The sequence below is a fragment of the Pseudomonas putida genome, from assembly GCF_001636055.1.
GTDB lineage: Bacteria > Pseudomonadota > Gammaproteobacteria > Pseudomonadales > Pseudomonadaceae > Aquipseudomonas > Aquipseudomonas machongensis.
The window spans coordinates 4,493,538-4,551,208 of sequence record NZ_CP011789.1 but is presented as its reverse complement, the minus strand read 5'-3'; the positions used below and the strand labels follow the sequence as shown (position 1 = coordinate 4,551,208).

General features: G+C 63.8%; 52 protein-coding genes (2 of these 52 cut by a window edge). 50 read left to right on the top strand and 2 right to left on the bottom strand.

Translation table 11 applies throughout. The features are described 5' to 3' along the window. The 50 genes from flgG to AB688_RS20120 all read left to right on the top strand — a co-directional run. Nucleotides 1-593, top strand: the 3' portion of a protein-coding gene (flgG, locus tag AB688_RS20365) for a flagellar basal-body rod protein FlgG (RefSeq protein ID WP_063545695.1). Its footprint begins 193 nt before the window's first position; 593 of the gene's 786 nt are visible here — the last part of the coding sequence; its start codon lies beyond the left edge, outside the window; it ends in the stop codon at nt 591-593. A 60-nt stretch (nt 594-653) separates the two neighbouring features. Next, complete coding sequence (flgH, locus tag AB688_RS20360) at nt 654-1,349, top strand: flagellar basal body L-ring protein FlgH (protein WP_054891899.1); 696 nt, start codon at nt 654-656, stop codon at nt 1,347-1,349. A 12-nt stretch (nt 1,350-1,361) separates the two neighbouring features. Beyond that, nucleotides 1,362-2,471 carry a flagellar basal body P-ring protein FlgI gene (locus AB688_RS20355; RefSeq protein ID WP_054891996.1) on the top strand — a complete coding sequence of 370 codons (1,110 nt, stop codon included), beginning with the start codon at nt 1,362-1,364 and terminating at the stop codon, nt 2,469-2,471. Between the two features lie 11 nt (nt 2,472-2,482). After that, entirely contained in the window at nt 2,483-3,676 is a 1,194-nt protein-coding gene (flgJ, locus tag AB688_RS20350; protein WP_063545694.1) for a flagellar assembly peptidoglycan hydrolase FlgJ, read from the top strand. 12 nt (nt 3,677-3,688) lie between these two features. After that, complete coding sequence (gene flgK, locus AB688_RS20345; RefSeq protein WP_063545693.1) at nt 3,689-5,734, top strand: flagellar hook-associated protein FlgK; 2,046 nt, start codon at nt 3,689-3,691, stop codon at nt 5,732-5,734. A 13-nt stretch (nt 5,735-5,747) separates the two neighbouring features. Beyond that, complete coding sequence (locus AB688_RS20340; protein ID WP_063545692.1) at nt 5,748-7,310, top strand: flagellar hook-associated protein 3; 1,563 nt, start codon at nt 5,748-5,750, stop codon at nt 7,308-7,310. Between the two features lie 116 nt (nt 7,311-7,426). Beyond that, nucleotides 7,427-11,002, top strand: a complete 3,576-nt coding sequence (locus tag AB688_RS20335; RefSeq protein ID WP_063545691.1) for a glycosyltransferase — start codon at nt 7,427-7,429, stop codon at nt 11,000-11,002. 56 nt (nt 11,003-11,058) lie between these two features. Beyond that, entirely contained in the window at nt 11,059-13,779 is a 2,721-nt protein-coding gene (locus tag AB688_RS20330) for a hypothetical protein (RefSeq protein ID WP_063545690.1), read from the top strand. 122 nt (nt 13,780-13,901) lie between these two features. After that, the gene (locus AB688_RS20325; RefSeq protein ID WP_063545689.1) at nt 13,902-17,432 is read left to right on the top strand and encodes a glycosyltransferase; all 3,531 of its coding nucleotides are present in this window, start codon (nt 13,902-13,904) and stop codon (nt 17,430-17,432) included. A 220-nt stretch (nt 17,433-17,652) separates the two neighbouring features. Next, nucleotides 17,653-18,588 carry a ketoacyl-ACP synthase III gene (locus AB688_RS20320; protein WP_054891892.1) on the top strand — a complete coding sequence of 312 codons (936 nt, stop codon included), beginning with the start codon at nt 17,653-17,655 and terminating at the stop codon, nt 18,586-18,588. A gap of 280 nt (nt 18,589-18,868) precedes the next feature. Next, a complete protein-coding gene (locus AB688_RS20315; RefSeq protein WP_063545688.1) occupies nt 18,869-19,729 on the top strand; it encodes a flagellin domain-containing protein in 861 nt (286 codons plus the stop codon). A 72-nt stretch (nt 19,730-19,801) separates the two neighbouring features. Then, on the top strand, nt 19,802-20,158 hold the full coding sequence (locus AB688_RS20310) for a flagellar protein FlaG (RefSeq protein ID WP_054891890.1): 357 nt from the start codon (nt 19,802-19,804) through the stop codon (nt 20,156-20,158). Between the two features lie 79 nt (nt 20,159-20,237). After that, complete coding sequence (gene fliD, locus AB688_RS20305; RefSeq protein ID WP_063545687.1) at nt 20,238-21,644, top strand: flagellar filament capping protein FliD; 1,407 nt, start codon at nt 20,238-20,240, stop codon at nt 21,642-21,644. 132 nt (nt 21,645-21,776) lie between these two features. Next, the gene (gene fliS / locus AB688_RS20300; RefSeq protein ID WP_054891888.1) at nt 21,777-22,172 is read left to right on the top strand and encodes a flagellar export chaperone FliS; all 396 of its coding nucleotides are present in this window, start codon (nt 21,777-21,779) and stop codon (nt 22,170-22,172) included. Between the two features lie 15 nt (nt 22,173-22,187). Continuing rightward, nucleotides 22,188-22,484: a flagellar protein FliT gene (gene fliT, locus AB688_RS20295; protein WP_054891887.1), complete on the top strand. Its 297-nt coding sequence runs from the start codon at nt 22,188-22,190 to the stop codon at nt 22,482-22,484. Nucleotides 22,485-22,652: 168 nt separating this feature from the next. After that, a complete protein-coding gene (gene fleQ / locus AB688_RS20290) occupies nt 22,653-24,128 on the top strand; it encodes a transcriptional regulator FleQ (RefSeq protein WP_054891886.1) in 1,476 nt (491 codons plus the stop codon). A 142-nt stretch (nt 24,129-24,270) separates the two neighbouring features. Further along, on the top strand, nt 24,271-25,488 hold the full coding sequence (locus AB688_RS20285; protein ID WP_063545686.1) for a sensor histidine kinase: 1,218 nt from the start codon (nt 24,271-24,273) through the stop codon (nt 25,486-25,488). Further along, nucleotides 25,485-26,858, top strand: a complete 1,374-nt coding sequence (locus AB688_RS20280) for a sigma-54-dependent transcriptional regulator (RefSeq protein WP_063545685.1) — start codon at nt 25,485-25,487, stop codon at nt 26,856-26,858. The genes AB688_RS20285 and AB688_RS20280 overlap by 4 nt, the downstream gene beginning before the upstream one ends. Before the next feature lie 105 nt (nt 26,859-26,963). Then, nucleotides 26,964-27,296, top strand: coding sequence for a flagellar hook-basal body complex protein FliE (gene fliE / locus AB688_RS20275; RefSeq protein ID WP_054891884.1), 333 nt, complete (start codon nt 26,964-26,966; stop codon nt 27,294-27,296). Between the two features lie 14 nt (nt 27,297-27,310). Continuing rightward, nucleotides 27,311-29,086, top strand: coding sequence for a flagellar basal-body MS-ring/collar protein FliF (fliF, locus tag AB688_RS20270; protein WP_054891883.1), 1,776 nt, complete (start codon nt 27,311-27,313; stop codon nt 29,084-29,086). After that, nucleotides 29,079-30,098 (top strand): flagellar motor switch protein FliG, encoded by a 1,020-nt coding sequence (fliG, locus tag AB688_RS20265; protein WP_054891882.1) that lies wholly within the window; start codon nt 29,079-29,081, stop codon nt 30,096-30,098. Before fliF ends, fliG begins: the two co-directional genes overlap by 8 nt. 162 nt (nt 30,099-30,260) lie before the next feature. Beyond that, nucleotides 30,261-31,019, top strand: a complete 759-nt coding sequence (gene fliH, locus AB688_RS20260; RefSeq protein WP_063545684.1) for a flagellar assembly protein FliH — start codon at nt 30,261-30,263, stop codon at nt 31,017-31,019. Then, nucleotides 31,009-32,367 (top strand): flagellar protein export ATPase FliI, encoded by a 1,359-nt coding sequence (gene fliI, locus AB688_RS20255; RefSeq protein ID WP_063545683.1) that lies wholly within the window; start codon nt 31,009-31,011, stop codon nt 32,365-32,367. Before fliH ends, fliI begins: the two co-directional genes overlap by 11 nt. A 6-nt stretch (nt 32,368-32,373) precedes the next feature. After that, nucleotides 32,374-32,832: a flagellar export protein FliJ gene (fliJ, locus tag AB688_RS20250; RefSeq protein WP_063545682.1), complete on the top strand. Its 459-nt coding sequence runs from the start codon at nt 32,374-32,376 to the stop codon at nt 32,830-32,832. An 87-nt stretch (nt 32,833-32,919) separates the two neighbouring features. After that, nucleotides 32,920-33,225 (top strand): STAS domain-containing protein, encoded by a 306-nt coding sequence (locus AB688_RS20245; protein WP_054891878.1) that lies wholly within the window; start codon nt 32,920-32,922, stop codon nt 33,223-33,225. A gap of 8 nt (nt 33,226-33,233) precedes the next feature. After that, nucleotides 33,234-34,925 (top strand): fused response regulator/phosphatase, encoded by a 1,692-nt coding sequence (locus AB688_RS20240; protein WP_063545681.1) that lies wholly within the window; start codon nt 33,234-33,236, stop codon nt 34,923-34,925. A 49-nt stretch (nt 34,926-34,974) separates the two neighbouring features. Continuing rightward, nucleotides 34,975-35,322 (top strand): Hpt domain-containing protein, encoded by a 348-nt coding sequence (locus AB688_RS20235; RefSeq protein WP_054891876.1) that lies wholly within the window; start codon nt 34,975-34,977, stop codon nt 35,320-35,322. Between the two features lie 72 nt (nt 35,323-35,394). Then, nucleotides 35,395-36,789, top strand: a complete 1,395-nt coding sequence (locus AB688_RS20230; RefSeq protein ID WP_063545680.1) for a flagellar hook-length control protein FliK — start codon at nt 35,395-35,397, stop codon at nt 36,787-36,789. 296 nt (nt 36,790-37,085) lie between these two features. Beyond that, the gene (fliL, locus tag AB688_RS20225; RefSeq protein WP_063545679.1) at nt 37,086-37,583 is read left to right on the top strand and encodes a flagellar basal body-associated protein FliL; all 498 of its coding nucleotides are present in this window, start codon (nt 37,086-37,088) and stop codon (nt 37,581-37,583) included. Nucleotides 37,584-37,594: 11 nt separating this feature from the next. Then, complete coding sequence (gene fliM, locus AB688_RS20220) at nt 37,595-38,563, top strand: flagellar motor switch protein FliM (protein ID WP_054891873.1); 969 nt, start codon at nt 37,595-37,597, stop codon at nt 38,561-38,563. A 45-nt stretch (nt 38,564-38,608) separates the two neighbouring features. After that, nucleotides 38,609-39,076 carry a flagellar motor switch protein FliN gene (fliN, locus tag AB688_RS20215; RefSeq protein ID WP_054891872.1) on the top strand — a complete coding sequence of 156 codons (468 nt, stop codon included), beginning with the start codon at nt 38,609-38,611 and terminating at the stop codon, nt 39,074-39,076. Continuing rightward, nucleotides 39,077-39,529 (top strand): flagellar biosynthetic protein FliO, encoded by a 453-nt coding sequence (fliO, locus tag AB688_RS20210; RefSeq protein ID WP_063545678.1) that lies wholly within the window; start codon nt 39,077-39,079, stop codon nt 39,527-39,529. After that, complete coding sequence (fliP, locus tag AB688_RS20205) at nt 39,529-40,284, top strand: flagellar type III secretion system pore protein FliP (RefSeq protein WP_054891870.1); 756 nt, start codon at nt 39,529-39,531, stop codon at nt 40,282-40,284. The genes fliO and fliP overlap by 1 nt, the downstream gene beginning before the upstream one ends. A gap of 22 nt (nt 40,285-40,306) precedes the next feature. Beyond that, nucleotides 40,307-40,576: a flagellar biosynthesis protein FliQ gene (gene fliQ, locus AB688_RS20200; protein WP_054891869.1), complete on the top strand. Its 270-nt coding sequence runs from the start codon at nt 40,307-40,309 to the stop codon at nt 40,574-40,576. 7 nt (nt 40,577-40,583) lie between these two features. Beyond that, nucleotides 40,584-41,360 (top strand): flagellar biosynthetic protein FliR, encoded by a 777-nt coding sequence (gene fliR / locus AB688_RS20195; protein WP_054891868.1) that lies wholly within the window; start codon nt 40,584-40,586, stop codon nt 41,358-41,360. Between the two features lie 2 nt (nt 41,361-41,362). Next, nucleotides 41,363-42,505 carry a flagellar biosynthesis protein FlhB gene (flhB, locus tag AB688_RS20190; RefSeq protein WP_063545677.1) on the top strand — a complete coding sequence of 381 codons (1,143 nt, stop codon included), beginning with the start codon at nt 41,363-41,365 and terminating at the stop codon, nt 42,503-42,505. A 163-nt stretch (nt 42,506-42,668) separates the two neighbouring features. Continuing rightward, the gene (gene flhA, locus AB688_RS20185; protein ID WP_063545676.1) at nt 42,669-44,798 is read left to right on the top strand and encodes a flagellar biosynthesis protein FlhA; all 2,130 of its coding nucleotides are present in this window, start codon (nt 42,669-42,671) and stop codon (nt 44,796-44,798) included. An 11-nt stretch (nt 44,799-44,809) separates the two neighbouring features. Continuing rightward, nucleotides 44,810-46,120: a flagellar biosynthesis protein FlhF gene (flhF, locus tag AB688_RS20180; protein ID WP_063545675.1), complete on the top strand. Its 1,311-nt coding sequence runs from the start codon at nt 44,810-44,812 to the stop codon at nt 46,118-46,120. A 75-nt stretch (nt 46,121-46,195) separates the two neighbouring features. Further along, nucleotides 46,196-47,029 carry a flagellar synthesis regulator FleN gene (gene fleN / locus AB688_RS20175; protein ID WP_016393812.1) on the top strand — a complete coding sequence of 278 codons (834 nt, stop codon included), beginning with the start codon at nt 46,196-46,198 and terminating at the stop codon, nt 47,027-47,029. Continuing rightward, nucleotides 47,026-47,766, top strand: a complete 741-nt coding sequence (gene fliA, locus AB688_RS20170) for an RNA polymerase sigma factor FliA (protein ID WP_054895561.1) — start codon at nt 47,026-47,028, stop codon at nt 47,764-47,766. Before fleN ends, fliA begins: the two co-directional genes overlap by 4 nt. Nucleotides 47,767-47,870: 104 nt before the next feature. After that, on the top strand, nt 47,871-48,245 hold the full coding sequence (locus tag AB688_RS20165) for a chemotaxis response regulator CheY (protein WP_104881405.1): 375 nt from the start codon (nt 47,871-47,873) through the stop codon (nt 48,243-48,245). A gap of 18 nt (nt 48,246-48,263) precedes the next feature. After that, nucleotides 48,264-49,052 carry a protein phosphatase CheZ gene (locus AB688_RS20160; RefSeq protein WP_054895562.1) on the top strand — a complete coding sequence of 263 codons (789 nt, stop codon included), beginning with the start codon at nt 48,264-48,266 and terminating at the stop codon, nt 49,050-49,052. Between the two features lie 12 nt (nt 49,053-49,064). Continuing rightward, on the top strand, nt 49,065-51,284 hold the full coding sequence (locus AB688_RS20155; protein ID WP_063545674.1) for a chemotaxis protein CheA: 2,220 nt from the start codon (nt 49,065-49,067) through the stop codon (nt 51,282-51,284). A gap of 45 nt (nt 51,285-51,329) precedes the next feature. Then, complete coding sequence (locus AB688_RS20150) at nt 51,330-52,460, top strand: protein-glutamate methylesterase/protein-glutamine glutaminase (protein ID WP_054895564.1); 1,131 nt, start codon at nt 51,330-51,332, stop codon at nt 52,458-52,460. Further along, complete coding sequence (locus tag AB688_RS20145) at nt 52,460-53,200, top strand: flagellar motor protein (RefSeq protein WP_054895565.1); 741 nt, start codon at nt 52,460-52,462, stop codon at nt 53,198-53,200. The genes AB688_RS20150 and AB688_RS20145 overlap by 1 nt, the downstream gene beginning before the upstream one ends. A 3-nt stretch (nt 53,201-53,203) precedes the next feature. After that, nucleotides 53,204-54,091 (top strand): flagellar motor protein MotD, encoded by an 888-nt coding sequence (gene motD / locus AB688_RS20140; protein ID WP_063545673.1) that lies wholly within the window; start codon nt 53,204-53,206, stop codon nt 54,089-54,091. 50 nt (nt 54,092-54,141) lie between these two features. Next, entirely contained in the window at nt 54,142-54,930 is a 789-nt protein-coding gene (locus tag AB688_RS20135) for a ParA family protein (RefSeq protein WP_054895567.1), read from the top strand. Then, the gene (locus AB688_RS20130) at nt 54,930-55,829 is read left to right on the top strand and encodes a CheW domain-containing protein (RefSeq protein ID WP_063545672.1); all 900 of its coding nucleotides are present in this window, start codon (nt 54,930-54,932) and stop codon (nt 55,827-55,829) included. Before AB688_RS20135 ends, AB688_RS20130 begins: the two co-directional genes overlap by 1 nt. Before the next feature lie 68 nt (nt 55,830-55,897). Further along, complete coding sequence (locus AB688_RS20125; RefSeq protein ID WP_016393802.1) at nt 55,898-56,377, top strand: chemotaxis protein CheW; 480 nt, start codon at nt 55,898-55,900, stop codon at nt 56,375-56,377. A gap of 1 nt (nt 56,378) precedes the next feature. Next, nucleotides 56,379-56,774, top strand: coding sequence for a DUF2802 domain-containing protein (locus AB688_RS20120; protein WP_054895569.1), 396 nt, complete (start codon nt 56,379-56,381; stop codon nt 56,772-56,774). Nucleotides 56,775-57,091: 317 nt separating this feature from the next. Here AB688_RS20120 and AB688_RS20115 read toward each other — a convergent pair whose 3' ends face one another. Both AB688_RS20115 and AB688_RS20110 read right to left on the bottom strand, forming a co-directional pair. Further along, nucleotides 57,092-57,418, bottom strand: coding sequence for an EscU/YscU/HrcU family type III secretion system export apparatus switch protein (locus AB688_RS20115; protein WP_054895570.1), 327 nt, complete (start codon nt 57,416-57,418; stop codon nt 57,092-57,094). Next, nucleotides 57,415-57,671, bottom strand: partial view of a flagellar hook-length control protein FliK gene (locus AB688_RS20110; protein ID WP_063545671.1) — the final stretch only. Its footprint extends 1,312 nt past the window's final position; only the last 257 of its 1,569 coding nucleotides appear in the window; the start codon falls outside the window, past its right edge; its stop codon occupies nt 57,415-57,417. The genes AB688_RS20115 and AB688_RS20110 overlap by 4 nt, the downstream gene beginning before the upstream one ends.

The following is a 57,671-nucleotide window of genomic DNA, read 5'->3' as shown; positions in this document are numbered from 1 at the left end:
GCCTGCAGGTCGGTACCGGTGTGCGCATCGTCGGCACCCAGAAGAACTTCCAGACCGGCAGCCTGCAGACCACCGAAAACCCGCTGGATCTCGCGGTCAATGGTCGTGGTTTCTTCCAGGTCCTGCAGCCCGATGGCACTGTCTCCTACACCCGTGACGGCACCTTCCACCTGAACTCCGATGGCCAGGTCGTGACTGCCAACGGTTTCGCCCTGGAGCCTGCCATCGTCGTGCCGCCGGAGGCGCAGACCTTCACCGTCGGCCAGGACGGCACCGTGTCGATCACCACCACCGGCAACCCGGCCGCGCAGATCATCGGCAACATCCAGACCGCGGACTTCATCAACCCGGCCGGCCTGCAGGCGATTGGCAACAACCTGTTCTTCGAGACCGCTGCCAGCGGTGCGCCGCAGGTCGGTACCCCGGGCCTGAACGGTTTTGGCACCACCCTGCAGCAGACCCTGGAAAACTCCAACGTCAGCACCGTCGAAGAGCTGGTGAACATGATCACTACCCAGCGCGCCTACGAGATGAACTCCAAGGTCATCTCCACCGCCGACCAGATGTTGTCGTTCGTCACCCAGCAACTGTAAGTCCTGGCTCTAGCTACCCGGCCGCTGTTGCAGCGCCTGTTACACCGTGAGGTAAGCGTCATGAATCGTCTGTTGTCCGTCGTCGCCCTGGGAGGGGCTGTGTTGCTGGCCGGTTGCGTTGCGCCGACGGCGAAGCCCAACGACCCGTACTACGCGCCTGTACTGCCGCGGACACCTTTGCCGTCGGCGGCCAACAACGGTTCGATCTACCAGGCCGGGTTCGAGCAGAACATGTATGGCGATCGCAAGGCGTTTCGTGTCGGTGACATCATCACCATCACCCTCAACGAGCGTACCTCGGCGAGCAAGAACGCCGGCTCCCAGATCCAGAAAGACAGCAACGCCAATATCGGCCTGACCTCGCTGTTTGGTACCACCCCCAACACCAACAACCCGTTCGGCGGCGGCGACCTGTCGCTCAACGCGGGGTACAAGGGCGAGCGTGCCACCAAGGGCGCCAGCCAGGCCAGCCAGGGCAACACCCTGACCGGCTCGATCACCGTGACGGTGGCCGATGTACTGCCCAACGGCATCATCGCCGTGCGCGGCGAGAAGTGGATGACCCTCAACACCGGCGAAGAGCTGGTGCGTATCGCTGGTCTGATCCGCGCCGACGATATCGCCACCGACAACACCGTGCCGTCCACGCGTGTGGCCGACGCGCGCATCACCTATTCGGGCACCGGCTCCTTCGCCGATGCCAGCCAGCCCGGGTGGCTGGACCGCTTCTTCATGAGCCCGCTTTGGCCCTTCTGAGTACGGATGACCATGTTCAACGCCAGGCAGTTGATTGCCGCGACCTTGCTCCTGTCCTTCGCGTTCGGCGCCCACGCCGAGCGCCTGAAGGATATCGCCAGCATTTCCGGCGTGCGCGCCAACCAGTTGATCGGCTACGGCCTGGTGGTGGGGCTCAACGGCACCGGTGACCAGACCACCCAGACCCCGTTCACCCTGCAGACCTTCAACAACATGCTGTCGCAGTTCGGCATCAAGGTGCCGCCAGGTTCGGGCAACGTGCAGTTGAAGAACGTCGCTGCAGTGTCGGTGCACGCCGACCTGCCTGCCTTCGCCAAGCCTGGCCAGGTGATCGACATCACCGTGTCCTCGATCGGCAACTCCAAGAGCCTGCGTGGCGGCAGCCTGCTGATGACCCCGCTCAAAGGGATCGATGGCAACGTCTACGCCATTGCCCAGGGCAACCTGGTGGTCGGTGGTTTTGATGCCGAAGGTCGCGATGGCTCGAAGATCACCGTCAACGTGCCGTCGGCCGGTCGCATCCCTGGCGGCGCTTCGGTCGAGCGAGCGGTGCCGAGCGGCTTCAACCAGGGCAACAGCCTGACCCTGAACCTCAACCGTCCTGATTTCACCACCGCCAAGCGCATCGTCGACAAGGTCAACGAACTGCTCGGCCCGGGCGTTGCCCAGGCGCTGGACGGCGGTTCGGTGCGCGTCACCGCGCCCATGGACCCGAGCCAGCGGGTCGACTACCTGTCGATCCTCGAGAACCTGGAGATCGATCCGGGCCAGGCCGTGGCCAAGGTCATCATCAACTCGCGTACCGGCACCATCGTCATCGGCCAGAACGTCAAGGTATCGCCGGCCGCCGTCACCCACGGCAGCCTGACCGTGACCATCACCGAAGACCCGATCGTCAGCCAGCCGGGGCCGTTCTCCAACGGTCAGACTGCCGTGGTGCCACGGTCGCGGATCAATGCGCAACAGGAAGCCAAGCCGATGTTCAAGTTCGGCCCGGGGACCACGCTGGATGAAATCGTCCGTGCGGTGAACCAGGTCGGCGCGGCACCGGGCGACCTGATGGCGATCCTCGAAGCCCTGAAACAGGCCGGCGCCTTGCAGGCCGACCTGATCGTGATCTGAGGACGCTGGCGATGAATCCGAAGAGCCTGGTTTCAAGTTCCGCCGACAGCGGCGCCTACACCGACCTCAACCGTCTGAGCTCGCTCAAGCACGGGGACCGTGACAGCGATGCCAACATCCGCAAGGTGGCCCAGGAGTTCGAGTCGCTGTTCATCGGCGAAATGCTCAAGGCCTCGCGCAAGGCCGGCGATGTGCTGGCTGCCGACGATCCGATGAATAGCGAGACGGTCAAGCAGTACCGCGACATGTACGACCAGCAGTTGGCCGTGAGCATGTCCCGTGAAGGCGGCGGTATCGGCCTGCAGGACGTGCTGGTGCGTCAGTTGTCGAAGAACAAGGGCGTGCGCCCGAACACCAGCCCGTTCCCGCGTATCGACGGCAATGCGCCGGCGCTGTGGGGCACGAAAGTGGTCGCACCTGCCCACGCCGTCGAATCGACGTCAACCCGCAACGACGTTGCGGCGCTCAATGCGCGGCGTCTGGCGCTGCCGGGCAAGCTCACCGACCGTCTGCTCGCCGGCATCGTGCCGTCGGCGGGCAATCCTGCGGCGACCAACACCGCGGCGTTGCCGGGCCGTGGCGACATCCCGCCCGGTGGCGTGGCCACCGGTGACTGGGAGCCGGCCCAGGCCTTCGCCGCGCCAGGGCGTGGCATGCAGATTCTCGGGCGCGCGGTGGCCCAGCCGCCGCTGGCGCCGAAGAAAGCCTTCGCCGACAGCGACGAGTTCGTCGCCACCATGCTGCCGATGGCCGAACAGGCCGCCAAGCGCATCGGTATCGACCCGCGTTACCTGGTGGCCCAGGCCGCCCTGGAAACCGGCTGGGGCAAATCGGTCATGCGCAACACCGATGGCAGCAGCAGCCACAACCTGTTCGGCATCAAGGCCACCGGCAATTGGCAGGGCGGCGAGGCGAGGGCGATCACCAGCGAGTTCCGCAACGGTCAGTTCGTCAAGGAGACGGCCGCGTTCCGTTCCTACGACTCTTATCAGGACAGTTTCCACGACCTGGTCAGCCTGCTGCAGAACAACGCGCGCTATCAAGATGCGGTGAAGGCGGCCGATAACCCAGAACAGTTTGTGCGAGAGCTGCAGAAGGCCGGGTATGCCACCGACCCGAACTACGCCAGCAAGATCTCGCAGATCGCAAGACAGATGAAGTCGGACACGAGCTACGCAATGCTCGGGACCACCACGCAACTTTAAGGGCAGCGAATCATGGCGAGCTTGATCAATATTGGCATGTCGGGGCTGGGTGCCGCGCAGTCGGGGATGTACACCCTGGGTAACAACATCGCCAACGCCGATGTGGACAGTTACTCGCGCCAGCAGAACGTGCAGAAGACCAAAGGCTCGCAGCAGAACGGCAACGTCTTCATCGGCAGCGGCACCACGCTGGCCGACGTGCGCCGGGTGTACAACTCGTTCCTCGAGAACCAGCTGCGCACCACCACCTCGCTGTCCAGCGATGCCAACTCGTACCTGAACCAGATCAATCCGCTCGACACTGCCCTGTCGAGCGCTGACACCGGTATCACGGCTGCCCTGAAAAGCTTCTTCACCGCCATGCAGGACGCTGCGGCCAAGCCCAACGAAGATGCCTCTCGCCAGTTGCTGCTGACCAGCGCGCAATCGCTGGCCAAGCGTTTCAACACCCTGTCCACGCAACTCAATCAGCAGAACAGCAACATCAACGCCAATATGGCGTCGATTGCCGATCAGGTGAACAAGCTCACCTCGACCATCGCCCAGTACAACGACCAGATCTCCCGCGTGTCGGCGATCCAGGGCCAGCCGAACGATCTGCTCGACCAGCGTGACGGCGCCGTGCGCGAACTGAACAAGCTGATCGGCAGCCAGGTGGTGGAGCGCGAAGGCAACTACGACATCTACCTGCCCAACGGCCAGGCATTGGTGCTGGGCAAGACCACCCAGACCCTCGAGGTCGCGCCAAACCGCAACGATCCGACGCGCATGAGCCTGATGATCAACCGCGGCAGCACCAAGATGGATATCACCGATTCCACCACCGGTGGCGAGCTCGGTGGCCTGCTGCGCTACCGCAAGGACACCCTGGACCCTGCGCTCAACGAGCTGGGCCGGGTGGCACTGGTAGTGTCCGATGCGATCAACAGCCAGCTCGGCCAGGGCGTGGACAAGAATGGTGAATTCGGCGCGCTGCTGTTCGGCGACATCAACAGCGCCAAGGCCATCAGCGAGCGCAGTATCGCCCGCCAGGGCAACAGTGCAGGCTCCGGCAACCTCGATGTGACCATCAAGGACACCGGTAAGCTCGGCACCAGCGACTACCAGGTGACCTTCACCAGTGCCACCGGCTACAACGTGCGCAAGCTGCCCGAAGGCACCGACATGGGCAACTTCGACCTTAACGACAACCCACCGAAAGTGATCGATGGCTTCAGCCTCTCGCTCAATGGTGGCGCCGTTGCCGCTGGCGACAGCTTCAAGATCACCCCGACCCGCAACGCCGCAGCCGGTATCGAGTCGGTGCTCACCGATCCCAAGCGCCTGGCGCTGTCCGCGCCGTTGGGTGCAGTGAGCGGCTCGGGCAACAAGGGCACCGGGCAGATCACCCAGCCGAACCTGACCTCCAAGCTGGACATCTACAACGCCACCGATCGCACTCAGTTGCAGACCGGCCTGAAGTATTCGACCCCGGTCAAGCTGGTGTTCGGCGACGACTCCGCGTCCCCGCAGGGCTACACCCTGTACGACGCCAAGGGCAACTCCATCGGCACCGGCACCATCGTGCCCGGCCAGAGCAACAAGCTGCAGCTCTCGGTGCCGATGGTCGATGGCGCCGGTAACCCGATCATGGACGGCGCCACCCAGCGCTCGTTCACCTTCGAGATGGACGTCGCGGGCGCGCCGAAGAACGGTGACAGTTTCACCGTCTCGCTGACCGGCGCAGGCTCGTCCGATAACCGCAACGCCAAGTCGGTGATCGACCTGCAGACCAAGTCCACCGTGGAAGTCGGCGCCGACGGCAAGGGCATCAGCATGACCGATGCCTACGCCAAGCTCGTGTCCAACGTCGGCGGCAAGGCCGGCCAGGCAAGCATGGACTCCGACGCCACCAATGCCCTGCAGAAGTCGGCGCTCGATGGGCGCAACGCCGTCTCTGGGGTGTCGATCGACGAAGAGACCGGCAACCTCATCAAGTTCCAGCAGTACTACACCGCGTCGTCGCAAATCATCAAGGCGGCCCAGGAAACCTTCGCCACCTTGATCAACAGCCTTTAAGGAGCCGTAGACCGTGCGCATTTCCACTTCGCAGTTCTACAACACCAGCAGCGCCAACTATCAGCGCGGCTTTTCCAACGTGGTGAAAACCCAGCAGGAATCCAGCGACGGCATCCGCGTGCGTACTGCAGCCGACGATCCGGTGGGCGCCTCGCGCCTACTGCAGCTCGAGCAGCAACAGAACATGCTCGACCAGTACAAGAGCAACATCACCAATGTGCGCAACTCGCTGAGCACCTCCGAAAGCACCCTCGATGCCATCGGCAAGGTGCTGCAGCGGGTCAACGAGCTGGCGATCAGCTCGGGCAACGCCGGTTTCACCGACGCCGACCGCAAGGCCAACGCCGACGAGCTGGGTTCGCTGGAAGAGCAGTTGTTCTCGCTGATGAACAGCAAGGACGAGAACGGCAAGTACCTGTTCTCCGGTTCCAAGGGCGACACCCCGCCCTACGTGCGCAACGCTGACGGCACCTACAGCTACCAGGGCGACCAGGGCCAGCTGAAACTGCAGGTGGGCGACATGCTCAGCCTGGCGGCCAACGAGACCGGTTTCGATGCTTTCGAGCAGGCACTCAACACCAGCCGCAGCCAGACTACCCTTACCGCACCGGCGGTCGATGATGGCCGGGTCAGCCTGTCCAACGGCCAGGTGTCCGGCAGCGCGACGTTCAACGACCGCTTCCGCAGTGGCGAGCCGTACCGCGTCGAGTTCCTCAGCAGCACTCAGTACCGAATCCTCGATTCGGGCAACAACGACGTGACCCTGGAAGCCTCACAGGGCGGGACCTATAACCCGAATGCCGAGAATGGCACGATCTCCTTCCGCGGTGTCGACCTGCGCCTGAAGATCACCCTGCAGCCGGGCGACAACCCGGATGCCGCGATTGCCGGCCACACCTTCAACCTGAGCTCCAAGCCCGACGCCATCGCTGGCTCGCGCAGCCCGGGCAACACGTCCGGCACCCAAGTCAACAACGCCACCATCAGCAACCAGGCGCAGTACAACGCCTCGTTCCCAGGGGGCGGCGCGGTGCTCAAGTTCACCAGCGCCACCGACTTCGAGCTGTATGCAGCGCCGCTCACCGACAACAGCCGGCCGATCTCCACCGGCACCCTGGCGGGCAACACCGCCACGGCCTCCGGCGTGAGCTTCCAGTTGTCCGGTGCACCCAATGCGGGTGACTCGTTCGCGATCAAGGTCGACACCCACCAGAACCAGAACATGCTCAACACCATTGGCCAACTGCGCACCGCGTTGAGCGTGCCGATGGACAGCGACCCCAAGGCGCGCCAGAACTTCCTCGCCTCGCTGGACTCGGCAATCGGCAACATCGCCAGTGCCACCAACCAGGTGAGTTCCTCGATCAGCGCCATCGGTGGTCGCGGCGCGGCATTGGATGTCCAGGCCGAAACCAACGAAGCACTGGGCAACGAGAACGCCAAGACCCAAAGCTCGATCCGCGAAAGCGACCCGGCCACGGTGATGCTGCGCCTGCAGATGCAGACCAACATGCTCCAGGCCTCGCTGCAGTCCTACGCCAAGATCGCCGGCCTGTCGCTGGTCAACTACATCTGAACCCTGGTGCGGGTGATCGCGGGGTGATCGTCCCACGAGCCTGCCTCGCCACCCGCCGGTCAGCGCCGGACCGGGTGGCAGCCGGTCCCGCGGTTCAATCGCTTGAGTGAGTCCTAGTGAACGCACAACCCCTCGTCAGTATCGCCATCCCCGCGTTCAATCCCGAGTTCTTTCGCGCCACGCTGGTCAGCGCCATCGGCCAGGATTACCCGAACCTGGAGATCGTGGTCTGCGACGACAGTCGCGGTGACCAGATCGCTGCAATCTGCGAAGAGCTGCGTGCCGGTTGCACGGTGCCCTTGCGTCACGTGCGCAACCCCGAGCGCCTGGGTTTTGCCCGCAACCTGCAGCGCTGCCTGGAGCAATCGTCGGGCGAGCTGATCAAGTTTCTCTGTGACGACGACGTACTGTTCGGCGCCTGCATCAGCCAGCAGGCCAGGGTGCTGAGCGATCACGCCAAGGTCAGCATGGTCATCTGCCAGCGCCTGCTGTGCGCAGCCGACGATGTGCTGCTTCCGGCGCGTTGGCTGAATTTCGTCATTTCCGTGAACAGTGCCGTGATCAATGGCACCGACCTGCTCGAAGGCGTTGCCGATGGCGTGCCCAATTTGTTTGGCGGGATCAGCCATGCGCTGATGCGCCGCCGCGAAGTGCAAGCCTACCTGCCGGCACTGGTTCAGGATGGACACGGCTTTGCCGCGCGTCTGGACATCGCCCTATACGCCTGCCTGCTGCGCCGCGGCCACCTGTGCAGCCTGGACCAGGTGCTGAGCCTGGAGCGGGTGTACCCGGGGCGTTTGAGCCATCAGGGGGCAATGGTCGAGGCGGCCAAGATCGAGACCGAATGGCTGATGCAGATGCTTGCCGAGTCGACCGGCGAGCCAGCCCCTGCCGATGGCTGGGTGCGCAGCCTGCCGTTGAGCGATTACACCGGTGCGCCTGACCAGGTCTGGGACGAGGTCGACCTGCGTCGGTTCTTCTCCGGGCAGATGGCCAACTTCACCCAGCAGATCGGCACCGACAGCCTCAGCTTTGGTGAGCTGTACGCCGAATGGCTCGAGTCGCGCCAATTGTCGGCAGGTCAGGTCAGCCTGTTACCCAAGCGCATCGAGCAATGGCCGAGGCAACCACGTATTGCCGTAGCAGTGTTCGCCGCACAAGGGGACGAAAGGGCCCTGCGTACCACCCTGCAGAGCCTGCAGGAGCAATCCTATCCCGCCCGTCGCACACTGGTGCTGGGCCCATCGGCATTGGCCGCGCAGGTGCAGGGTGAGGCCCGGCACCTGGAATGCCAGGCAGAAGGCTTCGCCGAGCTCGACCAGTGGCTGGCCGCTACCACTGAGCTCGACTGGTTGCTGCTGTTGCGCGCCGGTGACCGCCTGCACCCTCACGCCCTGGTGATCATGGCCGAGCGCATGGCCTTGCGTGACGACAGCCTGTGCCTCTACATAGATGAAGGTGCCAACGACAACCTGGCGCCCTCCAGCCCGATCTTCAAGCCTGATTTCAACCTCGACCTGATGCGCAGCCTGCCCTATGTCGGTCGGCTGCTCGCCTTCAACACCCAGGCGCTGCAAGAACTGGGCGGCTTCGACGCAGGCTTTGCCAGCCTGGCACCGCACGATCTGCTCTGGCGCATGGTCGAGGCCCACGGCCTGCAGGTAGTCGAGCACATCGCCGAAGTGCTGGTGCAGTGTCACCACAGCTACGCCGACTGGCTCAACGATGCGCAGGCGCATGTGCAGGCCCCGCGTGTGCTGCAAGCACACCTCGAGCGCCTGGGCGTGCAGGCGCGGGTTTCGGGTATCGAAGGCAGCATGATGACGCGGGTCACCTACCTGCACCCCCAAGCTGCCAGTGTGTCGATCCTCATCCACGCCGCGGGCGAGCTGGCGGTGCTGATGCGCTGCGTGGAATCGCTGTTCGCCCATACCGCCTACGCCGATTTCGAAGTGTTGCTGGTGGCCAGCACCGAGACATCCCCCGAGGTGCGCGACTGGCTGGGCGGCCTGCAGGGGTTGGGCAGTGATCAATTGCGCGTTTGCCAGGCGGATGCCACCGGGCGGGCGCAGAGCCTCAACGAGGCCAGCCGTCAGGCGCGCGGTGAATACCTGCTGCTGCTCGATGCCACTTGCGTGCTGTTCGACGGCCAATGGCTGCAGGAATTGATGCATCTGGGGCAGCGCCCGGAAGTCGGCATGGTTGGCCCCAAGCTGTTCGACAACAATGGTTCGGTGCTCTCGGCCGGCCTGGTGATGGGCATGAACGGCACTGCCGGCACGCCGTTCCTGAGCTGTGCGGTGAATGCCGATGGCTACATGAACCGCCTGAGCCTGGTGCAGAACTGGAGCGCCCTGGGCCTTGACTGCCTGCTGGTGCGCGCAGCGTTGTTCGCCGAGCTGGGTGGGCTGGATACTGCGGCGTTCGAGGTATCGCTGTTCGATGCCGATTTGTGCCTGCGGGCGCGCGAAGCGGGCTACCTGTCGGTGTGGACGCCGTTCTCTCGAGTCGCCCAGGTGCCGGTGCCCGCTCAGGAGCAGCCCGCACCGCAAAGCCTGCTGGCCGATCAGGAGCGGCTCTATGAACGCTGGCTGGCATGGGTTGCTTTCGATCCCGCCTACAATCGCAACCTCAGCCTGAAGCTGCCGAACTTCAACTTCGAGCCGGGCCTGCGCGGTGGTTGGGATCCGTTCATTGCGCGCGCCATGCCGTCAGTGATGGGGCTGCCCAGCAGCACCTCCGCCATCGGTCACTACCGTGTATCGCAGCCGTTCGCCGAGCTGGAAAAGGCCGGCTGGATCCAGGGGCGCATCGACTACAGCGCACCGAGCCTGATCGAGCTGGAGCGGGAAAAACCTGATGTGGTGATCCTGCAGTGCCGCTACACCCCGGCGAGCCTGCGCGATATCGCTCGCTTCAAGCGTTTCTCCAACACCCGGCGCATCTACGAGCTGGACGACTACATCATCGATCCGCCGAAGAAGAACGATCACGCCCGCAACCTGCCGCGCAACATGCGCGAGCTGGTCAGCGAAGCCATCGGCCTGTGCGATCGCGTGGTGGTCTCTACCGAACCGCTGGCCGATGCCCTGTCGAGCATGCACAGCGACATCCGTGTGGTCCCCAACATGCTCGCCGCCTCCTTGTGGACGGGCCTGCGCAGTGAGCGTCAGACCAGCGCGCGGCCGCGTGTAGGCTGGGCGGGCGGCACCAGCCACCGCGGTGACCTGGAACTGCTGCTGGAGGTGGTGCGTACACTGGCCGACGAAGTCGACTGGGTGTTCTTCGGCATGTGCCCCGAGATGCTGCAGCCTTACGTGAAGGAGTTTCACCCGGCCATTTCGTTCGGTGACTACCCGCGCAAGCTGGCCAGCCTTAACCTCGACCTGGCCCTGGCGCCGTTGGAGCAGAATCTGTTCAACGACTGCAAGAGCAACCTGCGGCTGCTCGAATACGGCGCCTGCGGCTTCCCGGTCATCTGCACCGACACCAAGGCCTATGCCGGCTACCTGCCGTGCACCCGGGTGGCGGACAACACCACGGCGCAGTGGCTGGAAGCGATCCGCATGCACCTCGACGACCCGGCTGCCAGCTATCGCCAGGGCGATGCTCTGCGCGAGGCGGTACTGAGCGACTACGTCCTCACCGAACATCATCTGCAGCACTGGGCCAACGCCTGGTTGGCTGACTGAAATCCAGGCGCCGGGCCCAGGCCTTGCGCAGAACCGACCTCTTGAACAGGTGCCTTATGATCGATACCGCAACCGGCTCGCACACCGACGTGACCGTTGTCCTGCTTGGGCATGACCAGGCGGATCACCGCGCCCGCGCACTCCACTACTACGCCGGTCAGGGCGTTGCGTGCCTGGCGCTGGAGCCGGCAGGCCAACTCGGCGAACTGCTCGAGCGGGTGAAAACGCCTTTCGTCTGCCTGGCGCTGGATGCCGACTTCGTTCTCGCCGATGCGCTGGGCAAGGCTGCTGCCTATCTGGCTGCACAGCCCCAGGTGAAGGGTGTACAGGGGCATGCCCTGGCCTATGCCGCGGGCAACTGCAAGCTCAGCTACCACAAGCTGGGTGCATTCGCCGCGCCCGAGGCCGCAGAAGACGCTCTGGCGCGCGTGCGCCGTTATGGTCACAGCGGGCAACAGGCTTGGCGCGCGGTGCTGCGTGTCGCGACCCTGCAGACCGCGCTGGCAGGCCTGCCGCAAGCGCTGGACGCCGCAGGCTGGCGTGTGGCGCTGGGCTACGCGATCCTGCTGCAAGGCGAGATCGGCAGCCTCGAGCAGACCGATGTGGTCTGCGAACTGCTGAGCAACGACCTGGGCGCAGCCGCCCGCGAAGAGCGCCTGACCCAGACCGTGCGCAGCCTGCGCCAGTGGGATGAAGCGGCGGGTGTGTGTGCCGGCGAAGAAGGTTTCGTGGTGCTCAACCGTTTCGTGCGCAGCAGCTACGATCAGGGCGAGGCGCCGCTGCTGTTCAGCTCCGACTGGGCCAGCGTGATCGACGACCCTGAGCAGACCTTCGAGCCGCGCCAGTATGTCGAGCTGCCGTACTACAACGGCAAGCTGTTCCAGCGTTTGAGCGAAATCGAATTCCTTTGCCATGCCTGGCCGACTGGCGAGCGTCATCTGCATGCGCTCGAAGGCGCCTGGGTGCGCCAGCACGACCTGCTGCAAGTGCATCCGAACGACACCAACGACAGCCTGCAGCAGCGCTACCTGCAAGCGCTGGGCCTGGGCCTGTTCAACCAGGACGTATGCCAGCGCCTGGTGCCGCTGCTGGCCGGCGCCAAAGATTCTCATCATGTTCGCGAAATGCGGGACTGGCTGGCGCGTCTGGGCAGTGTTCCGGCACCTGATGCCCGCGCATTGCTCGAGACGACGCCGTCCGGCAAGGTGTTGGCCGCCATTGCTGCCGCGACCCCGGCTGAAGCCGACCGTGCTCGCGCGCAGAGCTTCCTGGCGCGCCACCCGGCTGCGCAGATCGCCTTCGTGGTGCTGGACCTGGAAAACGACGACCAGGCGCTGCAGGCCACCTTCGACAGCCTGCTGGCCAGCGGCCTGCGCAACTTCAAGCTGGTGGTGCTCAAGGGCGGCAAGCCCCCGGCCATCACCACCGCGCGCGATACCCTGCATTTCATCCAGGTCAACGAAGGCAACTGGGCGAGCCACCTGAACCAGGTGGTGAAACAGCTTTCCAGCGAGTGGCTGCTGCTGCTCGATGCTGGCGACGTGCTGCTGGCTGGTGGCCTGTTGCGCCTGGCTGTCGAGCTGGCCCAGGCGCCGGGCTGCCAGGCGATCGCTGCCGATGAGGTGCAGCGCGACAGCGAAGGCCGTCTGCTTGACGTGACCCGTCCGGGCAGTGACCTGGACCTGCTGCGCAGCCAACCAGGCCTGATGTCGCGGCACTGGCTGGTGCGTCGCCAGGCCGTGGTCGATCTGGGGGGCTACAGCGAGTCCTATCGTCATGCGCTGGAGTACGACCTGTTGCTGCGTCTGGTCCAGCATCAGGGTGTCGGCTGTCTCGCGCACATGGACGACTACCTGGTCATCGGTCAGCAGCCCGAGCAGGCATTGACCGACGAAGCGGCCAAGGTCCTCAACCGCCACCTGACCGAGCTGGGCTACCGCGCTCAGATCAGCGACCAGGGCAGTGCAGGCCTGACCATCGATTTCCGTCATACCGCCACGCCGCTGGTCAGCATCCTGCTGGCGGGCGAGGGCGATACCGCGCAACTGCAGGTGTCGCTGACCGGGATCTTCCAGCGCACCCGTTACCCGCGCTTCGAAGTGGTGGTGGCCTTGCCGGGGCACGACAGCGCAGGGCAGGCGGCAATTGCCCAGACCTTTGGCACACGCGTGCGGCTGATTGCCGGTGAGGCGCATGCCTCGCGCGAGCAACTGCTGGCGCTGGCCGCCGGGCAGGCGCGTGGCGATTACCTGGTGCTGCTGTCCGAGCGCTGCCACGTGATCACTCCAGCCTGGATCGAGTCGCTGCTCAACGAGGCCCAGCGCCCCGAGGTGGGGATCGTCGGGGCCAGCTTGTGGGGGCGTGGCGAAGTCCTGCTGCATGCTGGCTACGAGCTGCTCGACGGCGGGCAGGTCAATGCACCGTGGGCCGGTGCCTCGGCGGCACGCAGCGCCGCGGCGCGCTGGCCGCTGTCGGTCCGTGATTGCCCGGCGGTGTCCGGCGATTGCCTGATGATCAGCCGCGAGACCTTCGAGCTGTGCGGTGGCCTGCCGACAACGGGTGCGGCGGACCTGGCCCTGTGCCTGGCGGTACGCAGCAACGGTCTGATGGTAGTGTGGACGCCGCGTGCCAGGCTTATGGGCAACGAGCTGGTGGTGCCTGCCGGGCAAGCTGTGCAGGCGCTGGCCGAGCAATGGCCCGGCGCGTTCCAGGGGGTTGCGCGGCTCGACGGTCAGAGCGCCGCGGGTGCACCGCAGTGGCTGGCACAGCTGGGGTGACTGGCGCGCTAATTGCAAAAAAGCCGGGTTAAGCCCGGCTTTTTCATGCCCGCTGGCAAATTATTGACAGGCCGCCACCGTGATGGTCAGCGACCTGTCCTGATCCTGGAGTTCGCCCCCCAATGTCGACCGCTGCGCAGCTGGATGCTCTTTCGCTCGAACAGGCGCTGACGCGCCTGCGCCTGATGTTCACCAAGCCGGGGCATCCCTACTACCTGCTGGCGCCTGCCTACCGCGATACCTCCTCCGGTATCGTTTCGATGCACTACCTCTGCCACATGCTCAACCTCAATGGCCGCGAGGCATACATCTACGGCACCGATGTGGTCAATCCAGACCTGAAGACGCCGCTGTTCGACCCGGCCGTCGCCCGCCGCCACCTGGCCGAGGGCAAGGTGCCGATCGCGGTCTATCCCGAAGTGGTCAGCGGCAACCCGCTGGAGTGCCCGGTGGTGGCGCGCTACATGCTCAACTTCGAGAGCTTCATCAGCGGCAAGAGCATGAATGCGGCGGCGACCGACTTGATCTTCTACTACGCCGAACGCCTTGCCGAGGCCCGTGGCGATGTCAACGTCGACCTGCTGTGCCTGCCCACCATTGACATCGAATTGTTCGCCGCCGGCGCTGCCGATTGTGCTCGCGAGGGCGCCTACCTCTACCAGAACCGCCACCCGCTGGAGATGATCGACTACGACCAGTTGCCTGCAGGCATTCGCCTGCTCAGCGTGGCCAATGCCCTGAGCCTGGTGGAGTTGGCCGAGGTGCTGCGCCATGCCGAGGTGCTGTACACCTACGAATGGTCGATGACCTGCGTGATCGCGGTGCTGTGTGGTTGCCCGGTGCTGTTCATGCCGGGGCATGGCGTGGATCAGCAGGTGCTCGAGAACAGCTTCTTCGGTTGCGTCGGCTTTGCCATGGCCGACCAGCCGCACGCCCTCGAACAGGCCCGGGCCACCGTTGGCGATGGCCTGCAGCGTTATGTGCAACGCACCGCATCGTTCTGGCAGCAGCTGGACACCTTCATCGCCAAGACCCAGGACGCAGCCGTGCGTGAAGCCGCGGGCAACCGGCACGGCATGCTCGACTGGCTGCGGCAGCGCTATCCGCTGCCCGCCCAGGTACAGCGCCTGCAGCAGGAGTTGTCCGGGCCACAGGCGCCCAAGCTTGCCGTGCTGGTGCGTGATCATGCTGACCGCCAGGCACTGCTGCAGACCCTGGAGAGTCTTGACCGTGGCCTGTATCGACAGTTGCAGGTGCATGTGCTGGGTGAGTGCGACCCGCAGCGTGTCGGTGTGCAATGGCATGCCTGCGATCCACGTGAGCCGGTGGCGACGATCAACACGCTGCTGAGCGATAGCGCAAGTGACTGGTACCTGCTGGTCGAGGCTGGCGAGACCATCGTCGCCAGCGGGCTGCTGGCGCTGGCGGTGCGTTTGCTCGATGCGGCCGATGACTGCCAGGCGGTGTACGCCGACGAAGGGCTGCGCCGAGAGGGAGGGGAAATCGAGCTGGCGCTGCGTCCGGACCTTAACCTCGACCTGCTGCTGGCCATGCCGGGCAGCCTGTCGCGGCACTGGATCTATCGGCGCGAGGCGCTGGCGGCAGGGTTCGCCAGCGACTGCGGGCGAGCCTTCGAACTTGGCCTTCAGTTGAGTTTGTTGCTTGAGCGCGGGTTGGGCAGTGTCATGCATGTCGCCGAGCCTCTGTTGATCGGCAATGGCGGGCCGCTGGCGGCCTGTGCCGACGAGCAGGCGGTCATCGAGCATCACCTGCGCCTGCGCGGCTATGAACGGGCGCGGGTCTTCGCCCTTGACGACGTGCCGGGTGGTTATCGCATCGACTACGGCCATGCACATGTCGCGTCCGTGAGCATCATGGTGCCGTTGCGCGGACAACTGGTCGACTTCCAGCGTTGCCTGGAAACCCTGCTGACGCACACCGCCCATGAGCAGTTCGAGGTGTTGCTGATCGAGGCGGGCAGCGAAGACCCGGCGCTGCTCGAATGGCTGGACATGGTCGTGCAGATCGGCGTTGGGCGCTTCCAGGTGCTGCGCTACATGCCAGGCCAGCCTTGGGCTGCGTTGTGCAATGCGGCTGCGCAGGAGGCGCGGGGTGATTATCTGGTCTGGCTCGACGGCCGCGCCGCGGTGCTCGATGGCAACTGGTTACCGGCGTTGCTCAATCATGCTCAACGCCCCGAAGTCGGTGCCGTCGGTGGCAAGTTGCTGGTTGGTGACGGCACGGTACGCCAGGCCGGTTTGCTGCTCGGGATCGACGGCTCTGTGGGGCCGGCGTTCGCCGGTCTGCCTGCGCAGTCTGCAGGCTACATGGCGCGCCTGGCGCTGGAGCAGAACTTCGCTGCAGTCGGTGGCGAGTGCCTGATGCTGCGGCGCGAACTGTTCCACGAGGCAGGTGGCTTCGATGCCAGCGAGTTACTGGCGCCCTGGGCCGATGTCGACCTGTGCCTGAAACTGCATCAGGCTGGCTATCTGAATGTCTGGACGCCGCATGCGCGCTTGCTGCTGGATGCGCCACGCGATGCGCTTGCCAACGAAGAGCAGCACGACGCGTTGTATGCACGTTGGTTGCCGCGTCTGGCACATGACCCGGCCTACAACGGCAATTTCTCGCTGCGTGCCGGGCAAGGTTTCGTGCTGCAAAGCAATGACCTGAGCTGGCGACCGCTGCTCGGCAAGGTGCCGCGGGTGTTGGCTTGCATTGCCGAGCAGGATGAGCAGGCTCTGTCGCGTCTGATCCATCCGCTGGGTGCGCTGTGCGAAAACGCGTTGCTCGACGGCGCCGCGACCGTCGGGCTGTTGTCTGCGGTGGAGCTGGAGCGTTTTGCCCCGACCAGCGTGATCCTGCAGCGACCGCTGGATGATGCAGGGCTGCTGACCCTGCGTCGGCTGAGTGCATTCTCCCGGGCGCTGAAAGTGGTGGTGCTCGACCGTTATCCCGAGCTTGCACAGTTTCAGTCCAGCGAGGATCTGCTGCAGCGCCTGCAGGCGGCGTTGATGCACGCTGACCGGGTGCTGGTGTCGACCCCTGCGCTGGCCGAGCGGCTGCAGGGGCTGCACCACGATATCCGGGTGTTGGAGAGCGCCTTGCCGGTCGGCTGGGGCCGCCTGAAGGGCGAGCGACGCGCAGGAGACTTGCCACGTCTTGGCTGGATCGCCGGCAAGGGCGACGAGATGCTCGAACAGGTAGTGCCGGCCTTGTCTGGTGAAGTCGAGTGGGTGGTGCTGGGTGAGTGTCCCGGTAGCTTGAAGCCGTTCGTCAGCGAGTTGCACGCAGCGGTCGAGCCAGGGCATCTCGGCGAGGCCCTGGCCGCGTTGAATCTGGATCTGGCTCTGGTGCCCATGGCCGACTCGATGGAAAACGCCTGCTCTGGCGACATGCGCGTGTTGCAGCACGCGGCCTGTGGTCATCCGGTGATCTGCAGTCGAGTGCCGGGCTTTGCCGCAGGCGATGCCTTGCCGCTGTCGCGTGCGGGCAACCAGCCCGACGAGTGGCTGCAGGCGATCCGTCTGCACTTGTCCGACCGCGACGCGTCGGCGGCATTGGGTGATGCGTTGCAGGCGGCGGTGCGTGGGCAGTGGCTGCTCGAAGGGACGCGACTGGAGAGCTGGCGCCGCGCCTGGTTACCCGATTGAGGGAGTGACCCGCAGTGAGGATGTGACGCTGCGGTGTCCATTCGACAAAAAACGCGTGACTTGAGAGTCACTTCGCGCATCTTCACTGTATATTGTCCAAACTAGGAGCCGCCGTCGCGCAGCCATCAACGTGGTCAGGAACAGGGGCGTCCCGTGTTTCCTGGCGTTTCGTCGTTGCGTACGCCGTGGGCTACTTCGCTGTTATTGAACGGGAAGCCACATGATTGGCATTAAAAGCATCGCCAGTTACCTGCCGACTCAAGGGGTAGACAACTACGCCCAGGGCGCCAAATTCGGCAAGGACCAGGATTTCATCTTCGGCAAGATCGGCTCCACGTTCTTGCCGCGCAAGGACAGCGAGCAGGAAACTTCCGACCTGTGTGTCGAGGCCGCGCGCAATCTGTTCGCCGCCAATCCTTCGCTCGACCCTGCCAGCATCGATGCGGTGATCGTCGTCACTCAGAATGGCGACGCCGAGGGGCTGCCGCACACCGCAGCCATCGTTCAGCACAAGCTGGGGCTTGCGACCCATGTTGCGGCGTTCGACGTTTCGCTCGGGTGCTCGGGCTATGTCTACGGCCTGTACGCGATGAAAGGCTTCATGGAAGCTGCGGGCCTGAAGAACGGCCTGCTGATCACCGCCGATCCGTACTCGAAGATCGTCGACCCTGAAGACCGCAATACCACCATGCTGTTCGGTGATGCCGCCACCGCGACCTGGATGGGCGAGGGCGCGGCCTGGCAACTGGGCAAGTCGCTGTTCGGTAGCGACGGTGCCGGTGCCGAGCACCTGCGCACCACCGATGGCAAGTTCTTCATGAACGGTCGTCAGGTCTACAACTTCGCCCTGGTGAAGGTACCGGCGCACCTGAACCAGTTGCTCGAGGCCAGCCAGCTCAAGGCTGACGACATCGACCTGTATTGCCTGCACCAGGGCAGCGCGGCCATCGTCGATGCGGTGTCGGCGCGCTTCGATGAGGGCGCGCACAAGGGCAAGTTCGTCAAGGACATGGTCGAGACCGGCAACACCGTTTCCTCCAGCATTCCGTTGCTGCTGGAGAAGCATGTGCTGGGTTCGACCCACAAGCGTGTTGCCCTCAGTGGCTTTGGCGTCGGCTTGTCGTGGGGTTCGGCGATCATCGAACGCACTGATTGAGCATTGTCGCTGCATCTGCAAAAGCGCCGCACGGGTAACCGTTCGGCGCTTTTGCATTTCTGCGGTCTATTGGTAGTTCTGCGGGCCCCGGCGGACGCTGTATTTCTGGCGTCAAACCCTTGATTTCATTGGGGTGGCAGCGTGCCACTAAAAAAAATCGCAAAACCCCCTAAAGCAAACCGCCACGACGACGATAACCATTACGAAGGTTCTCTAGGCCACACACCCGGCAAACGCCAGGGCCGGAAGCCGCAGTACCCAATCCAACGAGGAATTCGTCATGGCTTTGACCGTTAACACCAACACCACCTCTCTGGGCGTTCAGAAAAACCTGAGCCGTGCTTCCGACGCTCTGAGCACCTCGATGACCCGTCTGTCGTCCGGCCTGAAAATCAACAGCGCCAAAGACGACGCCGCCGGCCTGCAGATCGCTACCCGCATGACCTCGCAGATCCGCGGTCAGACCATGGCTATCAAGAACGCCAACGACGGTATCTCCATCGCCCAGACCGCTGAAGGCGCGATGCAAGAGCAGACCAACATCCTGCAGCGTATGCGTGAACTGGCCGTCCAGTCCCGAAACGACTCCAACAGCCAGCAAGACCGTGACGCTCTGGACAAAGAGTTCCAGTCGATGCTGTCGGAAATCGACCGTATCGCCGACTCCACCCAGCTGAACGGCAAGAACCTGCTGGACGGTACCGCTGGCGTCATGACCTTCCAGGTCGGCTCCAACTCCGGCTCTGCCAACCAGATCACCGTGACGCTCAGCGCCGCGATGAAAACCACCGGTACTGGCGCTGCCCTGACTGCCCTGGCTGGCAAGAGCATCACCGGTGCCAACAGCACCGCCGCCGAGCAGACCTTCACCGCCGCCATCAGCGCCATCGACGAGGCCCTGCAGGCAATCAACACCAACCGTGCTGACCTGGGTGCCGCCCAGAACCGTCTGACCAGCACCATCAACAACCTGCAGAACATCAACGAGAACGCCGAAGCTGCTCGTGGCCGTGTACAGGACACCGACTTCGCTGCCGAAACTGCCCAGCTGACCAAGCAGCAGACCCTGCAGCAAGCTTCGACCTCGGTTCTGGCCCAGGCCAACCAGCTGCCGTCGGCAGTTCTGAAGCTGCTGGGCTAATCTGCCTGATAGCTGCTGGCGGGGGAGTGCACTTGCGGCGCTCCCCCGCCTTTTCATTACGAGGTGGTGGACATGGACATGAGCGTCAAGCTGAACCTGTCTTATCCGGCCGCACGTTCGGCCGAGCAGGTTGCCGACAAGCCGGTCTCGCGGCCGTTGGAAGCATCCGCCGAGGGTGGCAAGAAGGACGCGGTCAAGGTGCACGACACTGACAACGTCAAAAACGCCGTCTCGCAGATCGAGCAATTCCTGAAAGAAACCCGACGTAATCTTGAGTTTTCCACGGATGAAGAATCCGGCAAGATTGTCGTCAAGGTCATCGCCAGCGAAACCGGCGAGCTGATCCGTCAGATTCCCTCCGAGGAGGCCCTGCGGATCGCCGAAAGCCTGCGCGATGTCAAAAGTGTACTGTTCAACGCCAAGGTCTGACCGGCGGCGAGCATTGCGCGTTACGAATCATGCCAGCCTTGCAGGAGCGAGGCGGGCGCGTTGAAGAGAGGGGCAGGACATGGCAGCAATTACTCCTAGCACAGGCGTGGGCTACGGCCTCGAGATCAGCAAGATCGTCGATGCGTTGGTGAAGTCCGATACTTCGGCCAAGTCCAACCAGATTGCTCGGCAGTCGAGCAATAACTCGGCGATCCTCTCGGGCATTGGCTCCCTGCGTAGCGCTCTCACGGCGTTCCAGGACGCCATGAAGAAGCTCAACGACAAGGATGCGCCTTCCTTCAACGCCTTTGCCGGTACTTCCGCCAACGAAAGCGTGGTCAAGATCAAGACCACCAACAGTGCGGTTGCCGGTACCTACGATATCCGGGTAAGCCAACTGGCCACTGGCTCCAAGGTCGCCAGCCAGCAGTTCGCCGGAGGGGGAACCTCAGCGATCAGCGAAGGTGAGCTGACCATCAGCCAGAACGGGAAGACCTACAAGGTCAATGTTGCTGCCGGTTCCACGCTGCAAAGCGTGCGCGATCAGATCAACAAGGAGCTGAGCAAGGAAGGCATCACCGCCAACGTCGTCAACGAGGCGGGCGGTTCGCGGCTGGTGTTCGGCTCTACCACGACCGGCAAGGGCAGTGACATTTCCGTCGGCGGTATCCCTGAGCTCACCATCGATGGCACGCAGAAGATGGTGGGTGCGGGGGGCGGCTTCATCGACGCCCTGGCACAGGATGCCGAGTTCTCCGTCGACGGTTTGAAGCTGACCAGCTCCAAGAACGTCGTCGACAACGCGGTCAGTGGCCTGAGCCTCGAGCTTACCGGCACCACCTCGCCCACTGCCACGACCGGGGTCAAGGTGAGTGTGACGCTCGATAACGATGGCCTGAAGAAATCGGTTCAGTCGTTTGTCGATGCTTACAACACCCTGCGCAAGGCTGTTACCGCCCTGACGACACCGACCAAGGATTCTTCCGGTAACGTGACCAGCCTGGGCCCGTTGACCAACGATCCGACCACGCGCTCGTTGCTGAGCGACATCGGCAAGGTGATCGCCGAAGCCGGTTCGGGCACCCAGCTCAATACCCTCAGCCAGCTGGGTATCAACACCCAGAAGGACGGCACGCTTGAGTTCAACAGCACCAAGTTCACCGCTGCACTGAACGACAAGAAGCTTGGCTCGGAGATCCAGGGGCTGTTCACTGCCGACGGTGGCGTTTTCGACCGGATGACCAAGGCCCTCGATCCCTACGTCAAGACCGGTGGTTCGCTGGATTCGCGCAAGACGGCGCTCGACAAGGTGACCAAGAACCTGCAGGACCAGCAGGCTGCGCTGGACCGTCGTACCGAGCTGCTGACCACCTCGCTGACCAAGAAGTACGCAGCGCTCGACACCGCCCTGGGCTTGATGAAGAAGCAGGGCGAGCAGATCGTCTCGATCTTCGATGCGATGAATGCCCAGGCCAAGAAAGGCTGATCGCTAAACGGCGACAAAAGCCCGGCGGCACCTTGCAGGTGTCCCGGGCTTTGTGTTTCATGGCTAAAGTTTTTTGACGAGCTGGCGATACAGCAGGTATACGCAACCTTTTCGCTGCAATGAGGTAGTTCCATGAACCCGATGTTGGCCCTTCGGCAGTACCAGAAAGTCAACGGTGCTGCGCAGACTTCCGAAGCCAGTCCGCACCGTCTGGTGCAGATGCTGATGCAGGGCGGTCTTGACCGGATGGCCCAGGCCAAGGGCGCGATCGCGCGCAAGGACGTCGCCCAGAAGGGCATTCTGATCGGCAAGGCCATCGACATCATTGGCGGCCTGCGCGAAGGGCTGGATCTGGAGAATCACGCCGACAGCCTGACCGACCTCGACAACCTGTACCAGTACATGAGTCGTCGCCTGATCGAAGCCAACGTCCACAGTGACCCGGCGATCATCGACGAAGTGGCGCGCCTGCTGATCACGGTCAAGGAAGGCTGGGACGCCATCGGCGAACAGGTGCCGGCAGAGTAATTCCAGGAGGCGCACATGAGCGAAGTGATTGCACGTATCGAAGAGACCCGCGATGCCTTGCTGGCAGCGTTCGCTGAGCGCGACTGGGATGCGGTGGGCAAGCTCGACCTGGCATGTCGCGTGTGCGTCGAGGATATCCTGGCCGAAGCGCAGGAAAACGATGCGCAGGTCAGGAGCAGTCTGGATGAATTGCTGGCGGTGTATCGGCAATTGATTGAATTTGCAAGTGGTGAACGTCAATCGATAGTCGACGAGATGACGCAGATACGTCAGGCAAAAAACGCGACAAAGGTATACCATCTGTTCAGCTGATCGCTGGGCAATGCAAGAAGCTGCGCGCCATTAATTTGACTGTGTGCTGTTTTTTGACTTAACTAGTGGCTGTTTTCGAATTTCAGACGTCCGAACACTGACCATTTCAGTCGGAATGATGTCGTGCACGCCTGCGGGCGCCGATATGACTAGGGAAGTTAGTATTGAATGTGGCGTGAAACCAAGATCCTCCTGATCGATGACGACAGCGAACGCCGCCGCGATCTGGCGGTGGTCCTGAATTTTCTCGGCGAAGAGAACCTCTCCTGCTCCAGTGCGGACTGGCAGCAGTCGGTAGAGGCGTTGTCTTCGAGCAGGGAAGTCCTGTGTGTGCTGATCGGGGCTGTGAATGCACCGGCAAGTGTCCTGGGCCTGCTTAAGACAGTGGCTGCGTGGGATGAGTTCCTTCCAGTTCTGCTTCTAGGTGAAATTTCTTCCGCCGAGTTCCCTGAAGACCTGCGCCGGCGCGTGCTGTCCAACCTGGAGATGCCGCCCAGCTATAGCCAGTTGCTCGATTCGCTGCACCGTGCCCAGGTCTACCGTGAGATGTACGACCAGGCGCGCGAGCGCGGTCGTCAGCGCGAACCCAACCTGTTCCGCAGCCTGGTTGGCACCAGCCGCGCGATCCAGCATGTGCGGCAGATGATGCAGCAGGTGGCCGACACCGATGCCAGCGTGCTGATCCTCGGTGAGTCCGGCACGGGCAAGGAAGTTGTCGCGCGCAACCTGCACTATCACTCCAAGCGCCGTGAAGCGCCGTTCGTGCCAGTCAATTGCGGGGCGATCCCTGCCGAGCTGCTCGAAAGCGAGCTGTTCGGACACGAGAAGGGCGCCTTCACCGGGGCGATCACCAGCCGTGCGGGGCGTTTCGAGCTGGCCAACGGCGGTACCCTGTTCCTCGACGAGATCGGCGACATGCCGTTGCCGATGCAGGTCAAGCTGCTGCGCGTGCTGCAGGAGCGTACCTTCGAGCGGGTTGGCAGCAACAAGACCCAGAGCATCGACGTGCGCATCATCGCGGCGACCCACAAAAACCTCGAGACCATGATCGAGGAGGGGACCTTCCGCGAAGACCTGTACTATCGCCTGAATGTCTTCCCCATCGAAATGGCGCCGCTGCGCGAGCGTGTCGAGGACATTCCGCTGCTGATGAACGAGCTGATCTCGCGCATGGAGCACGAGAAGCGCGGCTCCATCCGTTTCAACTCGGCTTCGATCATGTCGCTGTGCCGGCATGGCTGGCCGGGCAACGTCCGTGAGCTGGCCAACCTGGTCGAGCGTATGGCGATCATGCATCCGTACGGGGTGATCGGCGTTGCCGAGCTGCCTAAAAAATTCCGCTACGTCGATGACGAAGACGAGCAGTTGGTCGACAGCTTGCGCAGCGATCTCGAAGAGCGCGTGGCGATCAACGGCCATGCGCCGAACTTCTCCAGCCACGCCATGCTGCCGCCGGAAGGCCTGGACCTGAAGGACTATCTCGGCAGCCTTGAGCAGGGGCTGATCCAGCAAGCTCTGGACGACGCCAACGGTATCGTTGCCCGCGCCGCCGAGCGCCTGCGCATCCGTCGAACCACGCTTGTCGAGAAGATGCGCAAGTACGGCATGAGTCGCCAGGGCGGCGAAGACCAGGCCGAAGACTGAAGCCCAGCCCCTTGCAGGCGCAACCTTGCGTTGCGTCTGCAAGGGGCTGGCGTGTTTTCAGAATCCCCATCCCCGGCACGGCTATTGCTACACCGCAGGCAAAGTACCGTTTTTATGACGGTCAGCCATGCGAGAGAGCACGATGCCCCAGGCCGCCCACATCTCCCGAGCCCCTGAGCAGCAGGGACGCACCCCGGTCGAACAGGAAAGTCGACAGGGGCTCGAGCAGGCGTTCGCCCTGTTCAACCAGGTTTCCTCCCAGCTCAGTGAGTCGTACAACATGCTTGAGGCCCGCGTCAGCGAGCTCAAGGGCGAGCTGGAGGTGGTCAGCGCACAGCGCATGGCCGAGCTGGGTGAGAAGGAGCGTCTGGCCAACCGCCTGCAGCATTTGCTGGATCTGCTGCCTGGCGGGGTGATCGTCATCGACGGCCAGGGCTATGTGCGCGAAGCCAACCCTGCCGCCTGTGAATTGCTCGGTGCGCCGTTGGTCGGTGAACTCTGGCGCCAGGTCATCGCCCGCAGCTTCGCGCCGCGAGAGGATGATGGCCACGAGGTGTCGCTGCGTGACGGTCGACGCTTGTCCATTGCCACCCGTTCGCTGGATGCCGAGCCCGGTCAGTTGGTGCTGCTCAACGACCTGACCGAAACCCGTCGCCTGCAGGGACAACTGGCGCGTCACGAGCGTCTGTCGTCGTTGGGGCGCATGGTTGCCTCGCTGGCGCATCAGATTCGCACGCCCCTGTCGGCGGCCATGCTTTATGCCAGCCATCTGGCCGACGACCAGGGCGGCCTGGCTCTGGAAACCCGTCAGCGCTTCGCCGGCAGTCTGAAGGAGCGTCTGCACGAGCTGGAGCATCAGGTGCGCGACATGCTGGTGTTCGCCCGTGGTGAGTTGCCGCTCAATGACCGGCTGACCCCAAAGGCATTGTTCCAGGCGCTGCAACAGGCTGCGCAGTCCCATGTGCAGGGGCATGCGGTGCGCTGGCAGTGCGATACGCATTTGGGCGAGTTGCTGTGCAATCGCGACACCCTGGTTGGCGCCTTGCTCAATCTGATCGAGAACGCGCTGCAGGCAAGCTCGGAGCCCGCGCGCCTGAAAGTACACCTGTTGCGTCGTGAGCAGAGCCTGCACCTGTGCGTCAGTGATGCTGGCAGCGGGATCGACGCGCAGCTGCTGGCGCGCCTGGGTGAGCCGTTCCTGACGACCAAGGCAACCGGCACCGGCCTCGGCCTGGCGGTGGTCAAGGCGGTGGTCAAGGCGCACCAGGGCAGTCTCGAGCTGCGCTCGAAGGTCGGGCGTGGCACTTGCGTGCGGGTGGTGCTGCCCCTGATCGGCGGGCAATCGACGGAGGTGCAGTGATGGTCAAGGTTTTGTTGGTCGAGGACGATCGTGCCTTGCGCCAGGCATTGGGCGATACCCTGGAGATCGGCGGGTTCGACTACCGCGCCGTGGGCAGTGCAGAAGAGGCGCTGGACGCCGTGGCCGAGGAGGCCTTCGGGCTGGTGGTCAGTGATGTGAACATGCCGGGGATGGATGGCCATCAACTGCTTGCGCAACTGCGTCGTCACCACCCGCAACTGCCCGTGCTGCTTATGACTGCGCACGCTGCAGTGGAGCGTGCGGTGGAGGCGATGCGTCAGGGCGCTGCCGACTACCTGGTCAAGCCGTTCGAACCCAAGGCGTTGCTGAGTCTGGTCGATCGTCATGCCGCTGGGCACCTGGGTGCCGAAGAGGAGGGGCCGGTGGCCAGTGAGCCGGCCAGTCGGCAGTTGCTCGAGCTGGCTGCCCGCGTGGCGCGCAGCGACTCCACGGTGTTGATCTCGGGCGAGTCGGGTACCGGCAAGGAAGTGCTGGCGCGTTACATCCATCAGCGCTCGGCACGCGCCGCGCAGCCATTCGTGGCGATCAACTGTGCGGCGATTCCAGACAACATGCTCGAAGCCACGCTGTTCGGTCACGAAAAAGGCGCGTTCACCGGTGCCATCGCGGCCCAGGCGGGCAAGTTCGAACAAGCCGATGGCGGCACTCTGTTGCTCGACGAGATTTCCGAAATGCCACTGGGCCTGCAGGCCAAGCTGCTGCGCGTGCTGCAGGAGCGGGAGGTCGAGCGGGTCGGCGGGCGCAAGCCGATCAGTCTGGACATTCGCGTGCTGGCCACCACCAACCGTGACCTGGCTGGCGAAGTCGCTGCCGGGCGCTTCCGTGAAGACCTGTACTACCGTCTTTCGGTCTTCCCGCTGGCCTGGCGCCCACTGCGCGAGCGCAGCGCCGATATCCTGCCGCTGGCCGAGCGCCTGCTGGCCAAGCATGTCGGCAAGATGAAGCATGCGCCGGTTCGCCTGTCGGCCGAAGCGCGGGCATGCCTGCAGGCGCACGCATGGCCTGGCAACGTGCGCGAGCTGGACAACGCGCTGCAGCGAGCGCTGATCCTGCAGCAGGGTGGGGTGATCGAGGCGGCGGATTTCTGTCTGGCGGGCGCCATTCCCTTGTCACCAGCAAGCAGTGATATCACGGAGCCATCATCGCTCGAATCGGCGTCTGAGTCCAGTGGCCTGGGCGACGATATGCGTCGTCATGAGTTCCAGATGATCATCGATACCTTGCGCGCCGAACGTGGGCGTCGCAAGGAGGCTGCCGAACGGTTGGGCATCAGCCCGCGTACGCTGCGCTACAAGCTGGCGCAGATGCGCGATGCGGGGATGGATGTCGAGGCCAGCCTGTACGGGTGAGTGCCTTTGCGGAGCGACTTTGCGAAGGCTGGCACCTTTGTTGCTTTAACCGTTTTACCCGCTGCATCAGTGTCAAAAAAATGCGGCCGCCGGAGAGAGAAGTTCATGAGCCAAGGTGTTGAATTCAATCGTCTGATGTTGGACATGCGCGCGATGCAGGCCGATGCCATGTCGCTGCCCAAGGTCGCCGCTGCGCCTGAGCTCGCCCCGGGCCAGAGCAGCTTTGCCGACATGCTCGGCCAGGCCATCAACAAGGTCAGCGATACCCAGCAGGCATCGAGCCAGTTGGCCAACGCCTTCGAGATCGGCAAGAGCGGTGTCGACCTCACCGACGTGATGATCGCCTCGCAGAAGGCCAGCGTGTCGTTCCAGGCCCTGACCCAAGTGCGCAACAAGCTGGTCCAGGCGTACCAGGACATCATGCAGATGCCGGTTTGAGGACGAATTGAGTCATGGCCGAAGCAGTCGTCGATAACGCCCCCGCCAAGAGTGGCCCGCCCGTGGCCAAGCCGCCGCTGTTCGGCATGGCGTTCCTGGAAAACATCTCGCAGATGCCCATGCTGCGTCAGGTCGGCCTGCTGGTCGGGCTGGCTGCCAGCGTGGCCATCGGCTTTGCCGTGGTGCTCTGGTCGCAGCAGCCGGACTACCGTCCGCTGTATGGCAGCCTGGCCGGCATGGACACCAAGCAGGTCATGGAAACCCTGGCCGCCGCTGATATTCCCTACACCGTCGAACCCAATTCCGGCGCGCTGCTGGTCAAGGCCGATGACCTCTCCCGTGCCCGCATGAAACTGGCCGCCGCCGGCGTGGCGCCAAGCGATGGCAACATCGGTTTCGAGATCCTCGACAAGGACCAGGGCCTGGGCACCAGCCAGTTCATGGAGGCGACCCGTTACCGTCGCGGCCTGGAAGGCGAATTGGCGCGGACCATCTCCAGCCTGAACAACATCAAGGCTGCTCGCGTGCACCTGGCCATTCCGAAAAGCTCGGTGTTCGTGCGTGACGAGCGCCGCCCGAGCGCTTCGGTACTGGTCGAAATGTTCCCAGGCCGCAACCTGGAAGCCGGTCAGGTGATGGCCATCGTCAACCTGGTCGCCACCAGCGTGCCGGAACTGGACAAGTCGCAGGTCACCGTGGTCGACCAGAAGGGCAATCTGCTCTCCGATCAGTTGCAGGACACCTCGCTGACCATGGCCGGCAAGCAGTTCGACTACACCCGCCGCATGGAAGGCCTGCTCACCCAGCGTGTGCACAACATCCTGCAGCCGGTGCTGGGCAACGACCGCTACAAGGCCGAGGTCTCCGCCGACGTCGACTTCAACGCCGTCGAATCCACCTCCGAGCAGTTCAACCCTGACCAGCCGGCGCTGCGCAGCGAGCAGTCGGTCAACGAACAGCGTGCCAGCAGCCAGGGCCCGCAGGGTGTTCCCGGCGCGCTGAGCAACCAGCCGCCAGCCGGTGCTGCTGCACCTGAGAACGCTGCCGGAACCGGTACCCCGGCCGGTGCCATCGCTCCCGGCCAGCCGCTGGTCGATGCCAACGGCCAGCAGATCATGGACCCGGCCACCGGCCAGCCGATGCTTGCACCGTATCCGTCCGACAAGCGCCAGCAGAGCACCAAGAACTTCGAGCTGGACCGCTCCATCAGCCATACCCGCCAGCAGCAAGGTCGCCTGACCCGCCTGTCGGTGGCCGTGGTCGTGGACGATCAGGTCAAGGTCGATGCCAACGGCGAGACCACCCGCGCGCCCTGGGGCGCCGAGGACCTGTCGCGCTTCACTCGCCTGGTGCAGGATGCAGTCGGCTTCGATGCCAGCCGCGGCGACAGCGTGACCGTGATGAACGTGCCGTTCTCCGCCGACCGTGGCGAAGTCCTGGCCGACATCCCGTTCTACTCGCAGCCCTGGTTCTGGGACATCATCAAGCAAGTGCTGGGCGTGGTGTTCATCCTGGTGCTGGTGTTCGGCGTGCTGCGCCCGGTGCTCAACAACATCACCGGTGGCGGCAAGAGCGCGGCCACCGACAGCGACATGGAACTGGGCGGCATGATCGGGCTGGACGGCGAACTCGGCAACGACCGCGTCAGCCTGGGCGGGCCGAGCAGTATCCTGTTGCCAAGCCCGAGCGAAGGCTATGAGGCTCAACTGAACGCAATCAAGGGCCTGGTGGCCGAAGACCCGGGCCGTGTCGCCCAGGTCGTGAAAGAGTGGATCAACGCCGATGAGTGACAACCGAGCCGTTACCGCCAAGCTGAGCCGCGTCGACAAGGCGGCGATTCTCCTGCTGTCCCTGGGCGAGACCGATGCAGCCCAGGTCCTGCGCCACATGGGGCCCAAGGAGGTGCAGCGGGTTGGCGTCGCCATGGCGCAGATGGGCAACGTGCACCGCGAGCAGGTCGAGCAGGTCATGAGCGAGTTCGTCGAGATCGTCGGCGACCAGACCAGCCTGGGCGTCGGCTCCGACGGCTATATCCGCAAGATGCTCAACCAGGCGCTCGGCGAGGACAAGGCCAATGGCCTGATCGACCGCATCCTGCTCGGTGGCAACACCAGTGGCCTGGACAGCCTGAAGTGGATGGAGCCGCGTGCCGTGGCCGATGTCATCCGCTACGAGCACCCGCAGATCCAGGCCATCGTGGTTGCCTACCTCGACCCCGACCAGGCCGGTGAAGTGCTGAGCAATTTCGACCATAAGGTGCGCCTGGACATCGTCCTGCGCGTCTCCTCGTTGAACACCGTGCAGCCGGCGGCACTCAAGGAGCTCAACCAGATCCTCGAGAAGCAGTTCTCGGGCAACTCCAATGCTGCGCGCACCACCCTGGGCGGCATCAAGCGCGCTGCCGACATCATGAACTTCCTCGACAGCTCCGTGGAAGGCCAGCTGATGGATGCGATCCGCGATATCGACAGCGACCTGTCCGAGCAGATCGAAGACCTGATGTTCGTCTTCAACAACCTGGCCGACGTCGACGACCGTGGTATCCAGGCGCTGCTGCGCGAGGTGTCCTCGGACGTGCTGGTGGTCTCGCTCAAGGGCGCGGACGAGAAGGTCAAGGACAAGATCTTCAAGAACATGTCCAAGCGTGCTTCGGAACTGCTGCGCGACGACCTGGAGGCCAAGGGGCCGGTGCGGGTCAGCGATGTGGAAACGGCGCAGAAGGAAATCCTCACCATCGCTCGACGCATGGCCGAGGCCGGCGAGATCGTGCTCGGTGGCAAGGGTGCCGAGGAAATGATCTAAGCGATTTCGCGCACCGTTCTGACTGGCGCTGACCCTGTGGGAGCGGGTTTGCCCGCGAAGGCGCCAGGTCAGGCCACGCGTTGCTCCTGCTGACGCATTCGCGGGCAAGCCCGCTCCCACGGGGATCGCGTTGGCTGAACATGGTTTCGAGAACATGACAGCATGTCCACCAAAGAACATCCCAGCGACCTGATCCGCGCCCGCGACCTCGAGGGCGTCGATATATGGGCATTGCCCAGCTTCGATCCGGAGCCTGAGCCCGCGCCTGAACCTGAGCCCGAGGTGGTCGAGGAAGTCGAGGAAGTGCCGCTGGAGGAAGTCCAGCCGCTGACCCTCGAAGAGCTCGAAGCGATTCGCCAGGAGGCCTACAACGAAGGCTTCGCCACCGGCGAGCGCGAGGGTTTCCACAGCACGCAGCTCAAGGTGCGCCAGGAGGCCGAAGAGGCACTGACGGCCAAGCTGGCGAGCCTGGAGCTATTGATGGCCAACCTGCTCGAGCCCATCGCCGAGCAGGATACCCAGATCGAGAAGTCCCTCGTGCACCTGGTCGCCCATGTCGCCCGTCAGGTGATCGGTCGCGAGTTGGCCAGCGATTCCAGCCAGATCACTCATGTGTTGCGCGAGGCGCTGAAACTGCTGCCGATGGGCGCAGACAATATCCGCATCCACCTCAATCCGCAGGATTTCGAGCTGGCCAAGGCCCTGCGCGAACGCCACGAGGAAAGCTGGAAGCTGCTTGAAGACGAGTCGCTGCTGCCAGGCGGTTGCCGCATCGAGACGGCCCACAGCCGCATCGATGCCACCATGGAAACCCGCATGGAAAAGGCCGTGGCGCAGTTGTTCGAGCAGACCCACGACCAATCACTGCATCCTGCTGCGCCGGATCTGTCGGTCGACCTGGACAGCCCCGATGCGCCTTGAACGCACCAGTTTCGCCAAGCGCCTGGCTGGCTATGCCGAGGCGGTGAATCTGCCGGAGCAGCCGGTGGTCGAGGGCCGTCTGCTGCGCATGGTCGGTCTCACCCTCGAAGCCGAGGGCTTGCGCGGCGCCGTGGGCAGCCGCTGCATGGTGATCAACGACGACAGCTACCACCCGGTGCAGGTCGAGGCCGAAGTGATGGGCTTTGCGGGCAGCAAGGTCTTTCTCATGCCGGTCGGCAGTATCGCCGGTATCGCCCCCGGCGCGCGGGTTGTGCCGCTGGACGACAGTGGCCGCCTGCCCATGGGCATGAGCATGCTTGGACGGGTGCTCGATGGCGCCGGCCGTGCCCTCGATGGCAAGGGCGGGATGAAGGCCGAGGACTGGGTGCCGCTGGATGGCCCGGTGATCAACCCGCTGAACCGTGATCCGATCAGTCAGCCGCTGGATGTGGGTATCCGCAGTATCAACGGCCTGCTGACTGTCGGTCGCGGCCAGCGCCTGGGTCTGTTCGCCGGTACGGGTGTCGGTAAGTCGGTGCTGCTGGGCATGATGACCCGCTTCACCAAGGCCGACATCATCGTGGTCGGCCTGATCGGTGAGCGGGGCCGCGAGGTGAAGGAGTTCATCGAGCACATCCTTGGCGAGGAAGGGCTCAAGCGCTCGGTGGTGGTCGCTTCGCCGGCCGACGATGCACCGCTGATGCGACTGCGCGCAGCCATGTATTGCACGCGCATCGCCGAGTATTTCCGCGACAAGGGCAAGAATGTCCTGTTGTTGATGGATTCGTTGACCCGTTTTGCCCAGGCGCAGCGGGAAATCGCCCTGGCTATCGGCGAGCCCCCCGCCACCCGTGGCTATCCGCCGTCGGTGTTCGCCAAGTTGCCCAAGTTGGTCGAGCGCGCGGGTAATGGTGAGGCGGGGGGGGGGGCGATCACTGCGTTCTATACCGTGCTTTCCGAGGGGGATGACCAGCAGGACCCGATCGCCGATTCGGCACGTGGGGTGCTGGACGGACACTTCGTGCTGTCCCGGCGCCTGGCCGAGGAGGGGCATTATCCGGCGATCGACATCGAGGCTTCGATCAGCCGGGTGATGCCGCAGGTGGTGGATGCCGACCATCTGCGCCAGGCGCAGAAGTTCAAGCAACTATGGTCGCGCCTGTCGCAGAGTCGCGACCTGATCAGCGTGGGTGCCTACGTGGCCGGTGGCGATCCGGAAACCGACCTGGCCATTGCCTTGCAGTCCAAGCTGGTGGCGTTCTTGCGCCAGGGGTTGGACGAGAGTGTCGGCATGGCCGAGAGCGGCGAGCAGCTGGGCGCGGTGTTCGCCCCGCCGGCGGGCGGCTGATAGGCCATGGCCCTGCCCAGTCGTGCCGCGCGCCTTTCGCCGGTGGTGGAGATGGCCGAGGAGGCCGAGCGCAAGGCTGTCCAGCGCATGGGTCACTTCCAGCAACTGGTGGCCCAGGCGCAGGCCAAGCTCGCCGAGCTTGAGCGTTTTCGCGAAGACTACCAGTTGCAGTGGATCAACCGCGGCAGCCAGGGCGTTGGCGGCAGTTGGTTGGTCAACTACCAGCGCTTTCTGGGCCAGTTGGAAACGGCCATGACCCAGCAGCGCCAGAGCCTGACCTGGCACCAGAACAACCTCAAGAATGCCCGCGACGCCTGGCAACAGGCCTATGCCCGGGTAGAGGGCCTGCGCAAGCTGGTGCAGCGCTACCTGGACGAAGCCCGCCGGGCCGAAGACAAGCGTGAGCAGAAGCTGCTCGACGAGCTGTCGCAGCGGTTGCCCAGGCAGCATCATTTTCCAGGCTGACACCGCTCAAAGCCGCTGCGCTTGCGGCCCAGCCGGGCTGCTGCTAAACCTTCCTGAGTCGTAGCCATCATCGAAGGAATCGCACGCATGGCAGTCGAAACTGATTTTTCACCGGACGAAAAGCAGCTGACGATCAAGGTCAAGGGCCGTTTCGATTTCGGCAAGCATCAGGAATTTCGTGACGCCTACGAGCGCCAGCATCCGGCCCCGGACTCGGTCGTGGTGGATCTCAAGGATGCGACGTACCTGGACAGCTCCGCACTGGGCATGCTGCTGCTGTTGCGCGATCACGCCGGTGGTGACCACTCGGATATCAAAGTGATCAATACCAGTTCTGATGTGCGCAAGATCCTCGCCATTTCCAACTTCGAAAAATTGTTCGACGTCAGCTGAGGCCGTTCATGCCCGCCGAACAGGGATTGAGGGTGCTGATCGCCGAGGACGGTGCCGCGGACCGCTTGCTGCTCGCGCAGATCGTGCGGCGCCAGGGACACGAGGTGGTCACTGCCGAAAACGGCGAGCAGGCCGTTGCGCTGTTCGCCGAACAGAGGCCGGACCTGGTGCTGCTCGACGCCTTGATGCCGGTGATGGATGGATTCGAGGCGGCGCGACGGATCAAGGCCATGGCCGGTGAAGCGCTGATACCGATCATCTTCCTCACCTCGATGAACGAGGAGCAGGGGCTGGTGCGTTGCCTGGAAGCCGGCGGCGACGATTTCATGGCCAAGCCGTATAGCGCAGTGATTCTGGCTGCCAAGATCGGCGCCATGGATCGCCTGCGTCGGCTGCAGGCCACGGTACTGGAGCAGCGCGACGAACTGGCCCGGCATCACCATCACCTGCTCAACGAGCAGCGCGTAGCCAAAGCGGTGTTCGACAAGGTCGCCCATTCCGGTTGCTTGAGAAGCAGCAACATCCGCTACCTGCAGTCGCCCTACGCATTGTTCAACGGCGATCTGCTGCTGGCTGCGTTCGCGCCTTCGGGCGACATGCATGTGCTGCTGGGTGATTTCACCGGTCACGGCTTGCCGGCGGCCGTGGGGGCAATGCCCCTGGCCGAGGTGTTCTATGGCATGACCGCCAAGGGCTATGGTTTGGTCGAGACGCTGCGCGAGATGAACGCCAAGCTCAAGCGCATCCTGCCGGTGGACATGTTCTGTTGTGCGCTGTTGCTGAACCTGAGTTTCGAGCGTGGCACGGTCGAGGTGTGGAACGGTGGCATGCCCGATGGCTATCGTTTGTCGGCCGCCGGCGAGGTGCTGTCGGTGCTGCAATCCCGGCACTTGCCGCTGGGCATCCTGGCGCCCGAGCAGTTCGACGACCGCACCGACATACTGCCGCTGGCAGCGGGGGAGCGATTGTTCCTGCTGTCCGATGGCGTGGTCGATACCAGCGATGCGACGGAGCGATTGTTTGGTGTGGAGCGCTTGCGTGAGGTGTTGGCGGCCAACCGCGACCCTGGGCGACTGTTCGATGAAGTGATGCAGGCGCTGGAGCGCTTTGGTGGTGTGCCGCGAGACGACATCAGCCTGTGTGATGTCCGCATGGCCGAACCTGGTGGCCTGGCACCTGTGGCGCCGGTGTATTCCGACAGCGGTCGCTCCAGTCCGCTGGATTGGTCGTTGTCGCTGGTGCTGCATGCCGACAGCCTGAAGCGCTTCAACCCGGTGCCTTATCTGTTGCAGTTCCTCCAGGAAATCCATGGTCTGCGTCCCAGCAGCGGGGTGTTGCACAGTGTGCTGGGTGAGCTGTATTCCAATGCGCTGGAGCACGGGGTGTTGGGCCTGGACTCACGGCTCAAGCAGGATGCCGAGGGATTTGCCGAGTACTACCGCGAACGCGGTCGGCGCCTGGCGGCGTTGTCCGAAGGGTTCGTGCAAATCGCGCTGAGGGTGGAACCCATGGCAACAGGTGGTCGTCTGACTGTTGAAATCAGCGACAGTGGCACGGGTTTTGATATCGAGAAAGTCTTGGCGCGCCCTGCGTCGGAAAAAGGTTTCAGTGGGCGTGGGCTACAGTTGGTACAGCGCTTGGGCGTCAAGGCTCAATGGCTCGACCAGGGGCGGCGGGCGCGGGTGGAGTTCGGTTGGTGAGCGGCCTCGGCGATTGAGGCATAATCAAGCTTGATCAAGGAGTGAGCAAGTGACACACGAGCATATCGATCAAAAGGTCCTGAGCGACCTGCAGGAGGTCATGGAAGATGGCTACCTGCAGTTGCTGGAAACCTTCCTGGAAGACTCCGAGCGCCGTCTCAGTCAGTTGCACGAGGCCAAGGACGCCAGCGAGTTGGGGATGGCCGCCCACAGCTTCAAGGGCAGCAGCAGCAACATGGGCGCAGTGGGCCTGGCCAGTCTGTGCCAGCAGCTCGAGGAGCGTGTGCGGCAACAGCCTTTGTATGGCATCGAGGACCTGATCAATCGGATCGACCAGGAGTTCGTCGAGGTCCAGCGCTTCTACCGTAGCGAGCGCGAGCGGGTTTCTGCAGGCTGACGGCAAAACTGGCGCGAGTTTTGCCTGTCTTCACCCAGATTCTATTTCGGTTCACTGGCGTGGAGAGTTTCAATGCCTGTCGCATCCAATCCCTTGTTGCAAGCCGGCCTCGCCAACGCGACCTCGCGGGCGACCAGTCCTGCGGCGGACAAAACCCCGCAAGCACCGGGCAATCAGGGCAGCGGCTTCGACCAGCTGATGGCCCGACAGCAGAGCGACAAGATGCCGGTGCGCAACGACAAGGCCTCTGTGCCGGCGCCCAAGGACAAGCCTGACTTCAATGCCGGCGGCAAGGGCGGCAACGACCGATCTTCGCCGGTTGCCGGTAATGGCAAGAACTTGCCAGCCAACAGCAGCAAGGCCGCATCGGCCGCTGACAAGAACAACCAGGGTAGCGACAGCACTCAACAGGCGGGTGACAGTACCCAGCAGGCTTCCAGCGACGGCAATCAGGCAAGCGACTCGAGCTCCCTGGACGCCAGCCTGGTGGCAGGGCAGGTGACCGACGCCCAGGCGGGTGCGCAATTGCTCCAGGCCCAGGCCGAAGCCGTCGCCCCGGTGCTGCAGGCCGCGATCCAGCAGCCTGCTGCGCAACCTGTTCCTGAAGCGCTGGCGCCGCCAGTCGCCGAGCAGGCCGACAGCGACTTCGATCCCGAGGCCGACGCCCTGGCGAACATGCCGACCTTGCGCCTGGCGCTCGAGCAGAGCGCCCAGGCCAAAGGCACCACCTCGACGCACGCCTCTGGCCAGGGGGACAAGACCCAGGCCCAGGACGACAGTGCCCAGGCCAACGTCAATACCTTGGCGAACCTGGCGGTCAAGCCTGAGGGCGAATCCGAGCGCGGACAATCACAGCCTGGCGAAAAAGGCTTCTCCGAGCTGTTGTCCAATGGTCTGAAGGACGTCAAGCATGCCGACAGCGACACCCGCGTGGACGATTTCGCCAATCGCCTGGCCAACCTGACCCAGGCCGTCACCGCCAAGACTGCCCATGCCGTACCGCCGACCAATCCGCTGCACCAACCCCTGGCGATGAATCAGGGGGCCTGGACCGAAGGGTTGGTCAACCGCGTCATGTACCTGTCGAGCCAGAACCTCAAGTCGGCCGACATCCAGCTCGAGCCTGCAGAGCTGGGGCGACTGGACATTCGCGTCAATGTCGCGTCGGACCAGGCCACCCAGGTGACTTTCATCAGTGGTCACGCCGGCGTGCGCGATGCGCTCGACAGCCAACTGTACCGTCTGCGCGAACTGTTCGCCCAGCAGGGGCTGGCCCAGCCTGACGTCAACGTCGCCGACCAGTCGCGTCAGCAACAGCAGCAGGCCCAGCAGGGTGGATCGAATCTGTCTGGTGTGGCTGCGCGTCGGGCCGGGGAGGCGGGCGAGGACGGTGAGCTGGCCGATGCTTCACGGCCGGTGGAGCAGCAGGTGGTGATCGGCGACAGTGCGGTCGATTACTACGCCTGATCATTCGGGGCCGCGTCTGACACCGGTGCGGACCGTTGTAAGCAACTGTCTTGCTCAAATCTAGAAGCCAGCCCAAATCCCTGTGGGAGCGGGCTTGCCCGCGAAAAATACACCGCGCTGCCTGGCACGGGCTACGCCCGTGTTCGCGGGCAAGCCCGTTCCTACCAGGACTGTCCCGTCAGCCACACCGTTATAGCGCTCGCAACCTCCTCAAGCCCGCTCGGCCAAATCTGGCATAACACTTGCTCAGCCACGTCATCCTTTCTTGAAACCCCGATGGACGACGGATTATTGGCATGGCGAAGAGCGACGCAGTCAAAGACCCCGCCACTAAAGGCAAACTGAAGCTGATCCTGCTGCTGGTGCTGGCCTTGCTGCTGGCCGTGGGCCTGTCGGTGGGCGCCACCTGGTTCATCATGCACAAGAACGAGCCTGCACCTGCGGCCGACCCTGCCGTGGCCAGCGTCAAGCAAGCGGCGATCTACGAGCCCCTGGCGCCGGCCTTCGTGGTCAATTTCAACCAGAACGGCCGCCAGCGCTACATGCAGGTGAGCATTACCCTGCAGGGCCGCAACCAGGCGGACCTCGATGCGCTGAAAGTGCACATGCCGGTGATTCGCAACAATCTGGTGATGATGTTCTCCGGGCAAGGCTTCGACAGCCTGGCCAGCAGTGCCGTGGGCCAGGAAATGCTGCGCCAGAAGGCCACTGCGGTGGTCCAGGAAGTGGCGCAGAAGGAAGTCGGCAAGCCGGTCATCGACCAGTTGCTGTTCACCAATTTCGTATTGCAGTAGGAGCACACTCGATGGCCGTGCAGGACCTGCTGTCCCAGGATGAGATCGATGCCCTGCTGCATGGGGTCGACGATGGGCTGGTACAGACCGAGAGCGCTGCCGAACCCGGTGGCGTCAAGAGCTACGACCTGACCAGCCAGGACCGGATCGTCCGCGGTCGGATGCCGACCCTGGAGATGATCAACGAGCGCTTCGCCCGTTACACCCGCATCAGCATGTTCAACCTGCTGCGTCGCTCCGCCGACGTGGCGGTGGGTGGCGTGCAGGTGATGAAGTTCGGCGAGTACGTGCATTCGCTGTACGTGCCGACCAGCCTCAATCTGGTCAAGATCAAGCCGCTGCGCGGCACCTCGCTGTTCATCCTCGACGCCAAGCTGGTGTTCAAGCTGGTGGACAACTTCTTCGGTGGCGACGGTCGCCACGCCAAGATCGAAGGGCGTGAGTTCACCCCGACCGAGCTGCGTGTGGTGCGCATGGTCCTGGACCAGTGCTTCGTCGACCTCAAGGAAGCCTGGCAGGCGATCATGCCGGTGAACTTCGAATACATGAACTCCGAGGTCAACCCGGCCATGGCCAACATCGTCGGGCCCAGCGAGGCGGTGGTGGTCTCGACCTTCCACATCGAGCTCGATGGCGGCGGCGGCGACCTGCACGTGACCATGCCGTATTCGATGATCGAACCGGTGCGCGAAATGCTCGATGCCGGTTTCCAGTCCGACCTGGACGACCAGGACGAGCGTTGGGTCAAGGCCCTGCGCGAGGACGTGCTGGACGTCAATGTGCCGCTCTCGGCCACCGTTGCCCGTCGTCAGCTCAAGCTACGCGACATCCTGCACATGCAGCCGGGCGATGTGATTCCGGTAGAGCTGCCCGAACACCTGGTACTGCGCGCCAACGGCGTGCCGTCGTTCAAGGCGCGCCTGGGCTCGCACAAGGGCACCCTGTCGCTGCAGATCATCGACCCGATCGAGCGCCGCTGACGGCGAGCCGGTCGCACTACGAATTGAAAGCCTGTCGAGGACTTTATGGCTAACGAAAACGAGATCACCTCCCCAGAGGAACAGGCCCTGGCCGATGAGTGGGCGGCAGCCCTGGAAGAAACCGGTGATGCCGGCCAGGCGGACATCGATGCGCTGCTGGCAGCTGACAATGGTCGCTCCTCTGGCGCAGGTCGCCTGCCGATGGAAGAGTTCGCCAGCTCCCCGCGGCCGAGCGAGAACGTCGGCCTGGAAGGGCCGAACCTGGACGTTATCCTGGACATTCCAGTGAGCATCTCCATGGAGGTGGGCGCCACGGAAATCAGCATTCGCAACCTGCTGCAACTGAACCAGGGGTCGGTCATCGAGCTCGATCGCCTGGCAGGCGAACCGCTGGATGTACTGGTCAATGGCACGCTGATCGCCCATGGCGAAGTGGTGGTGGTCAACGAGAAGTTCGGCATTCGCCTGACCGACGTGATCAGCCCCAGCGAACGCATCAAGAAGCTGCGCTGAGTGAAGGGCCTGATACGCGGCGTCGCCGCCCTGGGCACATTGCTCGCCAGCGAGGTGGTGATCGGCGCAGCTGACCCCGCGTCGGTGCCGGCCAGCACGTCCGCGCCCGGCGGCATGGGTGGGCAACTGGCGCAGATGGTCTTCGGTCTGCTCGTGGTGGTGGGCGCCATCTTCCTGCTCGCCTGGCTTTTGCGCCGCCTGCAGGTGGCACAGCCGCGCGGCGGGCAGGTGATCGAGATCGTCGGCAGCCGAGCCCTCGGCCCGCGCGACCGCCTGCTGCTGGTGCAGGTGGGCAAGGAACAGATCCTGATCGGCCACAGCCCTGGCAGCATCGAAGCGTTGCACGTCATGGCCGAGCCCGTGGAGGTGCCTGTTGGCGCGCGCCAGGCGGCACCGGAATTCGCCCAGCGGCTGCTCGAGCTGATGGGCAAGGACCAGAAGGACAAGAAGTGATGAGCGGCGCGCTGCGCTTACTGTTGACCCTGGCGCTGCTGCTGGCCGCGCCCGTGGCCCTGGCCGCCGATCCGTTGTCGATCCCGGCCATCACCCTGTCCAATGGGCCGGACGGCCAGCAGGAATATTCGGTCAGCCTGCAGATCCTGCTGATCATGACGGCGCTGAGCTTCATTCCGGCGTTCGTCATCCTGATGACCAGCTTTACCCGCATCATCATCGTCTTCTCCATCCTGCGCCAGGCCCTGGGCCTGCAGCAGACGCCGTCGAACCAGTTGCTCACCGGCATGGCCCTGTTCCTGACCATGTTCATCATGGCGCCGGTGTTCGATCGGGTGAATCGTGACGCGTTGCAGCCCTACCTGAACGAACAGATGACCGCGCAACAGGCCATCGACAAAGCCCAGGGGCCGCTGAAGGACTTCATGCTGGCGCAGACCCGGCAAAGCGATCTGGACCTGTTCATGCGCCTGTCCAAGCGCACCGACATCGCCGGCCCCGACCAGGTGCCGCTGACCATCCTGGTGCCGGCATTCGTCACCTCCGAGCTCAAGACCGCGTTCCAGATCGGCTTCATGATCTTCATCCCGTTCCTGATCATCGACATGGTGGTCGCCAGCGTGCTGATGGCGATGGGTATGATGATGCTGTCGCCGCTGATCATCTCGCTGCCGTTCAAGATCATGCTGTTCGTCCTGGTCGATGGCTGGGCGCTGATCATGGGTACGCTGGCCGGCAGTTTCGGCGGCGTCTGAGGCCGCTCAAGGAGAGTTTTCGATGACCCCTGAAGTTGCCGTCGACCTGTTCCGCGATGCGCTCTGGCTGACGGCCCTGATGGTAGCGGTACTGGTGGTGCCGAGCCTGCTGGTCGGCCTGCTGGTGGCGATCTTCCAGGCGGCCACGCAGATCAACGAACAGACCCTGAGTTTCCTGCCGCGCCTGCTGGTGATGCTGATCACCCTGATCGTGGTCGGTCCGTGGCTGGTGCAGAAGTTCATGGAATACATGACCGGCCTGTACAGCGGCATTCCGCAGTTGATCGGATGATGAGCCCATGCTCGAGCTGAGCGCCGCGCAGATCGGCACCTGGGTCGCCACCTTCATCCTGCCGCTGTTTCGCGTGGCAGCGGTGCTGATGACCATGCCGGTGTTCGGTACGCGCATGCTGCCGGCGCGCATACGCCTGTATGTGGCGGTCGCGATCACCGTGGTGATCGTGCCCGGCCTGCCGCCGCTGCCCGAGTTCGAGCCCTTGAGCGTGCGTGGCGTGCTGCTGTGCGCCGAACAGATCATCGTCGGCGCGCTGTTCGGGTTTTCCTTGCAGATGCTGTTCCAGGCGTTCGTCGTCGCCGGGCAGATCGTGGCGATTCAGCTGGGCATGGCGATGGCCTCGATGATCGACCCGGCCAACGGCGTCAACGTAGCGGTGGTCGGGCAGTTCCTGACCATGCTGGTGAGTGTGCTGTTCCTGCTGATGAACGGCCACCTGGTGGTGATCGAGGTACTGACCGAAAGCTTCACCACGCTGCCGGTGGGCAATGCCCTGGTGGTCGCGCATTTCTGGGAGATTGCCGGACGCCTGGGCTGGGTGCTGGGAGCGGGGCTGGTTCTGATCCTGCCAGTCATCGCAGCCCTGTTGGTGATCAACATCGCCTTTGGTGTGATGACCCGAGCCGCGCCACAGCTGAACATCTTCTCCATTGGTTTCCCGCTGACCCTGGTGCTGGGGCTGGCCATCTTCTGGGTCGGGCTTGCCGACATCCTCTCGCACTACCAGCAACTGGCCAGCGAGGCCTTGCAGTGGCTGCGTGAGCTGGCACGGGCGCCCTGAGCATGGCAGAGAGCGAGAGCGGTCAGGACAAGACAGAGGAACCTACCGAGAAGCGCAAGCGCGACGCACGGGAAAAGGGTGACATCGCCCGTTCCAAAGAGCTCAACACCTTTGCGGTGACCCTGGGTGGCGCCGGCGCCTTGCTGGCCTTCGGCGGCCACCTTGCCGAAACCCTGATGACGCTGATGCGCGTGAACTTCAGCCTGTCGCGCGAAGTGATAGTCGACGAGCGGGCCATGGGCGCCTTCCTGATGGCCTCGGGCAAGATGGCCATCTGGGCTACCCAGCCGGTGCTGGTGCTGCTGTTCGTCGTATCGTTCGTGGCCCCTATCGCCCTGGGCGGCTTTCTGTTTTCCGGCTCCTTGCTGCAGCCCAAGTTCAGCCGGATGAACCCGCTGTCCGGGATCAAGCGCATGTTCTCGCTGAACTCGCTGACCGAACTGCTCAAGGCGGTGGCCAAGTTCTTCCTGGTGCTGGTGGTGGCGCTGGTGGTGCTGGCCAACGACCGCGAGGCGCTGATGGCGATTGCCAAGGAGCCGCTCGAGCAGGCGATCATCCACAGCGTGCAGGTGGTGGGCTGGAGCGCCTTGTGGATGGCGGCGGGTCTGCTGCTGATCGCCATCGTCGATGTGCCGTTCCAGCTCTGGCAGACGCACAAGAAGCTGAAGATGACCAAGCAGGAAGTGCGCGACGAATACAAGGATACCGAGGGCAAGCCGGAGGTGAAGCAGCGCATTCGCCAACTGCAGCGCGAGGCGTCGCAGCGCAGGATGATGGCGGCGGTGCCCGAGGCCGATGTGATCATCACCAACCCGACGCACTATGCCGTGGCGCTCAAGTACGACCCGGAGAAGGGCGGTGCGGCGCCGCTGCTGCTGGCCAAGGGCACCGACTTCCTGGCCTTGAAGATCCGCGAGATCGGCCAGGAGCACAAGGTACAGATCCTCGAATCGCCGGCGCTGGCACGGGCGATCTACTACTCCACGGAGCTTGAGCACGAGATTCCGGCCGGTCTGTACCTGGCAGTGGCGCAGGTGCTGGCGTACGTGTTCCAGATTCGCCAGTACCGCTCGGGCAAGGGCAAGCCGCCCGAGCCGCTGAAGAAGGATCTGCCGATCCCGCCGGACCTGCAGCGCGACAGTTGATTCTGTAGGCGCGGGCTTGCCCGCGAAAAGAACACCGCCGTGGACCGCGAAAACACCGCAACAGAGCGCCTGGCCCCGTACCCCGGCAAAGTTGGAAAGCTTCTTGCAAAGCCACGCCCAAGCGCCGTCCAGGCGTCAAAGTTTTGCTTGAAGAGGATACCCGGTGGATCGCGCACAGTTAATCAGCAACGCCCGTAACAACCTGGCCGGTCTCGGTCGGGGGAACCTGGGTGTACCGCTGTTGCTGCTGGTGATGCTGGCAATGATGATGTTGCCCATCCCGCCGTTCCTGCTCGATGTGTTCTTCACCTTCAACATCGCGCTGTCGATCGTGGTCCTGCTGGTCTGCGTCTACGCCCTGCGCCCACTGGATTTCGCCGCCTTTCCGACCATCCTGCTGGTGGCGACGCTGCTGCGCCTGGCGCTCAACGTCGCCTCGACCCGCGTGGTCATGCTCCACGGCCAGGAGGGCCACGGAGCGGCGGGCAAGGTGATACAGGCCTTCGGTGAGGTGGTGATCGGCGGCAACTACGTGGTCGGTGCGGTGGTGTTCGCCATCCTGATGATCATCAACTTTGTCGTGGTGACCAAGGGTGCCGGGCGTATTTCCGAGGTGAGCGCGCGCTTCACCCTCGACGCCATGCCCGGCAAGCAGATGGCCATCGACGCCGACCTCAACGCCGGCTTGATCGACCAGGCCCAGGCCAAGGCGCGCCGTGCCGAGGTCGCCCAGGAGGCCGAGTTCTACGGTTCGATGGACGGTGCCAGCAAGTTCGTGCGTGGCGACGCCATTGCCGGCCTGCTCATCCTGTTCATCAACCTCATCGGCGGCATGCTCATCGGCATGCTGCAGCATGGCATGACCTTCAGCGACGCCGGCAAGGTGTACGCTTTGTTGACCATCGGTGACGGTTTGGTGGCGCAGTTGCCCTCGCTGCTGCTGTCCACTGCGGCCGCGATCATGGTCACCCGCGCCTCGGGCTCCGAGGACATGGGCAAGCTGATCAACCGGCAGATGTTCGATTCGCCCAAGGCGCTGGCCGTTTCCGGCGCGCTGATGGTGGTGATGGGGCTGGTGCCGGGTATGCCACACATCGCCTTCCTCAGCCTCGGCGTGCTGGCCGGCGGCGGCGCCTACATGGTGTGGAAGAAGCAGCAGAAGGCCAAGCTCCTGGCCGTGCAGGAAGCGCAGCGCCAACAGGATCTGCTGCCATCGCCGCAGCGCGCCATGGAAACCAAGGAGCTGGGCTGGGACGACGTCACGCCGATCGACATGATCGGCCTGGAAGTCGGTTATCGCCTGATTCCGCTGGTCGACCGCAACCAGGGCGGCCAGTTGCTGGCGCGGATCAAGGGCGTGCGCAAGAAACTCTCGCAAGACCTGGGCTTTCTCATGCCCACCGTGCACATTCGCGACAACCTCGACCTGCAGCCCAGTGCCTATCGCCTGACGCTGATGGGGGTGATCCTGGCCGAGGCCGAGATCTACCCCGACCGCGAGCTGGCGATCAACCCTGGACAGGTGTTCGGCACTCTCAATGGTATCGCCGCGCGCGACCCGGCCTTTGGTCTGGAGGCGGTGTGGATCGATGTGGCCCAGCGCGCCCAGGCGCAGTCCTTGGGTTACACGGTGGTCGATGCCAGCACCGTGGTCGCTACTCACCTCAACCAGATCCTGCAGAAGCACTGCCACGAGCTGATCGGCCATGAAGAGGTCCAGCAGTTGCTGCAGGTGCTGTCCAAGGCATCGCCGAAACTTGCCGAGGAATTGGTGCCAGGTGTCATTTCCTTGTCGGGGTTGCTCAAGGTCCTGCAGGCCCTGCTTGCCGAGCAGGTGCCCGTGCGTGACATCCGCAGCATTGCCGAGGCCATCGCCAACAATGCCGCCAAGAGTCAAGATACCGCCGCGTTGGTGGCGTCGGTGCGGGTCGGCTTGTCACGCGCCATCGTGCAAAGCATTGTCGGCGTTGAGTCCGAGCTGCCTGTGATCACCCTTGAGCCAAGGTTGGAACAGATCTTGCTCAATAGTCTGCAAAGGGCCGGGCAGGGTCAGGAAGACGGTGTTCTTCTTGAGCCGAGCATGGCCGAGAAGTTGCAGCGTTCGCTGATCGAGGCGGCGCAGCGCCAGGAGATGCAAGGCCAGCCGGCCATCCTCCTGGTCGCCGGCCCGATCCGTGCCATGCTGTCGAGATTCGGTCGTCTGGCCGTGCCCAACCTGCATGTGCTGGCGTACCAGGAAATACCGGACAACAAGCAAGTCACCATCGTTGCCACCGTGGGCCCTAACGGCTGAGGTAGTGGGTTATGCAAGTTAAGCGTTTTTTCGCCGCCGATATGCGTCAGGCCATGAAGCTGGTCCGTGATGAGCTTGGCGCCGATGCCGCAATCATCGGCAACCGGCGTATCGCCGGCGGTGTCGAACTGACGGCCGCGCTGGACTACAAGCTGTCCGCCCTGGCCCCACGCGTGCCGAATGTCGAGCTCGAGGACGAGCTGCGCAAGACCCATTCGCGCATCGCCACCGCCCAGGCCGAGCTGGATGGGCGTGGTGACGCCGAACTCGGCAACCGGCAATTGTTTGCCGGCCTGTCGCTGACCGCGTCCGAGCCGCTGGTCGAGCCGCATGTGGATGTTCCGGCGCCTGCGCCGGCCCCTGCGGCCCCGACGGTCGACAAGCGCGTCTTCGACGCTATGCGTTCGGAGCTTTCGGGCTTGCGCGAGCTGCTCGAAGTGCAGCTTGGCTCGCTTGCCTGGGGCCAATTGCAGGGCAACAAGCCGCAGCAGGCCAACCTCTGGCGTCGCTTGCAGCGCCTGGGCCTGTCTGGCCCGATCGCTCGTGATCTGCTTGAGCGGGCCGGTGAGATCGAAGACCCGCGTCAGGCTTGGCGCATGGTCCTGGCACACCTGGCGCGCCTGATCGAGGTGCCTGAGGTAGAGCCGATCGAGGAGGGCGGGGTCATCGCCATGGTCGGCCCGGCCGGCATGGGCAAGACCACCACCCTGGCCAAGCTCGCCGCGCGCTATGTGCTCAAGTACGGCTCGCAGCAGCTGGCGCTGGTGAGCATGGACAGCTACCGCATCGGTGCCCAGGAGCAGCTCAAGACCCTCGGGCGCATCCTCAATGTGCCGGTGACCTATGTCGATCCGGGCCAGTCGCTGGCCCAGGCCCTGGAACCACTGCTGCGCAAGCGCGTGGTGCTGATCGACACCGCCGGTCTTCAGGCCAGCGATCCGGCGCTGCGCATGCAGCTCGAATCGCTCGCCAGCCGCGGCATCGCCGCCAAGAACTACCTGGTACTGGCCACCACCAGCCAGAAACAGGTGCTGACCGCCGCCTATCACAGCTACAAGCGCTGTGGCCTGGCCGGTTGCATCCTGACCAAGCTCGATGAAACGGGCAGCCTCGGCGAAGTGCTGAGCCTGGCCATCAGTCACGAACTGCCCGTGGCCTATCTCACCGATGGTCCGCGCATTCCTGACGACCTGCAGTTGCCGCGCAAGCATCAGTTGGTGAGCCGCGCGGTCAGCGTGCAGTTGCAGGAAGAGCCCAGCGAAGAGGCCATGGCCGACATGTTCGCTGATCTCTACCACAATCCCGATAAGCGCGCGGGTTGAAGATGAACGGCGCAGGGGGTCGACAGCGGCCCTTCAAGTGGGCAGGTCCCACGCGAGACAAGGTAAAGAACAGACATGGGTAGCATGCATCCCGTACAGGTGATCGCCGTCACCGGTGGCAAAGGTGGCGTCGGCAAGACCAACGTTTCAGTGAACCTGTCCCTGGCGCTGGCTGAACTCGGCCGCCGGGTCATGCTGCTGGACGCCGACCTGGGTCTGGCCAACGTCGACGTGCTGCTGGGGTTGACCCCCAAACGTACCCTGGCCGACGTCATCGAAGGACGCTGCGAGCTGCGCGACGTGCTGTTGCAGGGGCCGGGCGGCGTGCGCATCGTGCCGGCGGCCTCGGGTACCCAGAGCATGGTGCACCTGGCGCCAGCCCAGCATGCCGGGCTGATCCAGGCGTTCAGCGAGATCGGCGACAACCTCGATGTATTGGTGATCGACACCGCTGCAGGTATCGGTGACTCGGTGGTCAGTTTCGTTCGCGCGGCGCAGGAAGTGTTGCTGGTGGTGTGCGACGAGCCCACCTCGATCACCGACGCCTACGCCCTGATCAAGCTGCTCAACCGCGATTACGGCATGAATCGTTTCCGCGTCCTGGCCAACATGGCGCAGAGCCCGCAGGAAGGACGCAACCTGTTCGCCAAGCTGACCAAGGTCACCGACCGTTTCCTCGACGTGGCCTTGCAGTACGTGGGCGCCGTGCCCTACGACGAATGCGTGCGCAAGGCGGTGCAGAAGCAGCGCGCCGTGTACGAGGCCTTCCCGCGCTCCAAATGCGCCCTGGCGTTCAAGGCCATTGCGCAGAAGGTCGACAGCTGGCCGCTGCCGGCCAACCCGCGCGGGCACCTGGAGTTCTTCGTCGAGCGCCTGGTACAGCCCACCAGTGCGGGGCCGGTGCTATGAGTGCGAGCGGATTCAAGATGTACAGCAAGGCGTCCAAGGACGCTCAGTACGAGCTGGTCGAGCGCTATGCCCCGCTGGTCAAGCGGATTGCCTATCACCTGTTGGCACGCCTGCCGGCCAACGTGCAGGTCGAGGACCTGATCCAGGCCGGCATGATCGGCCTGCTGGAAGTGGCCAACAAGTACGACGCCAGCAAGGGTGCGAGCTTCGAGACCTATGCCGGCATCCGCATCCGTGGCGCCATGCTCGACGAGGTGCGCAAGGGTGATTGGGCGCCGCGTTCGGTGCACCGCAACACGCGCATGGTCAGTGACGCGATTCGCGCCGTCGAAGCAAGAACCGGTCGTGACGCTAAAGATCACGAGGTTGCTGCCGAACTCCAATTGGGTCTCGACGATTATTACGGGATTCTGAACGATACCTTGGGCAGCCGCCTGTTCAGTTTCGACGACCTGCTGCAGGACGGCGAACACGAAGGGCTTCACGAGGACGGTGTCAGCGGCCAGGTCGAGCCGTCGCGTGACCTGGAAGACGAACGCTTCCAGGCTGCACTGACCGACGCGATCGCCAACCTGCCGGAGCGCGAGCGCCTGGTCCTGGCGCTGTACTACGACGAAGAGTTGAACCTCAAGGAAATCGGGGAAGTGCTGGGGGTCAGCGAATCGCGTGTCAGCCAGTTGCACAGCCAGTGCGCGGCGCGTCTGCGCAGTCGGTTGGGTGAATGGCGAGCGCGGTGAACCCGGGTTCGATGCAGTCGTTTTACGTGGTGCCGAATTGATTGAGCGCGCGCTTGTGAGACGAGCGCGTTTAAGACTGCTTGGAGGTCTAATTGAACAAAGATATGAAAATCCTCATCGTTGACGACTTCTCGACGATGCGGCGGATCATCAAGAACCTGTTGCGTGATCTGGGCTTCACCAACACCGACGAAGCCGACGATGGCACCACGGCTCTGCCGATGCTCGAAAGCGGTCACTACGACTTCCTGGTGACCGACTGGAACATGCCTGGCATGTCCGGCATCGACCTGCTGCGCAAGGTGCGCGCCCACGACCGTCTCAAGGGCATGCCGGTGCTGATGGTGACCGCCGAGGCCAAGCGCGACCAGATCATCGAAGCGGCCCAGGCCGGGGTCAACGGCTATGTGGTCAAGCCTTTCACCGCGCAGGTACTCAAAGAAAAGATCGAAAAGATCTTCGAACGCGTCAACGGCTGAGCCATGTCTGGGGGCGCTATGGAATCAAGAAACGATTCTCTGGGGGAGTTCGAGTCGACCCTGAAGAAGCACGCCGAGCAACTGGTGCAAAGCCTGGAACGCGGCCAGTTCGGCGAGGCGGTGCAGCTGATCCACCAGCTCAACCAGACCCGCGACCGCGGCCTTTATCAGGAAGTGGGCAAGCTCACTCGCGAGCTGCACAGCGCTATCGTCAGTTTCCAGATCGATCCGCGCATGCCGCAGGCCGAGGAAGTGTCGCAGATCACCGACGCCACCGAACGGCTGTCCTACGTGGTCCGGCTGACCGAGAACGCGGCCAATCGCACCATGGACCTGGTCGAGCAAAGCACGCCTGTGCTCAACGATCTGGCATCCGAAGCCCAGAATCTGTCTGCCGACTGGCAGCGCTTCATGCGCCGCGAGGTGGCAGCGCCTGAATTTCGTGAGTTGGTCAAGCGCGTCGACAGTTTCCTGACGCACAGCGCCGAAGGTAACCGCAAGGTGGCCGGCCATCTCAACGATATTCTCCTGGCTCAGGACTATCAGGACCTGACCGGGCAGGTGATCAAGCGGGTGACCGCGCTGGTCACCGAAGTCGAAAGCAATCTGCTCAAGCTCGTGTTGATGGCAAGTCAAGTCGACCGCTTTGCCGGCATCGAACATGACCACGATCAATTGCGCGCTGAAAAAGATGAAGAAAAACATCCAACTCGGGGTGAAGGTCCGCAGATTCATGCCGATAAGCGTGAAGACGTCGTGTCCGGTCAGGACGATGTCGACGATCTGCTGTCCAGCCTGGGTTTTTAGGGAGCACGTTTAATGAGCTTCGGCGCCGATGAAGAAATCCTTCAGGATTTCCTGGTAGAAGCCGGCGAAATCCTCGAGCAACTGTCCGAGCAACTGGTCGAGCTGGAAAGCCGACCTGATGATGCGGACCTGCTCAATGCGATCTTTCGCGGTTTTCACACTGTAAAAGGGGGCGCCGGCTTCCTTCAGCTCAATGAGCTGGTGGAGTGCTGCCACATTGCCGAGAACGTCTTCGACATCCTGCGCAAGGGAGAGCGCCGGGTCGATGCCGAACTGATGGATGTGGTGCTCGAAGCGCTCGACACGGTCAACAGCATGTTTGGCCAGGTTCGCGAGCGCAGCGACATCACCCCGGCCACGCCAGAGCTGCTCGCCGCGCTGTCGCGCCTGGCCGAACCGGCCAGCGCCGATGCCGTGGCACCGGTTGCCGTGGCGGCGGTCGTCGAGGCCCCGGCTGCCGAGGCGGACATCACCGATACCGAGTTCGAGCAACTGCTTGACTCCCTCGACGCGGTCAAGGCCCAGGCCGAGGCGGCCGAGCAGTCGCAGGGCGAAGCCGTTTCCGGCAGTGCCGACGAGATCACCGACGCCGAGTTCGAGTCGCTGCTCGACCAACTGCATGGCAAGGGTCAGTTCTCGCCGGAAGTCGCGGCGAGCGAACCGGAGGCTGCAGTCGCGACGCCGGCCGGTGACGAGATCACCGACGAAGAGTTCGAGGCGCTGCTCGATCAGTTGCATGGCAAGGGCGCTTTTGCCGCCGATGCACTGCCGAGCGTCGAAGCCACCGCCTCTGCGCCAGCGGCCGAACCTGTCGGCGATCACATCACCGACAACGAGTTCGAGGCCCTGCTGGACCAACTGCATGGCAAGGGCAAGTTCAGTGGCGATGCCGTCGCGGCTGAAGCGCCAGCCGTTGCCGTGGCTGCCGCGCCTGCTGCCAAGGCCGAAAGCAAGCCTGTCGCCAAGCCGGCGCCTGCCCCCGCCGCGGCTGCCAAGCCGGCCGCTGCTCCGGCACCGGCACGCGCTGCAGCGCCGGCTGCCGACAAGCATGGCGCCAGCGAAGCGGAAACCACGGTGCGGGTCGATACTGCGCGCCTGGATGAAATCATGAACATGGTCGGCGAACTGGTGCTGGTGCGTAACCGCCTGGTGCGCCTGGGCCTGAATAGCGGCGACGAGGCCATGTCCAAGGCCGTGTCCAACCTCGACGTGGTCACTGCCGACCTGCAGACCGCGGTCATGAAGACCCGCATGCAGCCGATCAAGAAGGTCTTCGGCCGCTTCCCGCGCCTGGTACGCGACTTGGCCCGCCAGCTCAAGAAAGAGATCAACCTGGAGCTGGTCGGCGAAGAGACCGACCTGGACAAGAACCTGGTCGAGGCCCTGGCCGACCCGCTGGTGCACTTGGTGCGCAACGCGGTCGACCATGGCGTCGAGACCCCCGAGGAACGCGAGGCCTCCGGCAAGGCGCGTACCGGTCGGGTGGTGCTGTCGGCCGAGCAGGAGGGTGACCATATCCTGCTGTCGATCTCCGACGACGGCAAAGGCATGGACCCGAACGTCCTGCGCGCCAAAGCGGTCGAGAAGGGCCTGATGGACAAGGATGCAGCCGACCGCCTGAGCGAGTCGGATTGCTACAACCTGATCTTCGCCCCGGGCTTCTCGACCAAGACCGAGATCTCCGACGTGTCCGGCCGCGGTGTGGGCATGGATGTGGTGAAGACCAAGATTTCCCAGCTCAATGGCTCGATCAACATCTTCTCGGCCAAGGGCCAGGGCTCTAAGATCGTCATCAAGGTGCCGCTGACGCTGGCAATCATGCCGACGCTGATGGTGATGCTGGCCAACCAGGCGTTCGCCTTCCCGCTGGTCAACGTCAACGAGATCTTCCATCTCGACCTGTCGCGCACCAACGTGGTCGATGGCCAGGAAGTGGTGATCGTGCGCGACAAGGCGCTGCCGCTGTTCTACCTCAAGCGCTGGCTGGTCCAGGACCAGCAGCACGAGGAGCAGCTCGAAGGGCATGTGGTGATCCTGTCGGTCGGTACTCAGCGCATCGGCTTCGTGGTCGACCAGTTGGTGGGCCAGGAAGAGGTGGTGATCAAGCCGCTGGGCAAGATGCTGCAGGGCACCCCGGGCATGTCCGGCGCCACCATCACCGGTGACGGTCGTATCGCGCTGATCCTCGACGTCCCGAGCATGCTCAAGCGTTACGCCGCCCGGCGTATTTGATTTCGGCGGCGCGACCTGGCGGTTGCGCCGCCTAACGGAGTGTTTATGGCAGTCAAGGTCCTGGTGGTGGATGATTCCGGTTTCTTCCGCCGCCGTGTCTCGGAAATCCTCTCGGCGGACCCGACCATCCAGGTGGTCGGCACCGCGACCAACGGCAAGGAAGCGATCGATCAGGCGCTGGCGCTCAAGCCTGACGTGATCACCATGGACTACGAGATGCCGATGATGGACGGCATTACCGCCGTGCGGCACATCATGCAGCGCTGCCCGACACCGGTCCTGATGTTCTCTTCGCTCACCCACGAAGGTGCGCGTGTCACCCTCGATGCGCTGGACGCAGGGGCGGTCGACTACCTGCCGAAGAACTTCGAGGATATTTCGCGCAACCCCGAGAAGGTCAAGCAGATGCTGTGCGAGAAGGTCCATACCATCTCGCGCAGCAATCGCCGTTTCAGCAGCTTCGCCAGCCACGCGCCAAGCCCGGTTGCCAGCGCTGCGTCGAGCACCAGCCACGCCCCGGCCAGCACCTTGGGCAGCGCTGCACCGACACGCCCTGCGGCGCCGGTACGCAGCGTTGCGCCTGCCGCCAGCCATTCGCCGGCGCCCAAGCGCAAGCCCTACAAGCTGGTGGCCATCGGCACCTCCACAGGCGGCCCGGTGGCCCTGCAGCGGGTGCTGACGCAACTGCCCGCCAACTTCCCGGCCCCCATCGTGCTGATTCAGCACATGCCTGCGGCGTTCACCAAGGCCTTTGCCGAGCGCCTCGACAAGCTGTGCAAGATCAGCGTCAAGGAGGCCGAGGACGGTGATGTGCTGCGTCCAGGCCTTGCGCTGCTGGCCCCGGGAGGCAAGCAGATGATGGTCGATGGCCGTGGCACGGTGAAGATCCTGCCGGGTGACGAACGCCTGAACTACAAACCCTGCGTGGACATCACCTTCGGCTCGGCGGCCAAGACCTACGGTGACAAGGTGCTGTCGGTCGTGCTGACCGGCATGGGTGCCGACGGACGCGAAGGTGCTCGCCTGCTCAAGCAGGGCGGCAGCACCGTATGGGCCCAGGACGAGGCAAGCTGCGTGATCTACGGCATGCCCATGGCGATCGTCAAAGCCAACCTGGCCGACGCCGTGTACAGCCTGGACGAGATCGGCAAGCACCTGGTAGAGGCCTGTGTCTGATGGATGTTCTTAGCCTTATCGGCCTGATCCTGGCGTTCGTCGCCATCGTCGGCGGCAACTTCCTCGAAGGCGGACACGTCGGTGCGCTGCTCAACGGCCCTGCCGGGCTGATCGTCATCGGCGGCACCCTGGCCGCGGCGCTGCTGCAGTCGCCGCTGTCGGCGTTCAAGCGTGCGTTGCAGATCCTGCGCTGGATTTTCTTCCCGCCTCGGGTCGACCTGGCTGGCGGCATCGATCGTGTCGTCAACTGGAGCCTGACTGCGCGCAAGGAAGGCCTGCTGGGGCTGGAGGGCGTCGCCGATGCCGAACCGGACCCATACGCACGCAAAGGTTTGCAGTTGCTGGTCGACGGCGCGGAGCCTGAGTCGATCCGCAGCATTCTCGAGGTCGACTTCCTCACCCAGGAGAGCCGTGACATCCAGGCTGCCAAGGTCTTCGAGAGCATGGGCGGCTACGCGCCGACCATCGGTATCATCGGTGCGGTGATGGGCTTGATCCATGTGATGGGCAACCTGGCCGATCCGTCGCAACTGGGTAACGGCATCGCCGTGGCCTTCGTCGCCACCATCTATGGTGTGGCCAGTGCCAACCTGATCCTGCTGCCGGTGGCCAACAAGCTCAAGGCCATCGTCATGCGCCAGTCGCGTTACCGCGAGATGCTGCTCGAGGGGCTGCTGTCGATCGCCGAAGGCGAGAACCCACGCTCGATCGAGCTGAAGCTGCAAGGCTTCATGGAGTAAGCCATGCGTCGTCGTCGCCATACCGAGGAGCATGAGAACCACGAGCGCTGGCTGGTCTCGTACGCCGACTTCATCACCTTGCTGTTCGCCTTTTTCGTGGTGATGTATTCGATTTCCTCGATCAACGAGGGCAAGTACAAGGTCATTTCCCAGGCGCTGATCGGAGTGTTCAACGACCCCGAGCGCAGCCTCAAGCCGATCCCGATCGGCGATGAGCGCCCGCTGACGATCAAGCCGGCAGAACCCCTGATCAAGGACAGTGACCAGGTCGATGCAGGCCTGGGACAGACCAGCGTCGACCCGCTCAAGACCATCACCGACCAGGTGGCCGATGCCTTCGGCGACTTGATCAAGTCGAACCAGATGACCGTGCTTGGCAATGAGCTGTGGGTGGAGATCGAACTCAACTCGGCATTGTTGTTCGGCAGCGGCGATGCCATGCCAAGCGACATCGCCTTCGAGATCATCGAGAAGGTGGCCCGGATCCTCAAGCCGTTCGCCAACCCGGTGCATGTCGAAGGCTTCACCGACAATCTGCCGATCCGCACTGCCCAGTACCCGACCAACTGGGAGTTGTCGTCGGCGCGCGCGGCGAGCATCGTGCGCTTGCTGGCAATGGAAGGGGTGAGCCCGGCGCGCATGGCCTCGGTGGGTTACGGCGAGTATCAACCGGTCGCCAGCAACGATACCGCCGATGGCCGGGCGCGCAATCGTCGCGTGGTGCTGGTGATTTCGCGCAATCTCGAAGTGCGCCGCAGCCTGACGGGCTCCGGCAGCGCCAACGCCACCCCGGACGCAGCGTTGCGCCGTGCTGGCACACAAAGTGCACCAGCTACGCCAGCCACGACGGTCGGGAGCAATCCCGTCAAATCTCCGTCACCGAATCTATAGAACCGTTCCCGGCGGGACATTTCGCCCATGCTGGGAGGAAGCAACGCACGATGAGAGTCTGGGCAGTAGCCAATCAAAAAGGTGGCGTCGGCAAGACCACCACCACCATCGCCCTGGCCGGCCTGCTGGCCGAGGCGGGCAAGCGCGTGGTCGTCGTCGACCTCGACCCGCACGGCTCGATGACCAGCTATTTCGGGCACAATCCCGACGCCCTGGAGCACAGCTGCTACGACCTGTTCCTGCACAAGGGCGTGGTGCCCGAAGGGCTGCCGGGGCAGTTGCTGCTGCCGACCAGCCATGAGCGTATCTCGTTGCTGCCCTCGAGCACTGCACTGGCGGTGCTGGAGCGCCAGTCGCCGGGCCAGAATGGCCTGGGCCTGGTAATCGCCAAGAGTCTGGCGCAGCTGTGGCAGGATTTCGACTTTGCCCTGATCGACAGCCCGCCCTTGCTGGGTGTGCTGATGGTCAACGCCCTGGCGGCCAGCCAACAACTGGTGATCCCGGTGCAGACCGAGTTCCTCGCGGTCAAGGGCCTGGAGCGGATGGTCGGCACCCTGGCGATGATCAACCGCTCACGCAAGCAGGCGCTACCCTTCCAGATCGTCCCGACCCTGTTCGACCGCCGTACCCAGGCCTCGCTCGGCACGCTCAAAGTGCTGCGCGACACCTACGGCGAGCAGGTCTGGCAGGGTTACATTCCGGTCGACACGCGCCTGCGCGATGCCAGCCGCAACGGCGTCACGCCCTCGCAGTTCGACGGCAAGAGCCGCGGTGTGATCGCCTACCGGGCGCTGCTCAAGCACCTGCTGACCTACCGCAACGCATTGCAGGTGGCCTGATGAACCGCGCTCCGCAGATCACCAGCAAGCCGCAACTGGCCCTGCAGTCGTACCTCGACGGCCTGCTGCAGGAAGCCACCGAGCCGGTTGAAGTGCCTGAGGCGCCGCTGCCGACAGTGCAGCCACAGGCAGCCGAGCCCAGCGACGAATTCGCCGCTGCGGTTCGTGAAGAACAAGCCCGCGATGCCGTCCGCCAGCCTGAGTCGGTGGTGGCGCTCAAACCCTTTGCCGAGCCTGCGCCCAGGATCCTGCCGACGCTGCTGCCGCCGGTGGAGCCGGTGGTCAGCGTGGTCGAAGAGCAAGTGCTGGCCGAGGCTTCGATTCCGGTGCTGACCCAGACCCAAGCCATAGAGCCGGTCGCCCCGCTGGTCGAAGTCCACCTGCCGTCACCTGCTGCACCGGTGCCGCCGGCTACCGTCGACGGGCGTCCGGCCTGGGCAGCGGAGCCTTTCGAATGCCTGCTGTTCGACGTCGCCGGGCTGACCCTGGCGGTGCCGCTGGTGTGCCTGGGGTCGATCTACAGCCTGGCCGGCCAGGAGCTCACGCCGCTGTTCGGCCAACCGGACTGGTTCCTCGGCATCCTCAGTTGCCAGGCCGGCAACCTGAAGGTGCTGGACACCGCACGCTGGGTCATGCCTGACCGCTACCGCGAGGATTTCCGCCAAGGCTTGCAGTACGTGATTTCCGTGCAGGGCTACGAGTGGGGACTGGCGGTGCATCAGGTCAGCCGCTCGCTGCGCCTGGACCCGGCCGAGATCAAGTGGCGCAGCCAGCGTGGCCAACGCCCGTGGCTGGCAGGCACGGTGATCGAACACATGTGCGCCTTGCTCGACGTCGCCGAGCTGGCCGAGCTGATCGCCAGTGGTGCGGTCAAGCAGCTGAATACCAAACACAACTGACATGGGCGCCGCATCTGCCGCGGCCTCAACGAGCACACCGCCAACGGCGGTACAAGAGGGCTAGGGGAATGAAAAAGTCGTCTGCACAAGGTTCCGAAGATCCGATCCTGCAGTGGGTCACCTTCCGTCTGGACAACGAGTCCTACGGCATCAACGTCATGCAGGTGCAGGAAGTCCTGCGCTATACCGAAATCGCTCCAGTGCCGGGTGCGCCGAGCTATGTGCTCGGTATCATCAACCTGCGCGGCAACGTGGTCACCGTGATCGACACCCGCCAGCGTTTCGGCCTGATGCCCTCGGACGTCACCGACAACACCCGTATCGTGATCATCGAGGCGGACAAGCAGGTGGTCGGCATCCTGGTCGACAGCGTGGCCGAAGTGGTCTATCTGCGTCAGTCGGAGATCGAGACTGCGCCGAACGTCGGTAACGAAGAGTCGGCCAAGTTCATCCAGGGCGTGTGCAACAAGAACGGCGAGCTGCTGATCCTGGTCGAGCTGGATAAGATGATGACCGAGGAAGAGTGGTCGGAGCTGGAGAACATCTGAGGTGATCTTCGAGGCTGCGGTAATCCTCCTGGCGCTGTTGTGGGCGCTGAGCCTGTGGTTCTTCCTCAACTACAGCAAGCGCCAGCGCGAGCTGGCCAGTCAGCAGGCCCAGGGCGATGCGCTGCGTGACCAGCGCATCAGGGACCTGGCCAAACGCCTGGATGACTACCAGAACGTCACCGTGCGCATGGGGGAAGCCATCCATGAACTGCGCGCGGCGGTCGCGCCGCTGCCTGACAGGCTCCTGCAACTGGAGCAGCGCGACCCCAACAATGTCACCTTCTCCCAGGCGGCCAAGTTGGTGGGGATGGGCGCAAGCGTGTCCGAACTCACTGAAAGCTGCGGGCTGACCCAGGCCGAGGCGGAGTTGATGAGCAAGTTGCATCGGCGCGACTGAGTGTCGAACGGCACTTATTCGAGCTTGTCATCGCGGGTCGCTTTGCGGCCCCGTTTCTCCCCTCATTCCCTCAGCCAGGATTGGCTGCCGCCGACCCGTACCACTGGTGCTGGCGGTAACAGCTCGTCCATCAGCCGTAGTGCCTGTGCCAGGTCAACGAACAGCCATGAGTTGATGCGCTGGATACCACACAGGTTGTTTATCTCGCGCAGCGTATTCAACAGCGGCAGGCCCGGTCATCCGTCTGAGCCGGGCGATATGGCGATAGAAACCGGCTGTTAGATATAGGTGTCCCAGCACCGGATAGCTCAATGGCTCTAAGGCAGCAGCGGGTTGCCAGGGGTGATGTCACGCTCGCCTGGCGCCGAGTCGTCGAAGTTCTCCGGTACCTTGCCGCGCAGTTGCCAGGCGAAGGCAATGATTTCGGCGATAGTCAGGTACAGCGCTTCGGGGATCTGCTCACCCAGCTCCAGGCGTGCCAGCAGGCTCACCAGTTCGGCGTTCTCGTAGATCGGCACTTCGTGTTCGCGGGCCAGGGCGAGGATGGCTTCGGCCAGTTCGTCCTCACCCTTGGCGCTCAGGGTGGGCGCCTGATCACCGTCGTAGCTCAGGGCAATGGCCTGGCGGGGGGCTTTGTTGCTCATGCGGTTTCATCCACCCAGCGTTGTTCCAGTCGTGTGCGCGGGCCTTGTGGCGGGATGCCGGGGTGACATTCCAGATCGCCAACGTCCAGGCCCCGTGCCAGCAGGCGTTCGCGCAGGCTGCCAAGCTGGCTGTCGATCAGTTCGGCGGTTTGCGGGCGCTCGGCCCACAGCTGGCCGCTGAGTCGGCCTTGGGTGAGCTGGGCCTGGACCTGTAGTGGGCCCAGCGGCGGCAGGTCGAAGGCCAGGTCGATGC

Bases quoted from the DNA above. Each gene is read 5' to 3' on its own strand.
- fliP (WP_054891870.1), top strand. From the start codon at position 39,529: ATGAGCGGCGCGCTGCGCTTACTGTTGACCCTGGCGCTGCTGCTGGCC.
- AB688_RS20355 (WP_054891996.1), top strand. From the start codon at position 1,362: ATGTTCAACGCCAGGCAGTTGATTGCCGCGACCTTGCTCCTGTCCTTC.
- AB688_RS20115 (WP_054895570.1), bottom strand. From the start codon at position 57,418: ATGAGCAACAAAGCCCCCCGCCAGGCCATTGCCCTGAGCTACGACGGT.
- flgJ (WP_063545694.1), top strand. From the start codon at position 2,483: ATGAATCCGAAGAGCCTGGTTTCAAGTTCCGCCGACAGCGGCGCCTAC.
- fliL (WP_063545679.1), top strand. From the start codon at position 37,086: ATGGCGAAGAGCGACGCAGTCAAAGACCCCGCCACTAAAGGCAAACTG.
- AB688_RS20155 (WP_063545674.1), top strand. From the start codon at position 49,065: ATGAGCTTCGGCGCCGATGAAGAAATCCTTCAGGATTTCCTGGTAGAA.
- fliD (WP_063545687.1), top strand. From the start codon at position 20,238: ATGGCAGCAATTACTCCTAGCACAGGCGTGGGCTACGGCCTCGAGATC.
- fliM (WP_054891873.1), top strand. From the start codon at position 37,595: ATGGCCGTGCAGGACCTGCTGTCCCAGGATGAGATCGATGCCCTGCTG.
- AB688_RS20285 (WP_063545686.1), top strand. From the start codon at position 24,271: ATGCCCCAGGCCGCCCACATCTCCCGAGCCCCTGAGCAGCAGGGACGC.
- flgH (WP_054891899.1), top strand. From the start codon at position 654: ATGAATCGTCTGTTGTCCGTCGTCGCCCTGGGAGGGGCTGTGTTGCTG.
- AB688_RS20310 (WP_054891890.1), top strand. From the start codon at position 19,802: ATGGACATGAGCGTCAAGCTGAACCTGTCTTATCCGGCCGCACGTTCG.
- AB688_RS20165 (WP_104881405.1), top strand. From the start codon at position 47,871: ATGAAAATCCTCATCGTTGACGACTTCTCGACGATGCGGCGGATCATC.
- flhF (WP_063545675.1), top strand. From the start codon at position 44,810: ATGCAAGTTAAGCGTTTTTTCGCCGCCGATATGCGTCAGGCCATGAAG.
- flgK (WP_063545693.1), top strand. From the start codon at position 3,689: ATGGCGAGCTTGATCAATATTGGCATGTCGGGGCTGGGTGCCGCGCAG.
- fliE (WP_054891884.1), top strand. From the start codon at position 26,964: ATGAGCCAAGGTGTTGAATTCAATCGTCTGATGTTGGACATGCGCGCG.
- AB688_RS20130 (WP_063545672.1), top strand. From the start codon at position 54,930: ATGAACCGCGCTCCGCAGATCACCAGCAAGCCGCAACTGGCCCTGCAG.
- AB688_RS20160 (WP_054895562.1), top strand. From the start codon at position 48,264: ATGGAATCAAGAAACGATTCTCTGGGGGAGTTCGAGTCGACCCTGAAG.
- AB688_RS20245 (WP_054891878.1), top strand. From the start codon at position 32,920: ATGGCAGTCGAAACTGATTTTTCACCGGACGAAAAGCAGCTGACGATC.
- fleQ (WP_054891886.1), top strand. From the start codon at position 22,653: ATGTGGCGTGAAACCAAGATCCTCCTGATCGATGACGACAGCGAACGC.
- motD (WP_063545673.1), top strand. From the start codon at position 53,204: ATGCGTCGTCGTCGCCATACCGAGGAGCATGAGAACCACGAGCGCTGG.
- flhB (WP_063545677.1), top strand. From the start codon at position 41,363: ATGGCAGAGAGCGAGAGCGGTCAGGACAAGACAGAGGAACCTACCGAG.
- fliT (WP_054891887.1), top strand. From the start codon at position 22,188: ATGAGCGAAGTGATTGCACGTATCGAAGAGACCCGCGATGCCTTGCTG.
- fliI (WP_063545683.1), top strand. From the start codon at position 31,009: ATGCGCCTTGAACGCACCAGTTTCGCCAAGCGCCTGGCTGGCTATGCC.
- fliH (WP_063545684.1), top strand. From the start codon at position 30,261: ATGTCCACCAAAGAACATCCCAGCGACCTGATCCGCGCCCGCGACCTC.
- AB688_RS20330 (WP_063545690.1), top strand. From the start codon at position 11,059: ATGATCGATACCGCAACCGGCTCGCACACCGACGTGACCGTTGTCCTG.
- AB688_RS20230 (WP_063545680.1), top strand. From the start codon at position 35,395: ATGCCTGTCGCATCCAATCCCTTGTTGCAAGCCGGCCTCGCCAACGCG.
- AB688_RS20325 (WP_063545689.1), top strand. From the start codon at position 13,902: ATGTCGACCGCTGCGCAGCTGGATGCTCTTTCGCTCGAACAGGCGCTG.
- AB688_RS20150 (WP_054895564.1), top strand. From the start codon at position 51,330: ATGGCAGTCAAGGTCCTGGTGGTGGATGATTCCGGTTTCTTCCGCCGC.
- AB688_RS20135 (WP_054895567.1), top strand. From the start codon at position 54,142: ATGAGAGTCTGGGCAGTAGCCAATCAAAAAGGTGGCGTCGGCAAGACC.
- AB688_RS20320 (WP_054891892.1), top strand. From the start codon at position 17,653: ATGATTGGCATTAAAAGCATCGCCAGTTACCTGCCGACTCAAGGGGTA.
- fliG (WP_054891882.1), top strand. From the start codon at position 29,079: ATGAGTGACAACCGAGCCGTTACCGCCAAGCTGAGCCGCGTCGACAAG.
- AB688_RS20125 (WP_016393802.1), top strand. From the start codon at position 55,898: ATGAAAAAGTCGTCTGCACAAGGTTCCGAAGATCCGATCCTGCAGTGG.
- AB688_RS20240 (WP_063545681.1), top strand. From the start codon at position 33,234: ATGCCCGCCGAACAGGGATTGAGGGTGCTGATCGCCGAGGACGGTGCC.
- fliR (WP_054891868.1), top strand. From the start codon at position 40,584: ATGCTCGAGCTGAGCGCCGCGCAGATCGGCACCTGGGTCGCCACCTTC.
- fliF (WP_054891883.1), top strand. From the start codon at position 27,311: ATGGCCGAAGCAGTCGTCGATAACGCCCCCGCCAAGAGTGGCCCGCCC.
- fliQ (WP_054891869.1), top strand. From the start codon at position 40,307: ATGACCCCTGAAGTTGCCGTCGACCTGTTCCGCGATGCGCTCTGGCTG.
- fliJ (WP_063545682.1), top strand. From the start codon at position 32,374: ATGGCCCTGCCCAGTCGTGCCGCGCGCCTTTCGCCGGTGGTGGAGATG.
- fliS (WP_054891888.1), top strand. From the start codon at position 21,777: ATGAACCCGATGTTGGCCCTTCGGCAGTACCAGAAAGTCAACGGTGCT.
- AB688_RS20145 (WP_054895565.1), top strand. From the start codon at position 52,460: ATGGATGTTCTTAGCCTTATCGGCCTGATCCTGGCGTTCGTCGCCATC.
- fliN (WP_054891872.1), top strand. From the start codon at position 38,609: ATGGCTAACGAAAACGAGATCACCTCCCCAGAGGAACAGGCCCTGGCC.
- fleN (WP_016393812.1), top strand. From the start codon at position 46,196: ATGGGTAGCATGCATCCCGTACAGGTGATCGCCGTCACCGGTGGCAAA.
- fliA (WP_054895561.1), top strand. From the start codon at position 47,026: ATGAGTGCGAGCGGATTCAAGATGTACAGCAAGGCGTCCAAGGACGCT.
- AB688_RS20315 (WP_063545688.1), top strand. From the start codon at position 18,869: ATGGCTTTGACCGTTAACACCAACACCACCTCTCTGGGCGTTCAGAAA.